The 57671-nt window shown below is 70.9% G+C and carries 53 protein-coding genes; 37 read left to right on the plus strand and 16 right to left on the minus strand.

Annotated elements, in window-relative coordinates:
- Positions 1-749 (plus strand): DALR anticodon-binding domain-containing protein (locus CJ226_RS18415; protein WP_257996500.1); only part of this gene is annotated, 749 nt, incomplete at its 5' end.
- Between the two features lie 8 nt (positions 750-757).
- On the plus strand, positions 758-1606 hold the full coding sequence (locus tag CJ226_RS03870) for a DUF2993 domain-containing protein (protein ID WP_102208348.1): 849 nt from the start codon (positions 758-760) through the stop codon (positions 1604-1606).
- A 12-nt stretch (positions 1607-1618) separates the two neighbouring features.
- On the opposite strand, the gene CJ226_RS03875 is transcribed toward CJ226_RS03870, so the two are convergent.
- From CJ226_RS03875 to CJ226_RS03890, 4 genes are read right to left on the minus strand one after another with little or no spacing between them, the layout of a single operon-like run.
- Complete coding sequence (locus CJ226_RS03875) at positions 1619-2353, minus strand: alpha/beta fold hydrolase (protein ID WP_102208349.1); 735 nt, start codon at positions 2351-2353, stop codon at positions 1619-1621.
- Between the two features lies 1 nt (position 2354).
- Entirely contained in the window at positions 2355-2936 is a 582-nt protein-coding gene (locus CJ226_RS03880) for a TetR/AcrR family transcriptional regulator (protein ID WP_102208350.1), read from the minus strand.
- Entirely contained in the window at positions 2929-3819 is an 891-nt protein-coding gene (locus CJ226_RS03885) for an alpha/beta fold hydrolase (RefSeq protein ID WP_102208351.1), read from the minus strand. Before CJ226_RS03885 ends, CJ226_RS03880 begins: the two co-directional genes overlap by 8 nt.
- 51 nt (positions 3820-3870) lie before the next feature.
- A complete protein-coding gene (locus CJ226_RS03890; RefSeq protein WP_180964522.1) occupies positions 3871-4944 on the minus strand; it encodes a YihY/virulence factor BrkB family protein in 1074 nt (357 codons plus the stop codon).
- A gap of 146 nt (positions 4945-5090) precedes the next feature.
- On the opposite strand from CJ226_RS03890, the gene lysA reads away from it, so the two are divergent.
- From lysA to prfA, 5 genes are all read left to right on the plus strand, one after another.
- Entirely contained in the window at positions 5091-6509 is a 1419-nt protein-coding gene (gene lysA / locus CJ226_RS03895) for a diaminopimelate decarboxylase (RefSeq protein WP_257996501.1), read from the plus strand.
- A gap of 21 nt (positions 6510-6530) precedes the next feature.
- The gene (locus CJ226_RS03900; RefSeq protein ID WP_062635006.1) at positions 6531-7835 is read left to right on the plus strand and encodes a homoserine dehydrogenase; all 1305 of its coding nucleotides are present in this window, start codon (positions 6531-6533) and stop codon (positions 7833-7835) included.
- A 5-nt stretch (positions 7836-7840) separates the two neighbouring features.
- The gene (gene thrB, locus CJ226_RS03905; protein ID WP_231868219.1) at positions 7841-8806 is read left to right on the plus strand and encodes a homoserine kinase; all 966 of its coding nucleotides are present in this window, start codon (positions 7841-7843) and stop codon (positions 8804-8806) included.
- Between the two features lie 143 nt (positions 8807-8949).
- On the plus strand, positions 8950-10926 hold the full coding sequence (gene rho / locus CJ226_RS03910; RefSeq protein ID WP_102208353.1) for a transcription termination factor Rho: 1977 nt from the start codon (positions 8950-8952) through the stop codon (positions 10924-10926).
- 8 nt (positions 10927-10934) lie between these two features.
- Positions 10935-12014: a peptide chain release factor 1 gene (gene prfA / locus CJ226_RS03915; protein ID WP_025103135.1), complete on the plus strand. Its 1080-nt coding sequence runs from the start codon at positions 10935-10937 to the stop codon at positions 12012-12014.
- 18 nt (positions 12015-12032) lie between these two features.
- On the opposite strand, the gene CJ226_RS03920 is transcribed toward prfA, so the two are convergent.
- Positions 12033-12686, minus strand: coding sequence for a response regulator (locus CJ226_RS03920; protein ID WP_102208354.1), 654 nt, complete (start codon positions 12684-12686; stop codon positions 12033-12035).
- Positions 12683-14326, minus strand: coding sequence for a sensor histidine kinase (locus CJ226_RS03925; RefSeq protein WP_102208355.1), 1644 nt, complete (start codon positions 14324-14326; stop codon positions 12683-12685). The genes CJ226_RS03920 and CJ226_RS03925 overlap by 4 nt, the downstream gene beginning before the upstream one ends.
- Before the next feature lie 147 nt (positions 14327-14473).
- On the opposite strand from CJ226_RS03925, the gene CJ226_RS03930 reads away from it, so the two are divergent.
- On the plus strand, positions 14474-16021 hold the full coding sequence (locus CJ226_RS03930; RefSeq protein ID WP_102208356.1) for a CitMHS family transporter: 1548 nt from the start codon (positions 14474-14476) through the stop codon (positions 16019-16021).
- A 26-nt stretch (positions 16022-16047) separates the two neighbouring features.
- On the opposite strand, the gene epsC is transcribed toward CJ226_RS03930, so the two are convergent.
- Both epsC and cysK read right to left on the minus strand, forming a co-directional pair.
- Positions 16048-16617: a serine O-acetyltransferase EpsC gene (gene epsC, locus CJ226_RS03935; RefSeq protein ID WP_062634998.1), complete on the minus strand. Its 570-nt coding sequence runs from the start codon at positions 16615-16617 to the stop codon at positions 16048-16050.
- 8 nt (positions 16618-16625) lie between these two features.
- Positions 16626-17564, minus strand: a complete 939-nt coding sequence (gene cysK, locus CJ226_RS03940) for a cysteine synthase A (RefSeq protein ID WP_025103141.1) — start codon at positions 17562-17564, stop codon at positions 16626-16628.
- A gap of 97 nt (positions 17565-17661) precedes the next feature.
- On the opposite strand from cysK, the gene prmC reads away from it, so the two are divergent.
- The 16 genes from prmC (at position 17662) to CJ226_RS04020 (ending at position 33556) form a co-directional block, all read left to right on the plus strand.
- Positions 17662-18522, plus strand: coding sequence for a peptide chain release factor N(5)-glutamine methyltransferase (gene prmC, locus CJ226_RS03945; RefSeq protein WP_102208357.1), 861 nt, complete (start codon positions 17662-17664; stop codon positions 18520-18522).
- Between the two features lie 52 nt (positions 18523-18574).
- Positions 18575-19270: an L-threonylcarbamoyladenylate synthase gene (locus CJ226_RS03950; RefSeq protein ID WP_062634994.1), complete on the plus strand. Its 696-nt coding sequence runs from the start codon at positions 18575-18577 to the stop codon at positions 19268-19270.
- Entirely contained in the window at positions 19267-20439 is a 1173-nt protein-coding gene (locus CJ226_RS03955; RefSeq protein WP_025103144.1) for an MraY family glycosyltransferase, read from the plus strand. Before CJ226_RS03950 ends, CJ226_RS03955 begins: the two co-directional genes overlap by 4 nt.
- On the plus strand, positions 20436-20954 hold the full coding sequence (locus CJ226_RS03960) for a hypothetical protein (RefSeq protein ID WP_062634992.1): 519 nt from the start codon (positions 20436-20438) through the stop codon (positions 20952-20954). The genes CJ226_RS03955 and CJ226_RS03960 overlap by 4 nt, the downstream gene beginning before the upstream one ends.
- 144 nt (positions 20955-21098) lie before the next feature.
- Positions 21099-21887, plus strand: a complete 789-nt coding sequence (gene atpB / locus CJ226_RS03965; RefSeq protein WP_036292497.1) for a F0F1 ATP synthase subunit A — start codon at positions 21099-21101, stop codon at positions 21885-21887.
- A 43-nt stretch (positions 21888-21930) separates the two neighbouring features.
- On the plus strand, positions 21931-22167 hold the full coding sequence (gene atpE, locus CJ226_RS03970; protein ID WP_025103147.1) for an ATP synthase F0 subunit C: 237 nt from the start codon (positions 21931-21933) through the stop codon (positions 22165-22167).
- A gap of 27 nt (positions 22168-22194) precedes the next feature.
- Positions 22195-22773, plus strand: coding sequence for a F0F1 ATP synthase subunit B (locus CJ226_RS03975; RefSeq protein WP_060922506.1), 579 nt, complete (start codon positions 22195-22197; stop codon positions 22771-22773).
- Entirely contained in the window at positions 22773-23564 is a 792-nt protein-coding gene (locus CJ226_RS03980) for a F0F1 ATP synthase subunit delta (RefSeq protein ID WP_102208358.1), read from the plus strand. Before CJ226_RS03975 ends, CJ226_RS03980 begins: the two co-directional genes overlap by 1 nt.
- Positions 23565-23611: 47 nt before the next feature.
- Positions 23612-25252: a F0F1 ATP synthase subunit alpha gene (gene atpA, locus CJ226_RS03985; protein ID WP_062634989.1), complete on the plus strand. Its 1641-nt coding sequence runs from the start codon at positions 23612-23614 to the stop codon at positions 25250-25252.
- A 19-nt stretch (positions 25253-25271) separates the two neighbouring features.
- Entirely contained in the window at positions 25272-26168 is an 897-nt protein-coding gene (locus tag CJ226_RS03990) for a F0F1 ATP synthase subunit gamma (protein ID WP_025103151.1), read from the plus strand.
- A gap of 26 nt (positions 26169-26194) precedes the next feature.
- Entirely contained in the window at positions 26195-27649 is a 1455-nt protein-coding gene (gene atpD, locus CJ226_RS03995) for a F0F1 ATP synthase subunit beta (RefSeq protein WP_025103152.1), read from the plus strand.
- 2 nt (positions 27650-27651) lie between these two features.
- On the plus strand, positions 27652-27912 hold the full coding sequence (locus tag CJ226_RS04000) for a F0F1 ATP synthase subunit epsilon (RefSeq protein WP_025103153.1): 261 nt from the start codon (positions 27652-27654) through the stop codon (positions 27910-27912).
- Between the two features lie 75 nt (positions 27913-27987).
- Positions 27988-28734, plus strand: coding sequence for a YaaA family protein (locus CJ226_RS04005; protein ID WP_102208359.1), 747 nt, complete (start codon positions 27988-27990; stop codon positions 28732-28734).
- 139 nt (positions 28735-28873) lie between these two features.
- Positions 28874-29683 (plus strand): large exoprotein, encoded by an 810-nt coding sequence (locus CJ226_RS04010; RefSeq protein WP_102208360.1) that lies wholly within the window; start codon positions 28874-28876, stop codon positions 29681-29683.
- Between the two features lie 243 nt (positions 29684-29926).
- On the plus strand, positions 29927-30724 hold the full coding sequence (locus CJ226_RS04015; protein WP_062634983.1) for a PP2C family serine/threonine-protein phosphatase: 798 nt from the start codon (positions 29927-29929) through the stop codon (positions 30722-30724).
- A gap of 57 nt (positions 30725-30781) precedes the next feature.
- Entirely contained in the window at positions 30782-33556 is a 2775-nt protein-coding gene (locus CJ226_RS04020; RefSeq protein ID WP_102208361.1) for an FtsK/SpoIIIE domain-containing protein, read from the plus strand.
- Between the two features lie 43 nt (positions 33557-33599).
- Here the strand turns inward: CJ226_RS04020 and CJ226_RS04025 are convergent, their stop codons facing one another.
- The gene (locus tag CJ226_RS04025; RefSeq protein ID WP_102208362.1) at positions 33600-34595 is read right to left on the minus strand and encodes an asparaginase; all 996 of its coding nucleotides are present in this window, start codon (positions 34593-34595) and stop codon (positions 33600-33602) included.
- An 81-nt stretch (positions 34596-34676) separates the two neighbouring features.
- Between CJ226_RS04025 and CJ226_RS04030 the strand changes: the two genes are divergently transcribed.
- On the plus strand, positions 34677-35174 hold the full coding sequence (locus CJ226_RS04030) for an OsmC family protein (RefSeq protein WP_102208363.1): 498 nt from the start codon (positions 34677-34679) through the stop codon (positions 35172-35174).
- A gap of 9 nt (positions 35175-35183) precedes the next feature.
- Here the strand turns inward: CJ226_RS04030 and CJ226_RS04035 are convergent, their stop codons facing one another.
- Positions 35184-35963, minus strand: a complete 780-nt coding sequence (locus CJ226_RS04035; protein ID WP_102208364.1) for a 1-acyl-sn-glycerol-3-phosphate acyltransferase — start codon at positions 35961-35963, stop codon at positions 35184-35186.
- 124 nt (positions 35964-36087) lie between these two features.
- Here CJ226_RS04035 and CJ226_RS04040 point away from each other — a divergent pair, with 124 nt between their 5' ends.
- Positions 36088-37050: an FKBP-type peptidyl-prolyl cis-trans isomerase gene (locus CJ226_RS04040; RefSeq protein ID WP_062634973.1), complete on the plus strand. Its 963-nt coding sequence runs from the start codon at positions 36088-36090 to the stop codon at positions 37048-37050.
- Between the two features lie 30 nt (positions 37051-37080).
- Positions 37081-38163: a 1-deoxy-D-xylulose-5-phosphate reductoisomerase gene (gene dxr / locus CJ226_RS04045; protein ID WP_102208365.1), complete on the plus strand. Its 1083-nt coding sequence runs from the start codon at positions 37081-37083 to the stop codon at positions 38161-38163.
- A 12-nt stretch (positions 38164-38175) separates the two neighbouring features.
- On the opposite strand, the gene CJ226_RS04050 is transcribed toward dxr, so the two are convergent.
- The 3 genes from CJ226_RS04050 to CJ226_RS04060 all read right to left on the minus strand — a co-directional run bounded on the left by CJ226_RS04050 (position 38176) and on the right by CJ226_RS04060 (position 41235).
- Positions 38176-39792 carry a Mur ligase family protein gene (locus tag CJ226_RS04050; RefSeq protein WP_180964528.1) on the minus strand — a complete coding sequence of 539 codons (1617 nt, stop codon included), beginning with the start codon at positions 39790-39792 and terminating at the stop codon, positions 38176-38178.
- 91 nt (positions 39793-39883) lie between these two features.
- Positions 39884-40558, minus strand: a complete 675-nt coding sequence (locus CJ226_RS04055) for a YcnI family protein (protein WP_025103163.1) — start codon at positions 40556-40558, stop codon at positions 39884-39886.
- Positions 40559-40650: 92 nt separating this feature from the next.
- Complete coding sequence (locus CJ226_RS04060; RefSeq protein WP_102208366.1) at positions 40651-41235, minus strand: hypothetical protein; 585 nt, start codon at positions 41233-41235, stop codon at positions 40651-40653.
- Between the two features lie 66 nt (positions 41236-41301).
- Between CJ226_RS04060 and CJ226_RS04065 the strand changes: the two genes are divergently transcribed.
- A complete protein-coding gene (locus tag CJ226_RS04065) occupies positions 41302-42615 on the plus strand; it encodes an RIP metalloprotease (protein ID WP_025103165.1) in 1314 nt (437 codons plus the stop codon).
- A 15-nt stretch (positions 42616-42630) separates the two neighbouring features.
- Here CJ226_RS04065 and CJ226_RS04070 read toward each other — a convergent pair whose 3' ends face one another.
- Positions 42631-44514, minus strand: a complete 1884-nt coding sequence (locus CJ226_RS04070) for a chorismate-binding protein (RefSeq protein WP_102208367.1) — start codon at positions 44512-44514, stop codon at positions 42631-42633.
- Between the two features lie 210 nt (positions 44515-44724).
- Between CJ226_RS04070 and ispG the strand changes: the two genes are divergently transcribed.
- The 3 genes from ispG to CJ226_RS04085 are packed head-to-tail and all read left to right on the plus strand — an operon-like array spanning position 44725 to position 47119.
- Positions 44725-45855, plus strand: a complete 1131-nt coding sequence (gene ispG / locus CJ226_RS04075; RefSeq protein ID WP_102208368.1) for a flavodoxin-dependent (E)-4-hydroxy-3-methylbut-2-enyl-diphosphate synthase — start codon at positions 44725-44727, stop codon at positions 45853-45855.
- A 13-nt stretch (positions 45856-45868) separates the two neighbouring features.
- Positions 45869-46201: a nuclear transport factor 2 family protein gene (locus CJ226_RS04080; RefSeq protein ID WP_062634965.1), complete on the plus strand. Its 333-nt coding sequence runs from the start codon at positions 45869-45871 to the stop codon at positions 46199-46201.
- Between the two features lie 51 nt (positions 46202-46252).
- The gene (locus CJ226_RS04085) at positions 46253-47119 is read left to right on the plus strand and encodes a hypothetical protein (protein ID WP_062634963.1); all 867 of its coding nucleotides are present in this window, start codon (positions 46253-46255) and stop codon (positions 47117-47119) included.
- Positions 47120-47523: 404 nt separating this feature from the next.
- On the opposite strand, the gene CJ226_RS04090 is transcribed toward CJ226_RS04085, so the two are convergent.
- Entirely contained in the window at positions 47524-48936 is a 1413-nt protein-coding gene (locus tag CJ226_RS04090) for an RNB domain-containing ribonuclease (protein ID WP_102208369.1), read from the minus strand.
- Positions 48937-49014: 78 nt separating this feature from the next.
- On the opposite strand from CJ226_RS04090, the gene CJ226_RS04095 reads away from it, so the two are divergent.
- Together CJ226_RS04095 and CJ226_RS04100 are read left to right on the plus strand one after the other, a co-directional pair.
- Positions 49015-49785 (plus strand): isocitrate lyase/phosphoenolpyruvate mutase family protein, encoded by a 771-nt coding sequence (locus CJ226_RS04095; RefSeq protein ID WP_102208370.1) that lies wholly within the window; start codon positions 49015-49017, stop codon positions 49783-49785.
- A 39-nt stretch (positions 49786-49824) separates the two neighbouring features.
- Positions 49825-51585, plus strand: a complete 1761-nt coding sequence (locus CJ226_RS04100; protein ID WP_102208371.1) for a proline--tRNA ligase — start codon at positions 49825-49827, stop codon at positions 51583-51585.
- Positions 51586-51603: 18 nt separating this feature from the next.
- On the opposite strand, the gene CJ226_RS04105 is transcribed toward CJ226_RS04100, so the two are convergent.
- Complete coding sequence (locus CJ226_RS04105) at positions 51604-52107, minus strand: pyridoxamine 5'-phosphate oxidase family protein (protein ID WP_102208372.1); 504 nt, start codon at positions 52105-52107, stop codon at positions 51604-51606.
- A gap of 134 nt (positions 52108-52241) precedes the next feature.
- Here CJ226_RS04105 and CJ226_RS04110 point away from each other — a divergent pair, with 134 nt between their 5' ends.
- The 4 genes from CJ226_RS04110 (at position 52242) to infB (ending at position 57599) form a co-directional block, all read left to right on the plus strand.
- Positions 52242-53282, plus strand: coding sequence for a TIGR00730 family Rossman fold protein (locus CJ226_RS04110; protein ID WP_102208373.1), 1041 nt, complete (start codon positions 52242-52244; stop codon positions 53280-53282).
- Positions 53283-53471: 189 nt separating this feature from the next.
- Entirely contained in the window at positions 53472-54455 is a 984-nt protein-coding gene (gene nusA, locus CJ226_RS04115; protein WP_025103177.1) for a transcription termination factor NusA, read from the plus strand.
- Positions 54456-54517: 62 nt separating this feature from the next.
- A complete protein-coding gene (locus CJ226_RS04120) occupies positions 54518-54772 on the plus strand; it encodes a YlxR family protein (RefSeq protein WP_081811550.1) in 255 nt (84 codons plus the stop codon).
- A 94-nt stretch (positions 54773-54866) separates the two neighbouring features.
- The gene (gene infB / locus CJ226_RS04125) at positions 54867-57599 is read left to right on the plus strand and encodes a translation initiation factor IF-2 (RefSeq protein ID WP_102208374.1); all 2733 of its coding nucleotides are present in this window, start codon (positions 54867-54869) and stop codon (positions 57597-57599) included.
- Positions 57600-57671 lie beyond the last annotated feature (72 nt).

Genomic DNA, 57671 nt, shown 5'->3' on the forward strand with positions numbered 1-57671 from the left:
TCCGCCGCTCGAACGGCGAGTACACGTACTTCGCCGCCGACGCCGCCTACTACCTGAACAAGGGCGACCGCGGCTTCCGCGACAAGATCTACCTGCTCGGCGCCGACCACCATGGCTACGTGCACCGTCTCAAGGCGGTCGCGGGAGCGGCGGGCGACGACCCCGCGAAGAACATCCAGGTGCTCATCGGCCAGATGGTCTCGATCAACGGTGCCCGCCTCAGCAAGCGCGCCGGCAACATCATCGAGATGGACGACCTGCTCGACTGGCTCGGCACGGACGCGCTGCGGTACTCGCTGGAGCGGTCGCCCGCCGACTCGCCGCTCGACCTCGACCCGGAGCTGCTGCAGAAGCGCACGAACGACAACCCGGTGTTCTACGTGCAGTACGCACACGCCCGCACCCACAACGTCGCGCGCAACGCCGCCGACTCCGGCATCGACCGCTCGGTCTTCGCTCCGGAGACGCTCACGCACCAGACCGAGGCGGCGCTGCTGGGCGCGCTGCAGGAGTTCCCGCGCATCGTCGCGTTCGCCGCCGAGGTGCGTGAGCCGCATCGCGTCGCGCGCTACCTGGAGGAGCTCGCCGGGCTGTACCACCGCTGGTACGACAACTGCCGGGTGATCCCCCTGAGCGATGCTCCGGTGGAGGACGTGCACCGCACGCGCCTGTGGTTGAACGACGCCGCCGGCCAGGTCTTCCGCAACGGGCTCGACCTGCTCGGCGTCTCCGCGCCCGAGCGCATGTAGGGAGCGCCATGAGTGACGACAACCCGACCCTCCCGTACCCGAAGCCCTCGGACGAGCACCCGACGCTCGTGGTCCCCGACCCGGCGGACGGTCGCGAGCGGAAGGGCGCACCGCCGCGGCGGCGCCGGTGGCCCTGGGTCGTCCTCATCGTCGTGGCCGTGCTCGCCGCCCTCGTGGTCGCGGCGGAGCTCGTCGCCCGTGCCGTGCTCCCCGGTGTCGTGCGGTCGATGGTGATCGAGCAGCTCGACCTGCCCGCCGACCAGCAGCTCGATGTCGAGACGGAGGGGATCCTGCTGCCGCAGCTGCTCGCGGGCCGCCTCGACACCCTGCGCCTGTCGACCGACGCCGTGACGCTGCAGGGCATCACGGGGGCGGCCGACGTCACCGCGACGGGCGTCCCGCTGCGCGTCGGCGACCTCGATGGCGCCGACGGCACCATCCGCATCGACCAGGACCAGTTCACCGCTCTGCTCTCGGACACCGACCTGCCCGTCGACACGGTCGAGTTCGCCGCGCCGAACGCGACGCTCGGCGGCTCGTTCGCGGTGCTCGGCACGCCGGTCCTGGTGTCCGTCACGTTCACCCCCGGCGCCGCCGAGGGGGACCTCGAACTCACGCCGGTGGCGGCGAGCATCGGGGGCGTGGACATCGATCTCGACCGCGTGGGCTCGTCGCTCGGCTCCCTGGGCGCAGGGATCACGGAGCCGCGGCGCGTCTGCATCGCCGACCAGCTCCCGGCCGGGCTCACGCTGACGGGGCTCGAGATCGTCGAGGACGAGGCCGTGATCGACATCGACGTGAACGGCGCGATCGTCAGGGACGAGTCGCTGCAGGAGAAGGGCACCTGCAGCGGCTGAGCGGACCCCGGTTCACCCGGGCAGGCGCTCCTGCAGGCGCGCGGCGAGTTCCGCCGGCCGTTGCAGGGGGATGCCGTGACCGCACCCCTCGACGATCTCGAGTGTGCTGCGCGGGTGCACGCGGTTCAACAGCGCGGCGGAGCGGCGCATGAGCGGCTTCTCCTCTGCGCCGACGAGCACCAGCGCCGAACCGGGATGCGCACGCCACGCGGGCGGCGGTGTGAAACGCAGGTTCTCCTCGACCGCGTGCAGCAGCGTCGTGCGTGAGAGGGCGGCGGAGGTCTCCAGGTAGCGGGGAAGCAGTTCTTCCGGGATGAACAGCTCTCGTGCCTGCAGACGGGCGAAGCGCTCGTTCCTGGCGAGTCCGGCGGTGAGGCGGAGCAGTGCCAGAGTGGGCCCGACGGCCCGGATCGGCTCCGCCTGAGCGCTGATGACGACGGCGTCGGCGACGAGGTCCGGGCGTCGTGCGGCCAGCAGGACGGCGAGCTGCGCGCCGAGGGAGAAGCCGACGACGGTGGCCGGTCCGGTCTCCCGCTCCAGCAGGGGGATGAGCCCCGTCACCGTCTCCCCGTGCGATGCGTAGTCGACGCTCGCGCTGCGGCCGTGACCGGGGAGGTCCGGGACGATGACCCGGCGCGCGGGATCGAGGTGTCCGCGCAGCGGCCCCCACATCCACCCGGCGACCCCGCCGCCGTGCAGGAGCAGAAGCGGTGGTGTCCCCGGGGGACCCGATGTCTCGTGATGCATGTCACTCCGTCTCGAAGCTCGCGGCCATCCGGCCGACGGTGTCGATCGCGCTCTCCAAGGTCGCGCGATCCAGGGGACCCAGCGTGCGTGCGGCCGACAGCAGTCCGAGGGTGGCGCTGGAGAGAGCGAGGGCCAGGGCTTCGGGCTCCACATCCGGCACGATCCGGCCCTGGCGCTGGAGGTCACGGATACCGGCGACGACCCGTTCGTGACGCGTCCGGTACCGGGAGGTCGGCTGCGCGGCGACGTGGGCGCCGAGCACTCCCGCGTCGTCGAGGAACGCGGCCGTCATGAGCTCGTCGCCGAGCAGCGCCGCCGCCGTGGCGCGGTAGAGGGCGCTGAGCGAGGGCTGAGGTCCGGCCGTGCGGCCGACCGTGTCGGCGATCCGCGCGGTGCCGCGCTGGAGCAGGGCATCGAGGATGTCGCGTTTCGCCGCGAACTCCAGGTAGACGGCGCCCTTGCCGATACCGGCCGCGCGCGCGATCGCGGCGACGTTCATCGCGTCGAAGCCCTCGGCCAGGACCATGCGCTCCGCCGCGTCGAGGATGCGTCCCCGACGGTCGGGCACGAGCGGCCTAGGCATCGGAGCCTCGGGCGAACCAGTCGCGCAGGGCGGGGATCACGAGGTCGGGACGGTCCCGTTGCACCCAGTGCCCGGCGCCGGGGGCCACGAGGAGCTGCCCGTCGGGCAGGATCTCCGCGGCCTCCTCGACCCGTCGGAGAGGGACGCCGGAGTCGCGGTCGCCGTGCACGAGGAGGACCGGGACGCGGATCTCGGCGAGTCGATCACGGTAGTCGGTGCGGAGTCGCAACGGCCGCACCTGATCCCGCTGCCAGTCGCCGAACGTCGTGAGACCGGAGCCGGTCGCGGCCTCGGCGAGCACCGCGTCGACGAGACCAGGGGTGCGGGCGTCGGGGGAGCGCACGAGATCCTGGAGGCCTCGCGTCATCGCCTTCCGGTCGCGTGCGTAGACGCGTGTCATCGCGCCGAGCAGGCCCGAACGCAGGATCAGGAACGTCGACAGGTGCGAGAGGGTCCCGACGGCGCCGTCCGTCAGGCGCGGCATCAGGCCGTAACTGCCGAGAAGGGCGGCGGCATGTGCTCCGTCCGGGCGGTCGAGCAGATGGCCCAGCGCCATGCCCGCGCCCATCGAAAGACCTCCGATGGCATAGGCGTGCAGCCCGAGGGCGTCGACGAGGTCGCCGACGTACTGCACGAGGCGCTCCTGGGTCAGCGGCGCATCGAGGCGTGGGCTGCGTCCGAAGCCGGGGTGGTCCGGCGCGAGGACCCGGTGTCCGGCCGCCGCCAGCGCCGACCCGACCTGGCCCCAGGAGAGCTCCGCACTGTCGGCCCCGCCGCCGTGCAGCAGCAGCACGGGCGTCTGCGTCTCCCCGGAGGGGCACCATTCCAGGACCGACACCGCGGCGCCGGGAACGGTCACGGTGTGCCGTCGTGGTGCGGACATGCGTCCCCTCTCGTTGTGACCATCCTATCCATTCCGGTCACAACGAGGACCTCACTCCGGGGCGGCGGTGCCGTTCTCCTCGGCCGCCGCGCGCTGGGCGTCCCGCAGCTCGGCCGTCGCGATCTTCACGTCGACCTCGGCGCGCTGCAGCCGTCGCTGCACGAACGTCCGCGCGCCGAACCGTTCGTGCAGGCGGTCGCCGCGCTCCTCCTCGGCGGTGACGATGTAGGCGCATGCGACGAGGATGACCTGCGTGGACAGCTGGAGCCAGATCAGGAGCGCGAGGAGCGAGGCGAACGAGGCGAGGAGGGGGTTGCTCGTCGCGCCGCCGACGAAGAGCCCGGAGAGCTGCTGCAGCACGATGAGGCCGAAGGCGCCGAGGAGGGCGCCGCTCCACAGGGAGCGCGCGGCGGGCCGGACGCCGGAGAGCAGGAGGAAGGCGCCGACGATCAGGGCCGCGTCGAGGATGAAGACAACGAGCAGCGACAGGAGACGGACCGTCCAGACGAGCAGCGGCGAATCCGACGGCACCCCGAGCAGATCGCCGATCCAGGTCACCCCGAGCTGTCCGATGAAGGTGATCCCGGCGGCGAGCACGAACGCGAGGCCGATGCCGACGCCGAGCAGCAGGTTGCGGACGATGACCCAGATCCACAGGATGTCCGCCTGGATCGTGCCGGCGATGGTCCGGATGGCCGTGCGGAGCGAGCCGATGGCGCCGAGCGCGGCACCCACCAGCGCGATGAGGGAGATGATGCCGGCGATCGAGAACGAGGCCGGGGTCCGGAGGTCCTTGGTGTCGATGACACCGCCCTCGCCGATGAGCCCGGGGACCGCGGACTGCACGGCGTCGATGATCGCGCGCCAGGCCTCCGGGTTGCCGGAGAGCCAGAGGGCCGCGAGGGAGAAGCCGAGGAGCACGCCCGCGAAGACGCTGAACAGGGCCCGGTAGGTCACGCTGTCGGCGAGCATCGGGCCACGGCGCTCGGAGTACAGCAGCACGGCCCTGACCGGGCGCCGGGCGAGGGCCCAGGCGATCACCGGACCCGTGATGCGGGCGACGAGCCCCGGGCGGGCCGGGGCTGCGGAGTGGTTCTCGGAGTCTCGGTTGTCGGTGTCTGCCACGTGCCCACCCTACGAGCCGGGCGGTACCGCTCCCCAGGGGGTTGACGCGGCGTGTCACCATGACCAGGCCGTGACAGAGGGTGCCCTAGAATCGGGGCAACTCGATGTGCGCCTCCGCCCGAGATCCGTCCCACGATTGGTGTTCCGTGCTCGACTCTGCCGCCACTCTCGCTCCGGACTGGCTCGTCGTCCCCGAAGATCCGAACGATCTCGCGCCCGGTGTCTGGCCGTCTTCGGCCACGCGCGACGACGACGGCAGCCTCGTGCTCGCCGGAGTGCCGGCGCCCGAGCTCGCCCGCACCTACGGCACGCCGCTCCTCGTGCTCGATGAGGACGAGGTGCGGCGCCGCGCCCGGGCCTTCCGCGACGCGTTCGACCGGGCCGCCTCGGCGCACGGCACCACCGCGCAGGTGTACTACGCCGGCAAGGCCTTCCTGTGCACGACGGTCGCCCGCTGGGTCGTCGACGAGGGGCTGCGCATCGACGTGTGCACCGGCGGCGAGCTCGAGGTCGCCCTCGCCGCGGGGGTCGCACCGGCCTCGCTGGGCTTCCATGGCAACAACAAGTCGGTCGCCGAGCTGGAGCGCGCGGTCGCTCTCGGCATCGGCACGATCGTCGTCGACAGTTCGATCGAGATCGAGCGCCTCGCCGCCATCACGGCCCGGACGGACACCGTGCAGCGCGTCATGGTGCGGGTCATCAGCGGCGTCCACGCCGAGACCCACGACTTCCTCGCCACGGCCCACGAGGACCAGAAGTTCGGCTTCCCGCTCGCCGAGGCCGAGGTCGCCGTGGCCCGCATCCGCGAGATCCCGGGGCTGGAGTTCGCCGGCCTGCACTGCCACATCGGCTCCCAGATCTTCGGCGTGGCCGGCTTCCGCGAATCCGCGTCGCGCGTGCTCGAACTGCACGCCGCCCTCCTCGAGGACGGCCCGGTGCCGCAGCTGAACCTCGGCGGCGGCTTCGGCATCGCCTACACCCGCGTCGACGACCCCACGCCGATCGACGAGCTCGCCGACGGCATCGTCGCGGCGGTCGCCGAGGGCTGCGCGGCGCGGGGCATCGCGGTGCCCGCGCTCTCGTTCGAGCCCGGGCGCGCGATCGTCGGCACGGCGGGCGTGACCCTCTACGAGGTCGGCACGACGAAGGACGTCACGGTCGCCTCCGGGGCCACGCGGCGGTATGTCAGCGTCGACGGCGGGATGAGCGACAACGCCCGTACGGCTCTCTACGGCGCCAGCTACTCCGCCCGCCTCGCCTCGCGGACGGGGACAGACGAGCCCCAGCTGAGCCGAGTGGTCGGCAAGCACTGCGAGTCCGGCGACATCGTCGTCGACCACGAGTACCTCCCCGGAGACGTGACACCGGGCGATCTGCTGGCCGTCCCGGCGACCGGCGCCTACTGCGCCTCGCTCGCGAGCAACTACAACCACGTCCCGCGGCCGCCGATCGTGGCGGTGCGGGAGGGGCGCTCGCGGGTGATCGTCCGCGGCGAGACCGTCCACGACCTGCTGGCCCGCGACGCGGGCATCGACGGGGCGCACGCCCCCGAGGGAGCACGATGACCCACCCCGAAGGAGCACCCATTGACTGACTACAGACGACTTCGCGTGGCGCTGCTGGGCGCCGGAGCCGTCGGCTCCCAGGTGGCGGCGCTCCTGCTCCGCCACGGTGACGAGCTGGCCGACCGCGCGGGTGCCGCGCTGGACCTGGCCGGCATCGCGGTCCGTGACCTCGACGCGCCCCGCGACGTCGAGCTCCCGAAGGAGCTCTTCACGACCGACGCCGAGTCGCTCATCCTCGGCGCCGACATCGTGATCGAGCTCATCGGCGGCATCGAGCCCGCCCGCACCAACATCCTCCAGGCGATCGGCTCGGGAGCCGACGTGGTCACGGCCAACAAGGCGCTGCTGGCCACCCATGGCCCGGAGCTGTTCGAGGCGGCGGATCGCGTCGGCGCCTCGGTGTACTACGAGGCGGCGGCCGCGGGTGCCATCCCGATCATCCGTCCGCTGCGCGACTCGCTCGCGGGCGACCGCGTCGTGCGGATCATGGGCATCGTCAACGGCACCACGAACTACATTCTCGACCGGATGGACACCGAGGGCGCCGACTTCGCCGACGTGCTGGCGGACGCGCAGCGCCTCGGATACGCGGAGGCCGACCCGACCGCGGACGTCGAAGGCTACGACGCCGCGCAGAAGGCCGCGATCCTCGCCAGCCTCGCCTTCCACACCGCGGTCCCGCTGGAGGCCGTGCACCGCGAGGGGATCACCGCCATCACGGCGTCGATGATCGAGGAGGCCCGCGCGGCGGGCTTCGTGATCAAGCTGCTCGCCGTCTGCGAGCGCATCGAGGCCGACGGCGCCGAGTCCATCTCGGTGCGGGTCTACCCGGCCCTCGTGCCGGTCGCCCACCCTCTCGCCTCCGTGCACGGTGCCAACAACGCCGTCTTCGTCGAGGCTGAGGCGGCGGGCTCCCTCATGTTCTACGGTGCCGGCGCGGGCGGCATCCAGACGGCCTCGGCCGTGCTCGGCGACGTGGTCTCCGCCGCTCGTCGGCACATCGCCGGCGGCGTCGGGGTGGGCGAGTCCACCAGGGCGAACCTCCCCGTCGTGCCCATCGGCCATGTGACGACGCGCTACCAGATCACCCTCGAGGTCTCCGACGCCCCCGGCGTGTTGGCGACGGTCGCCGGAATCCTCAGCGACGGCGGGGTGTCCGTCGCGACCGTCGTCCAGACCGTCGAGGGCGAGGACGAGCCGACCGCCCGCCTCATCATCGGCACGCATCGCGCGACGGAGCAGGCCCTCAGCGACACGGTGGACGTGCTCGCGGGCAGCGACGTCGTCGCCCGCGTGGTGTCCGTCCTCCGGGTGGAAGGCGAGTGACCACGGTGACGGCCACGGCTCCCGCCCCCGAGGAGCACGGCGCGCGTGTGGGTCGCACGGTCGAGGTGACGGTGCCGGCGACGAGCGCCAACCTCGGCCCCGGCTTCGACACGCTCGGCCTGGCGCTCAGCATCTACGACCGGCTCGAGGTGACGGCGCTGCCCGAGGGGCAGCTCGAGATCGAGGTCTCCGGTTCCGGCGCTGAGGACATCCCGCGGGATGCCTCCAACCTCATCGTCCGGACGATCGCCTATGTGTTCGCCGACGCCGGCCGCCCGATGCCCGGACTGCGCATCGTGGCCGAGAACGCGGTCCCGCACGGCCGCGGTCTCGGATCCTCCGGTGCGGCCGTCGCCGCCGGCGTGCTCGCGGCGAAGGGGCTGCTGGCGGGAGACGTCGACATCTCCGACACCGATCTGCTGCGCCTGGCGACCGAGCTGGAGGGCCACCCGGACAACGTGGCCCCTGCGCTGTTCGGCGGGCTCACGATCGCGTGGATGGGGGAGCGCGGCCCGCAGCACAAGAAGCTCCTCGTGCACCGCGGCGTCTCCCCGCTCGTCCTCGTCCCGGCGTACACGATGTCCACCTCGCAGGCCCGGTCGCTGCAGCCGCCGCACGTCTCCACGGCCGACGCGGTGTTCAACGTGTCCCGGTCGGCACTGCTCATCGCCGCGCTGATGCAGAGCCCGGAGCTGCTGCTCGACGCGACCGCCGACCGCCTGCACCAGGACTACCGCGCCGGTGCCATGCCGGAGACGCAGCGTCTCGTGCAGGCTCTGCGCGCGGCCGGATTCGCGGCCGTCGTCTCCGGCGCCGGACCCAGCGTGCTCGTGCTCGCCGACGGTCCCGGCAGCCGTCTGGACGCCGTCGAGGTGGCCAATCAGGTGACCGACACCCCGTGGGAGGCGCTCCTGCTCGCCGTCGACGTCCGTGGTGGTACAGTGGGGGATCGAGCGGAGGGCTCCACGTAGCATTCGTGAATCTGGCCCCATTGCATCTCTTGCAAGACCCGCACGCGAACCCCTGAGGCCCAAGTGCCGAGGCTGGCTGACGCCGAGCGTCAGCCCGTGCGATCGTGCGCAGCACCCGTTGTGCGCGTTCACGCTCATTTCCCATGACCTATAAGGGAGTACTCGTGGAGAACCTCTCCGAGACCCAGAACGATCAGGCGGCTCCGACCGCCGATGCCCCCGTCGCCGAGCAGGCGACCGAATCCGCTCCGGCCAAGAAGCGCGCACCGCGTCGGGCGAACACCGCCACGGCTGCGGCCAAGGCGGCCAAGGCCGCGGAGGAGTCCGGTTCGGCGGAGGCCCCTGCGGCTGCTGCCGGCGACTCCGCCGAGGCGGCGGAGGCAGCCCCGAAGGCGAAGGCTCCGCGCCGCACGCGGGCGAAGAAGGCGGACGCCGAGGCTCCGGCCGAGGCCGCACCGGCCGAAGCGGCACCGGCTGCCGAGACCGCCGAGGCGCCCGCCGAGGCCCCCAAGTCCGCCCGCGGCCGTCGCACGAAGAAGGCGGATGCCGAGGCCCCGGAGGCGAAGACCGAGAAGGCCGAGGCCGCACCGGCCGACAGCGCCGCGGAGACCGCCGACGCGGGCACCGCCCAGGGCGGCCGCGCCAAGAACGACGCGGCGAAGAGCGAGTCGAAGAACGACGGCGCTGCCGCGAAGAACGAGGCCGAGGCGGACGCTCCCGCGAAGGACGCATCCGGCGAGGCGGACAACGGCGAGGAGCAGGGCGGTCGGGGCCGCAGCCGCAACCGCAACCGCAACCGTGGCCGCGGCCAGGGCGGCGGTCAGGAGCAGGCGCAGAACGCGCCGGCCGACGACGACCAGTCGGGTAACGGCAACGGCCGCAACCGTCAGCGCAACAAGCGTCGCAGCGGCGGCCAGGTCGACGAGTTCGAGACGGAGATCACCGAGGACGACGTCCTCATCCCGATCGCCGGCATCCTCGACGTGCTCGACAACTACGCCTTCGTCCGCACCACCGGCTACCTGGCCGGCCCGAGCGACGTCTACGTCTCGCTCGGCCAGGTCAAGAAGTACAACCTCCGCAAGGGCGACGCCGTCGTCGGCTCCATCAAGCAGCCGCGCGAGGGTGAGCAGCAGGGGCGGCAGAAGTACAACGCCCTGGTCAAGGTCGACTCGATCAACGGCCTCTCGGTCGACGATGCGGCCACCCGCGTGGAGTTCGGCAAGCTTACCCCGCTCTACCCGCAGGAGCGTCTGCGGCTGGAGACGGCTCCGGAGAAGCTCACGCAGCGGATCATCGACCTTGTCGCGCCGATCGGCAAGGGCCAGCGCGGCCTCATCGTCGCACCGCCCAAGGCCGGCAAGACGATCGTCCTGCAGCAGATCGCCAATGCGATCGCGCAGAACAACCCCGAGGTCCACCTCATGGTCGTGCTCGTCGACGAGCGCCCCGAAGAGGTCACCGACATGGAGCGCACCGTGAAGGGCGAGGTCATCGCCTCCACCTTCGACCGCCCCGCGGAGGACCACACCACGGTCGCCGAGCTCGCGATCGAGCGGGCCAAGCGCCTCGTCGAGCTGGGCCGCGACGTGGTCGTGCTGCTCGACTCGATCACCCGCCTCGGGCGCGCGTACAACCTGGCCGCTCCGGCGTCCGGCCGCGTGCTCACCGGCGGTGTCGACGCGTCCGCGCTCTACCCGCCGAAGCGCTTCTTCGGTGCCGCGCGCAACATCGAGAACGGCGGATCCCTCACGATCCTCGCCACCGCCCTCGTCGAGACCGGATCCAAGATGGACGAGGTCATCTTCGAGGAGTTCAAGGGCACCGGCAACAGCGAGCTGCGGCTGTCCCGTCAGCTGGCCGACAAGCGCATCTTCCCGGCGGTCGACGTCAACGCGTCCAGCACCCGCCGCGAGGAGATGCTGCTCTCGGCCGACGAGGTCAAGATCACGTGGAAGCTGCGCCGTGCTCTCGCCGGCCTCGACCCGCAGCAGGCCCTGGAGGTCGTGCTCGGCAAGCTCAAGGAGACCCACTCCAACGTGGAGTTCCTCGTGCAGATGCAGAAGTCCATCCCGACGCTGCCCTCGGGCGCTCACGGGCACGACAACAACATCCGCTGAGGACCGACGTGTTCGAGTCCGTCCAGACTCTGATCGACGAGCATCGCCGGGTCCAGGAGGAGCTCTCCGACCCGGCGGTGCACGCCGACGCGGCACGCGCCAAGCGCGTCAACCGTCGGTACGCCGAGCTGTCGCGCATCGTGGCGGCGCATGAGGCGTGGACGGCTGCCGTCGACGATCTGGAGGCGGCGCGGGAACTGGCCCGTGAGGACGAGGCCTTCGCCGCGGAGGTACCCGCCCTCGAAGAGGGCGTGCAGGCGGCGCAGGAGCGTCTGCGGCGACTGCTCATCCCGCGCGACCCGGATGACGCCCGCGACGTGATCATGGAGATCAAGGCGGGGGAGGGCGGCGCGGAGTCGGCCCTGTTCGCCGCGGATCTGCTGCGCATGTACGTGCAGTACGCCGCGTCGAAGGGGTGGAAGACCGAGCTGCTCGAGCGCAACGAGTCCGACCTGGGCGGCTACAAGGACGTCCAGGTCGCCATCAAGGGTTCCTCGTCCGACCCCGCGCAGGGTGTCTGGGCGCATCTGAAGTACGAGGGCGGCGTGCACCGCGTGCAGCGGGTTCCCGCCACGGAGTCGCAGGGCCGCATCCACACCTCGACGACCGGCGTGCTCGTGTTCCCCGAGGTGGACGAGCCCGAGGAGATCCAGATCGATCAGAACGATCTGAAGATCGACGTGTTCCGCTCGTCGGGCCCCGGCGGACAGTCGGTGAACACCACCGACTCCGCTGTCCGCATCACGCACGTGCCGACCGGGATCGTCGTGTCGATGCAGAACGAGAAGTCGCAGCTGCAGAACCGCGAGGCGGCGATGCGGGTGCTGCGTGCCCGGCTGCTGGCCAAGCAGCAGGAGGAACTCGATGCGGCCGCCTCGGACGCGCGCAAGTCGCAGATCCGCGGCATGGACCGTTCGGAGCGCATCCGCACCTACAACTTCCCGGAGAACCGGATCGCGGATCACCGCACCGGGTTCAAGGCGTACAACCTCGATCAGGTCATGGACGGTGCGCTCGACCCCATCATCGAGAGCGCCATCGCCGCCGACGAAGAGGCCCGTCTGGCCGCCGTCGGCTCCGAGGGCTGAGCGGCCGCCGCGACGGCGTCAGGTGCGCGCAGCGTACCGGTGCTCGGGACGCCCGGTCGACCCGTAGCGCAAGCGCACCTCGACGATGGTCCGTGCGGCGAGAGCCGCGAGGTGCCGTTGCGCCGTGGCCCGGGAGATGCCGACCCGCTCGGCGACCTCCGCCGCTGAAGCCTCGCCGTCGCCGAGCGCCGCGAGCACGCGCTGCTCGGTGGCCGAGCGCGACAGGGAGACCGGCTCGCCGCCGCCGTGCAGGATCGCCAGCGCGCGGTCCACGTCCTCCTGCGTGAGGGGCCGATCACCCGCGAGCAGGTTGCGGTAGCGGGTGTACCGGTCGAGGAGTCCCGTGAGAGCACGTCGGTCGAAAGGCTTCACGAGGTAGCCTACGGCGCTGGCTCGCAGTGCGCGGCGCACGGTGGGCGCGTCGTCCGCGGCGGAGATGAGGATCGCGTCGACCCCGAGCTCGCGGACGAGTCCGATGCCGTCCCCGTCGGGGAGGTAGACGTCGGCGAGCAGGAGGTCGGGGCGTGTCGCGCGCACGAGGTCGCGCGCCTCGGCGCAGGACCGCGCGGTCCCGGTCACGGTGTATCCGGGCTGATCGTCCACGATCGTCCGGTGCAGGTCGGCCACCCGGAAGTCGTCGTCGAGGATGAGCGCGCGCAGCGGTTCGGTCATCGGTCCTCCTTCGGGACACGCGGGGCGGGGTCGACGGCATCACCGAGCCGGGCGGCGAAGACCGCGCCGTGGTCGGGACCGCCGGGGTCGATGATCCAGAGGTCGCCGCCGCTGCGGCGGGCGATCTCCGTCGCGAGCGGCAGGCCGATGCCGTGTCCATGCACGGAGTCCCCGCCCCCGTCGTCGGCGCGCGGTCGCGGATCGGACGGGCGGAGCCCCTCGCCGGAGTCGGCCACCGTGACGACGAGCGCGTCACCGTCGCTCAGCACGGAAACGTCCACCCACCGTGGCTCCCGCGTGCCCGCGACGGCGGCCACGACCGCGTTGTCCACGAGGTTGCCGAGTACGCTGGCCACGTCCTCCGCCCGACGGACGGTGCCGATCACCTGGGTGTCTGCCGCGATCCGCAGGGCGACGCCCCGTTCGGCGGCCTCGACGCCCTTGGCCCCGAGGAAGGCGTGCAGGAACGGGTCGCCCACGAGGTCGAGTCCGGTCACGGGGAACGTCACCGGACCACGGCTGACCAGCTCGTCGAGGAACGCCCTGGCGTCGTCGACGCGACCGGCGTCGATGAGGCCCGCGGCCACATGGAGGCGGTTCGCGAACTCGTGGCGTTGGACACGCAGCGCGGAGGTCATCGTCCGAACGGCCTCCAGCCGCTCGGTCAGGGCGATGAGGTCGGTGCGGTCGCGCACGATCAGCACATCGCCGAGCGCGCGCCCGTCGCGTCGCACCGCGCGCGACTCGAGGTACAGCATCCGGTCGCCCACGACGGCCTCCGCGCGGTCGCGAGCCCCGGTGGCGGTGTCGCGCACGACAGGGGGGAGGGGAAGCGCGTCCACGGGGCGGCCGATCGGATCGTGGAGCCCGAGAAGCCGGTCCGCCGCGGCATTGCTCACGCGCACGACGCCGTCCTGATCGACCGCGAGCACGCCGTCGCCGACGCCGTCGAGCACCGCCGTCTGATTCTGCACGAGGGCGACCAGCTCCTCGGGCTGCACGCCGATGGTCAACCGTTCCCAGCGCCGACGCAGGAGGAGGAAGGCCAGCAGCGCGAGGGCGAGGGCGCCGGCGGCGGTCAGACCGAGCGCGGCGAGCAGCGGCGGCAGGTCGTCGAAGACGCCGTTGCGCTCGAACCCGACGCTGATCTCGCCGACCGGCGTGCCGGAGTCGTCGCGCACCGGCACCTTCGCGCGGGCGGACTCGCCGAGCGTGCCGGTCTGCCAGTCGACCACCTCGTGTCCCGCCAGCACCGCGGCGAACGGGGTGCTCACGACCTCGCCGATCCGCGAGGGCAGCGGATGGGCGAGTCGGATGCCTTCATCGTCCGTGATGACGACGAACAGGGCCCCGGTGCGGGCCATGACGTCTGTGGCGATCTGCTGCAGGTCTCCGTCGCGCAGCGCCTCCGCGTCCGGCTCGTCGTCCGACGCGGAGATGGCGGCGACCGCCGCCCGCACCTGCGCGTCCTCGGCCAGGGTCCTCGCGATGCCGAGCGCGGTCGACTCCGCCTCGGCGCGCAGCTGCTGGACCGCGAGGGCGAGGTACACGCCCGTGCACAGCGTCACGACGAGGGCGACGGCGGCGAGGTGCAGCAGCAGCGCGCGGGTCGCGAACCGGACCCGTCTCCGCGGGGACATCGACACCTCCTCGATGCGCAATATGCGCAGAAGTCACGGTACGCGCACAAGGCGCGGTTATGCGGCATACCGCGCTCCGCGTCTCCGGATTCCCTAGCCTCGTCAGGATCCGTCAGCGATGACGGAGCGACGACGAAGGAGTCACGCATGTTCCACGCATCGACCGCGCTGATCGCTGCCGCCGAGGAGGAGGCACCGACCTACGACGTGGCCTTCGTGCCGCCGGAGGGTGTGCTCGTCATCCTCGGCTTCACGATGGTCCTCGTGTTCATGACGCTGATCATGACCAAGCGCCTCACCCCGATGGTGGCCCTGATCCTCGTGCCGACCGCCTTCGGGCTCTTCGCGGGAGCAGGGCTCGGGCTCGGCGACATGATCCTCGACTCGATCGGCGCCATGGCGCCCACGGCCGCGCTGCTGATGTTCGCGATCATGTTCTTCGGCATCATGATCGACGTCGGCCTCTTCGATCCCCTCATCCGGCTGATCACGCGGGTGCTCGGCGACGACCCCGCGAAGGTGGTGCTCGGGACCGCGCTCCTCGCGGGCGCGGTGTCCCTCGACGGCGACGGCTCGACGACCTTCATCATCACGACCTCCGCGATGCTGCCCATCTACCTCCGTCTCGGCATGAGTCCCGTCGTCCTCACCTGTGTCGCCGGCCTCATGAACGGCACGCTCAACATCGTCCCGTGGGGCGGCCCGACCGTGCGCGCCGCGACCGCGCTCGGTGTTCAGCCGACGGAGATCTTCGTGCCGATGCTCCCCGCCCTGGGCGCAGGCATCGTCGTGACGCTCGGCTTCGCCTGGCTCCTCGGCCTGGGGGAGCGGCGGCGCTTGGGGCGGATCGACGCGGACGGCCGGCTCACCGGAGCCGACGGCGGCGTCCTCTCCTCGGTGCCCCGGATCTTCCGCGGCGCCGAGCTCAAGCCGGGCGCTCGTGCCTCGCTGCGCACCGGCAACCTCGTCGTCGTCGCCGGCGGACACGCTCCGGTCGCCGCCGGGAGCATCGACCCCGCGGACACCGCGATGGCCGACACCATGCTCGATCCCGCCCGCCCGACCCTGCGTCCGCGGCTGATCTGGTTCAACCTCCTCCTGACCGTCGCGGTCATGGTGCTCCTGGTGATCGACATCCTTCCGCTGCCCTACGTGTTCATGGTCGGCGCGGGCATCGCGCTCGTCGTCAACTTCCGCGGCATCAAGGACCAGGCGGCGGAGATCGTCGCGCACGCCCCGAGCATCGTCGGCGTCGTGTCGATGGTCATCGCCGCCGGCGTCCTCGTGGGGGTCCTCTCCGGCACCGGCATGGTCGATGCGATGGCGACGTGGATCACGAACGTGCTGCCGCCCGCACTCGGCCCGTTCCTCGCCCCGATCACGGGCGTGCTGTCCATCCCGTTCACGTTCTTCATGTCGAACGACGCCTTCTACTTCGGGATCCTCCCCGTGCTCGCCCAGAGCGCGGCGAACTTCGGCATCGATCCGGTCGAGATGGCCAGGGCCTCGATCACCGGGCAGCCGGTGCATCTGCAGAGCCCGCTCGTGCCCGCAATCCTGCTGCTCGTCTCCCTCGCCGGGGTGAACCTCGGAGACCACCACCGCAAGGTGCTGTGGCGCGCGGTCATCGTGTCGCTCGTGATGCTGGGGATCGGCATCCTGGTCGGTGCCGTCCCCTTCTTCGTCGCGCAGTGAGGGCAGCAGGGCGCTGCCCCCGCCCCTCAGATGGAGTAGTCCGGGGCGGTCAGCAGCGCCCTGGTGTCCTCACCGGCGGTCCGCTGACGCGGCTTCGCGGGCACACCCACGAGCACGCTGTCGGCGGGGGCGTCCTTGGTGACCACGGCGTTGGCGCCCACCACCGAACGGGCTCCGACGGTGACGGGGCCGAGGATCTTCGCCCCCGCGCCCACGGCCACGCCGTCCTGCAGGGTGGGGTGCCGCTTGCCGACGTCCCTGGTCCGCCCGCCGAGGGTCACGCCGTGGTACATCAGCACGTCATCGCCGATCTCCGCCGTCTCGCCGATGACGACGCCCATGCCGTGATCGATGAAGAAGCGTCGGCCGATCCGGGCGCCGGGATGGATCTCGACGCCCGTCAGCCACCGGGCGACCTGCGACCCGGTGCGGGCGAGGAGCCGGAGGCGCCGCCGCCACAGCGCGTGCGAGACGCGGTGCGCCCAGATGGCGTGCAGGCCGGGGTAAAGCAGCGCGACCTCGACCGCGGTGCGCGCGGCCGGGTCGCGAAGGCGCGCGGCGGCGATGTCCTCGCGCATTCGCCCGATCATGCCCATCGACGACCTCAGTCCTCGCGCAGATCCTCGAACAGGGCGGTGGAGAGGTACCGCTCGCCGGTGTCCGGGATGATCACGACGATGGTCTTGCCGGCGTTCTCCGGGCGCGCGGCGACGGTCAGCGCGGCCGAGACGGCGGCACCGGAGGACATGCCGACCAGCAGACCTTCCTTCGCCGCGAGCGCGCGAGCCACGCGCAGCGAGTCCTCGAACTCCGCCGTGATGATCTCGTCGAGCACCTCGCGGTCGAGCACGTCGGGCACGAAGTTCGGCCCGATGCCCTGGATCTTGTGCGGTCCGGGGTGCCCTTCGGTCAGGACGGGGGAGTCCTTGGGCTCGACGGCGATGACCTGGACCTCGGGCTTCGCCGCCTTCAGGGCCTGCCCGGTGCCGGTGACCGTGCCGCCCGTGCCCACGCCGGCGATGAAGATGTCGACCGCGCCGTCGGTGTCGCGCAGGATCTCCTGCGCCGTGGTCTCGCGGTGGATCTGCGGGTTCGCCGCGTTCTCGAACTGGCGGATCCAGATGGCGCCCGGGGTCTCGTCGACGATGCGCTTGACCTCCTCGATCGCCCCCTTCATGCCCTTCGTGGGGTCGGTGAGGACGATCTCCGCGCCGAACGCCTTGAGCAGCACGCGGCGCTCCTTCGACATCGAGGCGGGCATCGTGAGGATGACGCGGTAGCCGCGCGCGGCGCCCACCATGGCGAGGGCGATGCCGGTGTTGCCGCTCGTCGACTCCACGATCGTCCCGCCGGGGGCGAGCTCGCCGGCGGCCTCGGCGGCGTTGATCATGGCGATGCCGATGCGGTCCTTCACACTGGACGCCGGGTTGTAGTACTCGAGTTTCGCGAGCACGGTGGCGCCGAGGCCCTCGGTCACGCGGTTGAGGCGGACGAGCGGGGTGTTCCCGAAAGCGGTGGTGATGTCGGGGTGAATGCCGGACATGGGGGAGCCTTCCTGTGCGGGTGCGCTGCCGATCCAGCCTAGGCGAGCGCGATGGGGGGCGGGGCATTGTGACGGTCGCGCACTCTACGCTGGAGCCATGCCCGACCTCTCCCTTGCCGCCGCCGTGCGCGCCGCGGCGCAGCGTCTCGCCGACGCCGGCGTGCCGGATCCCCTCGTCGATGCGGAGCTGCTCGCCGGACACGTCCGCGGACAGCGCAGGGGAGAGGTGCAGGCGGCGGTGATCCGCGGCGACCGGCTCACCGATGAGGACGCGGCCGCGCTGGACGCCCTCGTCGCCCGGCGCGCGGGCCGCGAGCCGCTGCAGCATCTCACCGGGACCGCGCCGTTCCGGCACCTGGAGCTCGCCGTCGGCCCCGGGGTCTTCGTCCCGCGCCCGGAGACGGAGACGGTGGTGCAGTACGCGATCGACGCTCTCCTGGGTTCGGGGGAGCCGTCACCGATCGGGGTCGACCTCGGCACCGGCAGCGGCGCGATCGCGCTCGCGATGGCCACCGAGGTGCCGCACGCCCGGGTGTACGCCGCTGAGCTCTCTCCGGAGGCGCACGCCTGGGCCCGACGCAACGTCGAGGGCGTCGAGAACCTCACCCTCGTGCTGTCCGATCTCGCGGATGCCTTCTCCGAACTCGACGGCACCGCGAGCGTCGTGATCTCCAACCCGCCGTACGTGCCGGCGCAGGCGATCCCCCGCGATCCGGAGGTCCGGCTGTTCGATCCGGCGCTGGCCCTCTACGGCGGAGAGGACGGTCTCGACGTCGTCCGCGTCCTCAGCACGCGCGCACTGCGACTGCTCCGGCCCGGGGGGACGCTGGTCATCGAGCACGGTGAGCTGCAGGGCGCTCCGATCCGGGAGCTGCTCGCGGCGGACGGCTGGCGGGCCGCGGCCACCCATCGCGATCTGACGCTGCGCGATCGCGCCACCACCGCCCTCCGCCCCTGATCAGCAGACGTCGAGCTCGTCCCGAACCCGCCCCGCGTAGAATCGAACCGTCATGTCCCCCATCTTCGACTGCAGCGACGAGGCGCAGCTGCTCGCCGGGATGCGCAACGCGCGTCAGGCGATCGGCCGCGGCGACCTCATCGTCATCCCCACCGACACCGTCTACGGCGTCGCCGCCGACGCCTTCTCGCCGGCCGCGGTCCAGCGCCTCCTGGATGCCAAGGGGCGTGGCCGCGATCAGCCGCCGCCCGTTCTCGTCGGCACGAAGGAGACGCTGACGGCCCTCGCAGAGGAGGTCCCGGAGCCGGTCCAGCGCCTCGTCGACGCCTTCTGGCCCGGCGGTCTCACGATCGTCCTTCCCGCGCAGCCCTCGCTGGTGTGGGACCTGGGGGAGACCAGGGGAACCGTGGCCGTGCGCATGCCCGAGGGGCGCGTGGTTCTCGAACTGCTGGCCGAGACCGGGCCGCTCGCGGTGTCCAGCGCCAACCTCACCGGCAAGGCGGCGGCGATCTCCGCGCTCGACGCGGAGAAGATGCTGGGCGACAGCGTCGCGGTGTATCTGGACGACGGCATGAGCAGGAACGGCGTCGCTTCCACGATCATCGACGCCACCTCGCTCGTCCGCCGCGCCTCCGACGCCGAGCCGGGCGTGGTCCGGGTCCTGCGGGACGGCGTCGTGACGAGAGAGCAGCTGCGCGAGGTCCTGGGCGATCTGCTCGAGCCGGAGCCGCAGGACGGGGATTCGTGAAGCAGTACCTCTTCACGATCATCGTCACCGCCGCGATCACCTTCGTGCTGACGTGGGCGGTGTGGCGGTTGAGCCTGCGCTTCAAGCTGTATCCCGGCATCCGCGAGCGCGACGTGCACACCACGCCGACGCCCCGCCTCGGTGGCGTCGCGATCTTCTTCGGCATCGTGGCCGCGTTCGCGATCTCGGCGGCCAACCCCTTCTTCCAGAGCATCTGGACGCCCCCGCAGACCATGTGGTCCATCCTTGCGGCCGCCCTCCTCATCGCCGTGATCGGGGTCATGGACGACCTCTGGGACATCGACTGGATGATCAAGCTCGGCGCGCAGTTCCTCGCCGCGGGCATCATCACCGTGGGTGGCGGCCTGCAGATCCTCTCCCTGCCGTTCGGCGACCTCATCGTGGTGTCGAGCTGGCTGAGCATCACGATCACGATGTTCGCGATCGTGATCGTCATGAACGCCGTGAACTTCATCGACGGGCTGGACGGTCTCGTCGCCGGCGTCTGCCTGATCTCCAACGGGGTGTTCTTCGCGTACTCGTACATCTTCACGCGCGACTCCGGTGCCTCGAGCTACTTCAACCTCTCCACGTTCCTCGCCGCGGTCCTCATCGGGGCGTGCCTCGGGTTCCTGCCGTTGAACTGGAGCCCGGCGAAGCTGTTCATGGGCGACTCCGGTGCGCTCGTGATCGGCCTGCTCATGGCGACATCGGCCATCGCGATCACCGGGCAGATGGACCCCTCGGCGCTGGACCCGGAGCGCCTCGGACGCTCGCAGCTGATCGGTGCCTTCCTGCCCATCCTGCTTCCGCTGCTCGTCGTGCTCCTGCCGCTCCTGGACTTCGGGCTCGCCGTGCTGCGCCGGATGAGCGCGGGCCGCTCGCCGTTCTCCCCGGACCGCAAGCACCTGCACCACCGGATGCTGGACCTCGGTCACCGCGACCGCGACGCCGTCCTCATCTTCTACGCCTGGACGGCCGTCATCTCGCTCGCCGTCCTCCTGATGTACGTCGGCGCCAGGGAGGACTGGCCGGGCCAGTACATCCCCGGCGTCGTGTTCGGCGTCGTCGGCATCGCCGCGTGCCTCGTCATCACCCTGAGTCCCACCCGCCGACGCAAGACCGCCGCGGGCGCCGCGCCCGACCCGATCCCTCTGGAGCCCCGATGAGCCCGAGCCCCGTTTCCAGCACCCCGATCCTGCGTCGCACCCTCATCTGGTCGGCCGTGGCCACCGTCGTGCTCGCCCTCGTCGCCGGCGGCATCGGATTCGCCGTCGCGCAGGGGGAGGGGCTGATCAGCGGACTGCTCGGCGTGCTCCTCGCCGCGCTCTTCCTCGGCATCACCGGGCTGAGCATCCTCATCGCGAACCGGTGGTACGGCGACCCGCTCTATGTGCAGCTCTTCTTCGCGATCGTGCTCGGCGGCTGGCTGCTGAAGCTCGGCGTCTTCGTCGTCGTGATGATCCTGCTCGCGGGACAGCCGTGGATCGAGCCGATGGTGTTCTTCCTGTCCATCGTGGCGGGCGTGCTCATGTCGCTGATCATCGACGTCGTCGTGCTGACCCAGATGCGCCTGCCGAACGTCAGCGACACCACGCTGCCCACCGAGGTGCCGGAAGACCGCGCCCCGGGAGCGGTGAACGATGCCCAGGACGGCCCGGCGGACGCCGCCCCGCGGTCTTAGGGCACCCTTGGATTCTGATAGTGTTGAGGAGTGCCCGCCGCTCGCCCGCGAGCGCTTGCGCTGTGTAGCACACCGACCATCGTCGCCCCGGTTCTGACCGGTGCCCCGAAGCTGGAGCCCGCGCTGTTTAATCTTGCTGCGACCCTGACCCCCCGACTCGCGTCCTCTGATGGCGAGTTCCACGGCCCTTCGATCGATGAGTTCTTCCCGGAGATCCTCTTCCACGTCGGACCCATCCCGGTCAACCGGATCCACCTGATCCAGTTGCTCTCGGTGATCGCCGTCGTCCTGATCCTCTGGCTCGGCACCCGTCGCATGAAGGTCGTGCCCGGCCGGTTCCAGAGCCTCGTCGAGATGGGCCTCGGCTTCGTCCGCGGCGGCATCGCCCACGACCTGCTGGGCCGCAAGGACGGCGACCGGTTCCTGCCGATCCTCACCACGATCTTCTTCATGGTGCTGTTCATGAACATCACGGGCATCATCCCGTTCCTGAACATGCCGGGAACGGCGATCATCGCGGTGCCGCTCACGCTCGCCGTGGTCAGCTACGTCACCTTCATCTACGCCGGCATCAAGAAGAGCCCGAAGAACTTCTTCAAGAACGCCCTCTTCCCGTCGGGCGTGCCGTGGCCGGTCTACTTCATCGTCACGCCGATCGAGCTCATCTCGACGTTCATCATCCGCCCGGTGACCCTCACCCTGCGACTGCTGATGAACCTCGTCGTCGGCCACATGATCCTGGTCCTCTGCTTCGCAGCGACCCAGTTCTTCTTCTTCACCGCGGGTGGCGGCTGGGCCGCCCTCGGTATCGGAACCCTCGCCTTCGGTGGCGCCTTCACTCTCTTCGAGATCCTGGTGGCCGTCCTGCAGGCATACGTCTTCACCGTCCTCACCGCGGTCTACATCCAGCTCGCGGTCGCAGAAGAGCACTGAGCGGGCGGGCAACAGCCCTCCCACCCAACGAAAGGAAAAACCCGTGGACGCAACTACGGTTCTCGCTGAAATCAACGGCCACCTCGCGGCGGTCGGCTACGGCCTCGCGGCCATCGGCCCGGCCATCGGTGTGGGCATCGTGGTCGGCAAGACCATCGAGGGCGTCGCCCGTCAGCCCGAGCTGGCCGGTCGCCTGCAGGTCCTCATGTGGATCGGTATCGCCTTCACCGAGGCGCTTGCGTTCGTCGGCATCGCCGTCGGATTCATCCCCTTCCCGTAATCCCCACCGACTTCTGAAGGAGACAGGATGCTGAACGCTCTTGTCACGAACCTCGCGGCTGAGGGTGAGGCGGCGAACAACCCGCTGATCCCCGCGTGGTACGACATCATCTGGTCGGGCTTCTGGTTCCTCATCATCCTCGCCGTCGTGTGGAAGGTCGCCCTTCCCCGTCTGACGAAGATGCTCGACGAGCGGTCCGCCGCCATCGAGGGCAACATCGCCAAGGCCGATGAGGCGCAGAAGCAGGCGGAAGCGGCTCTCGAGGAGTACACCCGGCAGCTCGCCGAGGCGCGTACCGAGGCCGGCGAGATCCGTGAGGCCGCCCGTGAGGACGGCAAGAAGATCATCGCCGAGGCGAAGGAGACCGCAGCCAGCGAGGCCGCGCGTCTGACCGCCACCGCGCACACGCAGATCGAGGCCGAGCGCCAGACGGCTCTCGTCTCCCTGCGCAGCGAGGTCGGCTCGCTCGCTCTCGACCTCGCCGGCGGCGTGGTCGGCGAGACGCTCTCCGACGACGCTCGCGCGGCCGCCGTGGTCGACCGCTTCCTCGCCGATCTCGAAGCATCCGACCTTCGACAGGCTCAGGTTCCGGGCGGGCAGTCGTAATGGGCAGCGCGACCGCTCAGGCACTCGCGGCATCCACTCAGACGCTTGCCGCAGCGAAGGACGTCACCCTCGAGACCGCGCGCGAGCTGTTCGCGGCCGCGCGGGCCGTGGGCGAATCGTCTCAGCTGAGCGGCGCGCTGGCTGACCCCTCGGCTCCGGCCACGGCGCGGCAGAACGTCGTGTCCGCCGTGTTCGGGCAGTACGGCTCCGCGACGCAGGGCATCCTGCGCACCGCGGTCGCCGAGCGCTGGTCGAACGCGTCCGAGCTGATCGACGGCCTCGAAGAGCTCGCGATCCGGGCGGCGACCATCGCCGAGCCCGGCGCGGACATCGAGGGAGAGCTCTTCGGCTTCTCGCGCGTGATCGCGGCGAACCCGGAGCTCGAACTCGCTCTCGGCAGCCGGCTCGGGGGAGAGGACGCGAAGGCCGCACTGGTCGAGCGTCTCCTCGCCGACGCCTCCGCCAGCGCTCCGACGGCCCTCATCGTCACGTCCCTCGTGCGTCAGCCGCGCGAGCGCCGGGTGCGGCAGCTGCTGAGCCGGGCGATGCGCATCGTCTCGAGCCAGCGCGGCCGCCTCGTGGCCACGGTGCACACCGCGACCGAGCTCAGCGACGCCCAGCGCACGCGACTCGGCCAGACGCTCTCGCAGCGATACGGCGGCCAGGTGTCCCTCAACGTCGTCATCGACCCCAGCGTCGTCGGAGGCCTGCGCGTGCAGATCGCCGATGACGTCATCGACGGCAGCATCTCCGCACGACTCGCCGACCTTCGCCAGAAGCTCGCGGGCTAACACGACTTCGCGCGGGGAACCGCGCACCCAGATACAAAGGGAAGACAATGGCAGAACTATCGATCAGCCCCGACGTCATCCGTGACGCGCTGAAGGATTTCGCCGCCGCGTACGAGCCCACCGGGGCCGCGGCGACCGAGGTCGGCACCGTCATCGACGCCGCCGACGGCATCGCTCACGTCGAGGGACTTCCCGGCGTCATGGCGAACGAGCTCGTGACCTTCGCCGACGGCACCAAGGGTCTCGCGCTGAACCTCGACGAGCACGAGATCGGCGTCGTCGTCCTCGGCGACTTCACCGGCATCGAGGCCGGTCAGGAAGTCACCCGCACGGGTGAGGTCCTCTCCGTCCCGGTCGGTGACGGCTACCTCGGCCGCGTCGTCGACCCGCTCGGCAACCCGATCGACGGCCTCGGCGCGATCGCGACCGAGGGTGTCCGCGAGCTCGAGCTCCAGGCCCCCGGCGTCATGCAGCGCAAGTCGGTCCACGAGCCGATGCAGACCGGCATCAAGGCCATCGACGCGATGATCCCGGTCGGCCGCGGCCAGCGCCAGCTCATCATCGGCGACCGTCAGACCGGCAAGACGGCCATCGCGATCGACACGATCATCAACCAGAAGGCCAACTGGGAGTCCGGCGACGTCAACAAGCAGGTCCGCTGCATCTACGTCGCCATCGGTCAGAAGGGCTCGACCATCGCTTCGGTGAAGGGCGCGCTCGAAGAGGCCGGCGCTCTGGAGTACACCACCATCGTGGCGGCTCCGGCGTCCGACCCCGCCGGCTTCAAGTACCTCGCTCCGTACACCGGTTCGGCCATCGGCCAGCACTGGATGTACGGCGGCAAGCACGTCCTGATCATCTTCGACGACCTGTCGAAGCAGGCCGAGGCCTACCGTGCCGTCTCGCTGCTGCTCCGCCGCCCGCCGGGCCGCGAGGCCTACCCGGGTGACGTCTTCTACCTGCACTCGCGTCTGCTCGAGCGGTGCGCGAAGCTGTCCGACGAGCTCGGTGCCGGCTCGATGACGGGTCTCCCGATCATCGAGACCAAGGCGAACGACGTCTCGGCGTACATCCCGACCAACGTGATCTCGATCACCGACGGCCAGATCTTCCTGCAGTCCGACCTCTTCAACGCCAACCAGCGTCCCGCGGTCGACGTGGGTATCTCGGTGTCGCGTGTCGGTGGTGACGCCCAGGTGAAGTCGATCAAGAAGGTCTCCGGAACGTTGAAGCTGGAGCTGGCGCAGTACCGCTCGCTCGAGGCGTTCGCGATGTTCGCGTCGGACCTCGACGCCGCGTCGCGCCGTCAGCTCTCGCGCGGTGCCCGTCTGACCGAGCTGCTCAAGCAGCCGCAGTACTCGCCGTACCCGGTGGAGGAGCAGGTCGTCTCGATCTGGGCCGGCACCAACGGCAAGCTCGACTCGATCGAGGTCGAGGACGTGCTGCGCTTCGAGCGCGAGCTGCTCGACTACCTGCGTCGCAACACCAAGGTGCTCGACACGCTGCGGGAGACGAACGTGCTGGACGACGCGACCGTCGCCGAGCTCGACAAGCAGACCGACAACTTCCTCCTGGAGTTCCAGGGCGGCAAGGGCCACGCCATCGGCGCCCCTGGTCACGAGGAGCACGCTGCGGCCGAGGCCGAGGACGTCAACCAGGAGAAGATCGTCAAGGGTCGTCGCGCGTAATCGCGTGAGGTACTGATTCATGGGCGCTCAACTCAGGGTCTACAAGCAGAAGATCTCTTCTGCTCAGACGACCAAGAAGATCACGAAGGCGATGGAACTCATCGCGGCTTCGCGCATCCAGAAGGCGATGGCACGCGTCAAGGCGTCCACCCCCTTCGCGCGGGCCGTGACGAGGGCCGTGTCCGCCGTCGCGACGCACTCGAACGTCGACCACCCGCTCACCCGCGAGCCCGAGACGATCCGCCGTTCCGCGGTCGTGATCTTCTCGTCGGACCGCGGTCTCGCCGGAGCCTTCAACTCGCAGATCCTCCGTGAGGGTCTCGAGGTCGCGGAGCTCCTGCGCGAGCAGGGCAAGGAGCCGGTGTTCTACCTCGTGGGCCGCAAGGCCGTCGGGTACTTCCAGTTCCGTCGTATCGAGGCCGCTGCAGAGTGGACCGGCGACACCGACACCCCCTCGTTCCACACGGCGGAGGAGATCTCGCAGACACTTCTCGAGGCCTTCAACCGTGGGGGCGAGGACGGCGGCGTCGACGAGATCCACCTCGTGTACAACCGCTTCGTCAGCATGATGACGCAGTCGCCGGAGTCCGTGCGCCTGCTGCCGCTGGAGATCGCGGAGGCCGACGACTCGGAGGCGGGCAGCACCGTCTACCCGCTGTACGAGTTCGAGCCCGACGCCGAGACGGTGCTCGACGCGATCCTGCCGGTGTACATCCAGAGCCGCGTCTTCAACGCCCTCCTGCAGTCGTCCGCCGCCAAGCAGGCCGCGACGCAGAAGGCGATGAAATCGGCCAGCGACAACGCCGACAAGCTCATCACCGACTACACCCGCCTGCGCAACAACGCGCGTCAGGCCGAGATCACCCAGCAGATCGCCGAGATCGTCGGTGGCGCCGACGCTCTCGCATCGAGCTGACAGACCCTCAGGAAAGAGACGAAGAAATGACCACCACCGCCACGGCTGAGCAGCCGGCGACCGCGGTCGTCGGGCGCGTCGCCCGCGTCAACGGTCCGGTTGTCGACATCGAGTTCCCGCACGACTCGATCCCCGACATCTACAACGCGCTGAAGACGACGATCACGATCGGCGAGGAGTCCACCGAGATCACGCTCGAGGTCGCACAGCACCTCGGCGACGACCTGGTCCGCGCCATCGCCCTGAAGCCGACCGACGGCATCGTCCGCGGTCAGGAGGTGCGTGACACCGGTGAGGCCATCTCGGTCCCCGTCGGTGACATCACCAAGGGCAAGGTCTTCAACGTGATCGGCGAGGTCCTCAACGGCGAGCCCGGTGAGACCATCGAGGTCACGGAGCGCTGGCCCATCCACCGCAAGGCCCCGAACTTCGACCAGCTCGAGTCGAAGACCACGATGTTCGAGACGGGCATCAAGTCGATCGACCTCCTCACCCCGTACGTGCAGGGTGGAAAGATCGGTCTCTTCGGTGGTGCCGGCGTCGGCAAGACCGTCCTCATCCAGGAGATGATCCAGCGCGTCGCGCAGGACCACGGTGGTGTGTCGGTGTTCGCCGGTGTCGGTGAGCGCACCCGTGAGGGCAACGACCTCATCCACGAGATGGAGGAGGCGGGCGTCTTCGACAAGACCGCCCTCGTCTTCGGCCAGATGGACGAGCCGCCGGGGACGCGTCTGCGCGTCGCGCTGTCGGCTCTGACGATGGCGGAGTACTTCCGTGACGTGCAGAAGCAGGACGTGCTGCTCTTCATCGACAACATCTTCCGCTTCACGCAGGCCGGTTCCGAGGTCTCCACGCTGCTGGGCCGCATGCCCTCCGCCGTGGGGTACCAGCCGAACCTCGCCGACGAGATGGGCCTCCTCCAGGAGCGCATCACCTCGACGCGCGGTCACTCGATCACCTCGCTGCAGGCGATCTACGTGCCGGCCGACGACTACACCGACCCGGCTCCGGCCACGACCTTCGCGCACCTCGACGCGACGACCGAGCTCTCTCGTGAGATCGCGTCGAAGGGTCTGTATCCGGCCATCGACCCGCTGACCTCGACGTCGCGCATCATGGACCCCCGCTACTTGGGCGAGGACCACTACCGCGTGGCCACCACGGTCAAGCAGATCCTCCAGAAGAACAAGGAGCTGCAGGAGATCATCGCCATCCTCGGTGTCGACGAGCTCTCCGAGGAAGACAAGATCGTCGTGTCGCGTGCACGTCGCATCCAGCAGTTCCTCTCGCAGAACACCTACATGGCGAAGAAGTTCACGGGCGTCGAGGGTTCGACCGTGCCGCTGAAGGAGACCATCGAGTCGTTCGATGCGATCACCCGCGGTGACTTCGACCACGTCGCCGAGCAGGCCTTCTTCAACGTCGGTGGCATCTCCGACGTGGAGGAGCGCTGGGCGCAGATCCAGAAGGAGAACGCCTGACCATGGCGCTGCACGTCAGCCTCGTCTCCGCCGACGCGGAGGTCTGGACGGGAGAGGCGAGCCTCGTGGTCGCCAAGACCGTCGAGGGCGAGATCGGCTTCATGTCCGGTCACGAGCCGGTGCTGGCCATCCTCGCCGAGGGCCAGGTCCGGATCACCCAGACGGATGGCGCCAAGGTGCTGGCGAACGCGCAGGACGGATTCCTCTCCATGGAGGGCGACGTCCTGACGATCGTGGCCGGCAACGCGGCACTCATCTCCTGACAGTCCTGTACATCGCGTCCGCCTCGACACCCGCCCGGGTGCCGAGGCGGACGCGTCTCTTTTCCCCGAGGTCCCATGAAGATCCTGCTCCCGCCGTCCGAGACCAAGCGCGAGGGCGGTGACGGCAGCCCGCTGGACGTGTCGGCGCTCGCGCTTCCCGATCTCGCGCCGCAACGGCACGCCGTGATCGACGCGCTCATCGCTCTCGCGGACGACGAGGATTCGGCGCGCCGCGTGCTCAAGCTCAGCGAGCGCCAGCGAGGAGACGTCGCACACAACAGGGCTCTGCGGAGCGCACCCACGATGCCCGCAGTGGACCGCTACACCGGGGTGCTGTTCGACGCCCTCGACGCGGCATCGCTGTCCACCGCGTCTCGGCGCTGGCTGGATGCCCATGTGTGGATCCACAGCGCCCCGTTCGGCCCCGTCGCCGCCCTGGACGGGGTCCCGACGTATCGGCTCGCTGCCGGCACGGCGCTGCCCGGAGTGGCGCCGCTCCGCCGCCACTGGGCCGATCCGACGACAGCGGCGATCGAAGCCGACGCCCCCGCATTCGTCCTCGATCTGCGCAGCGAGGCCTATGCAGCGCTCGGTCCGGTCCCGGGCGCGGTGTCGTCGGCGTACGTGCGGGTCGTCACGGAGCAGGGGAGAGCCCTGAACCACTTCAACAAGAAGAGCAAGGGGCTGCTCGTGCGCGCGCTGGCGGAGGATCGTCCGAGGCTGGGCTCTCTCCGTGCGCTGCAGCGGTGGGCCCAGGCGCATGACGTCGTGCTCCGGGACGGGAAGGTGCCCGGCGAGGTCGAGCTGGTCGTCGCCGACTGACGCCCGCCCCGAGCCCGGCGAATCGCCTCCGGCGGTCGTTGCCGCCCCCTGGGCGCACCGCTACCATGTCCAATGCGAGGCGGGGAGTCTCGTGGTGGGGGACGAAAGCCGTCTCCCCTGACCAGAGAATGTGAGCCTCATGGGTTACGACGACTACGGAGCGAGCTATCTCGGCCTGCTCTTCGCCTACTTCTTCGTCATTCTGCTGATCGCGGTCGCCGGATACGTCCTGGTGTCGCTCTTCTACATGAAGATCTTCCAGAAGGCCGGAGTCCAGGGGAACTGGCGCGCCTGGGTGCCGGTCTACAACTCCATGATCTTCTTCAAGCTCGGCGACCTGAGCCCGTGGCTCGTCCTCTACGGGATCGCGGGTGCCGCGCTGCTGAGCTGGATCGGCATCGGCTTCCTGTTCTCGCTCGCCCTCGGTGTGCTCTCGGTCATCGCCGCGTGGCGCGTGGGTCTCAAGCTCCAGAAGGACGCCGTCTGGGTCGTCCTCTACGTCTTCCTCGCCGTCGTCTGGCTCGGCATCAACGCTTTCGACAAGTCGCGCTGGAACCCGAACATCCAGCCGGCGCCGTGGGCGGGCAACGGATTCCTCGGCGACCGCACGGTCTGGGACGGCATCCCCGTCCAGCCCGCGGCGGCCGCGCCGCAGCAGGGCTACGGCGCGCCTCAGGGGTACGGTGCCCCGCAGGGCTACGGCACCCCTCCGCAGGGGTACGCTCCTCCGACGCAGCCGTACACCCCGCCCGCCGCTCCGGGCTACGCACCGCCGGCCGCGCCGACCGCTCCGGCGACGGGAGCGCCGATCCCTCCGGTGCCGCCCACCACTCCGCCGGCTCCGCCCGCGGCTCCGCCTACGACGCCTCCCGCGCCTCCCGCGGCTCCGCCTGCGGCGCCTCCGGCTCCGCCGACCACGCCGAACGATCGCACGCAGCCTCCTGCGTGACGACGGTGGAAGAACCCCCGGTCTCCGGACCGGGGGTTCTTCGCGTCCGTGGTGCCGGTACGCCCCGACATGCCGCTAACGTGGAGGCATGGACTCGTCGCACCGGAGGGCCGTGCACTCTCCTCCTTTCGTCCCGCGCCCCGTTCACAGGAACCCCGGTGCGGAGCAGGAGAGCGAGTTCCACTACGATGTGTGAGTATCCTGCGCCCGTCCCCTTCGCCGCAGGTCCATCGGAGGCAGTTCGTGGCTGAGACCAAGACGCACACCGTCACGGTTGCGCATCGTCCGTTGCTGCTGTCCTGGGCCGGGGTCACCGACCAGGGGCGACGCCGGGAGACGAATCAGGACGCGCTGCTCGCCGAGTACCCGTTGTTCATCGTCGCGGACGGCATGGGCGGCCACGCCGGCGGGGAGATCGCCAGCCAGAGCACCGTCACCCGGCTGCGCGCGGTGGTGGACGCGGACGAGGTCTCTCCGACCGCGATCGAGAAGGCGCTCGCTCTCGCGGTGGACGACATCGCCGGGCACCCGGACACCACCGATGAAGGCACCGGCACCACGCTCACGGGTGTGTATCTCGATGAGCGCGAGGGGGAACCGCACTGGGTGGCGCTGAACATCGGCGATTCCCGCGTGTACCTCCTCCGCGACGACCGGCTGCTGCAGGTCACGACGGATCACTCCGTCGTGCAGGAGCTCATCACGGCGGGCAAGCTCAGCCCGGAAGAGGCCGAGGGACACCCGTACAGCAACGTGATCACCCGCGCCGTCGGCGCCAGTGAGCTCACCGCGCCGGACTACGTGACCATCGACGTGCGTCCGGGAGACCGCTTCGTGATCTGCTCCGACGGACTCACGAAGGAGCTCACGGACTACGGCATCCAGCACTTCCTCCGCGCGCACGCCGATCCGGGGGAGAGCGTCGACGCGATGCTCGCCGCGGCTCTCGACAACGGCGGGCGCGACAACGTCACCGTGATCGTCCTGCAGGTCAGCGACCCCGAGGACTCCTCCTCCCCATCCGACGACTCCGCGGAGTAGCGCCCCGCAGCCTGTGGAGAGGCCGCATCGGCACCGGGGGTGGGATGCACTGGGGGCATGGACCCTTCGCCCCTGCTCCTGCCGTCCGCATCGACACCGCTACGCCGCCGCCCGCTTCCCCTCGTCGCCGCCGTCGTCCCCGTGGCGGCCGGCCTCGCGCTGTGGATGACGACGGGGGCCGTGCACGCGCTGTGGTTCGCGGCTCTCGGTCCCCTGATGCTGGGCGCTTCTCTCCTCGACACGGCCCGGGGGCGCCGCCGGGAACGGAAGGCCGACGCGGTCAGGGTGAGCACCGCCTGGGCCGACATCGAGGCCGAGCTGCATCGTCGCCACGCGCAGGAGCGAGCGCAGGTGGAGCGCCGTCATCCGGATGCGGCATCCTGCATCCGCGACCGACCGTTGCGGGATGCCCGACCGCCGGGCGACGACACCTCGCTCGTGGTGGGACGCGGATCCCGGGCGAGCGGGGTGCGCTGCGAAGGCGGTGACGACGCCCGTGCTCATGCCTTCCGCCGCCGCTGCGCGGTGTTGGAGGATGCGCCGTGGGTCGTCGCCCTCGGCCGTGGGGTGTGCCTCCGCGGCCGCGAGCCGCTCGTGCAGGCGGCAGCTCGCGCTCTCGTGATCCAGCTCTGCCTGCGCTTCTCGCCGAGCGTGCTGTCCCTCGTCGGCGACGAGGGGTGCGACCGGGCGCTCCGAGCGCTTCCGCATGCGCAGCGGGCGCGACGCGGCGGATTCCGTCTCGCTCTCGCCACGGCTTCGGCCGGCGGGTCGGGGCCAGGTGCGGATGCCGTGATCTGGACCGTTCCGTCCGGCGCCGAGGTCCCGGAGGGCATCACGACGGTGATCGACATCGAGGAACCGGGCGCGGCCACGCTGCGGACCCCCGACGGCGAGGTCGACCTCGCCGTGGAGTTCCTGTCGTCGGCCCAGGCAGCGGCCGCGGCCGAGCTGTGCGGCGCGCGGGACGGGGCGGGGCCCGCCGACACCGCGACAGCCCTGCGAGACCTTCCGCAGCCGCCGGCGGGCCCGGGCCTCCGCGTCGCGCTGGGCACCGGGAGGGATGGCGCGCCCGTGGGAGCCGACATCGTCGAGGACGGTCCACACGCCATCGTGACGGGGATGACGGGCACGGGCAAGAGCGAGCTCCTCGTCAGCTGGGTCGTCGCGATCTGCGCGGGGCATGGCCCTGACCGGGTGAGCTTCCTCCTCGCGGACTTCAAGGGAGGAACGGCCTTCGACCGATTGCGCGGTCTGCCACAGGTGGTCGGCGTCATCACCGACCTCGATGAGACGGAGGCGCGACGCGGGGTCGCCAGCCTGGCCGCCGAGATGCGGCGTCGCGAGGCAGCCCTCGCCGCGATGGGTGCCCGGGACGTGCGCGAGACCGACCTGCCCCGTCTGGTCATCGTCGTCGACGAGTTCGCCGCCTTGCTGCAGGAGCACGCGGAGCTCGCGGCGGTGTTCACCGATGTCGCGGCGCGGGGGCGTGCGCTGGGCATGCACCTGATCCTGGGCACCCAGCGCGCCGCCGGTGTCATCCGTGACGCTCTCGCGACGAACTGCCCGCTGCGGATCAGCCTCCGCGTCGCGGAGGCCGCCGACAGTCGAGCGGTGATCGGGACCGGGGAAGCGGCGGATCTGCGCGGGGGCGCGGACGGGCGCGGTCGGGCGCTGCTCCGACGCCCCCAGGACGAGGAGCCCCACCCCGTGCGCACAGCGCTCGCGGATGACGAGCACATCCGTCGCATCGGGGAGCGATGGTCCGGCACGACTCCATCCGCACCGCCATGGCACCCATCCCTCCCCACGCACCTGCCGCTCGAGACGCTGCGGACCGGGTCGAGGGCGGGCGACCGGAGAACCGAGGAGGGGCCGCTGATCGTGCTCGGACGCGCCGACGACCCCGACCACCAGGCGCAGCCGCTGGAGGTCCTGCGTCCGGGGCACGAGCGCGGCCTCGCTGTGCTCGGCGCTCCGGGGACCGGCAGGACGACAGTGCTGCGCGTGATCGCCGCGCAGCATCCGGAATGCACGTGGTTCCCTGATGACCCCGAGAGCGCCGTCGATCAGCTCCTCGCATGGACGGAGGAGGACGGCGCTCCCTCCGATGTCGTGCTCGCCGACGATCTCGACGCTCTCCATGCGGCGCTGCCTCTCGAAGACGGTCAGGACTTCGTCCAGCGCTGGGAGCACCTCGTGCGGTCGAAGGCGGCCGTCACCTGGGTGCTGGCCGCGAGCCGGGCCGTCGGCCCCCTGGCGCGCGTGTTCGATGCGCTTCCGCGACGAGCGGTGCTCCGGATGCCCACCCGGGTCGAGCACCTCGCCGCCGGTGGCGAGCTGGCGGCCTTCCGACGAGACCGGCCGCCGGGGCGGGCGGTGCTCGAGGAGCGGGAGATGCAGTTCGCGTGTATCGACTCCGAGAGCGTGCCCGCACTGCCGGTGCAGCCCCTCCGCGAGGTGGCGCCGGCCTGGGCACCGGCGGGGGAGCTGACGGCGCTGGTCACCCCGGGCGCGCCCTCGGTCGTCGAGACGCTGGCCTCGGCGCACCCGGAGTGGGACGTGCAGGCCGCGGGTCCCGAGAGGAGCCGGAACGGCAAGCCGCTCGTGCTCGTCGCCGATGCCGAGAGCTGGCAACGTCACTGGGCGCTGTGGCAGCGGGTGCGGTCGCACGGGGAGGTGCTCATCCGGGCGGAGCGGCCCAGCGAGCTGCGTCAGCTCGTCGGCATCCGCGCTCGCCCGCCGTACGCCCGACCCGACGCCGGACGCGCGTGGTCCGTGACCGGCGACCGCGCACCCCGGCGTGTGGTCATCGATGCTCTGGGGCGTCGATGACCACCCGACGGCGGCACACGGGTTCCGTGCCGCCGATGTGCGGTCAGATACCCGCGCCGGGCCGGACGACGCCGACGCGGGAGCCGCCACCGAGCACCGCGAGCGGCAGGGCCTCGGCCAGCGCGGTCACGTCGGCCTCGCTGAGGCCGCCGGCGCGCGCCAGCAGCGTGGCGGCCACGATCGTCGATGCCCGGGCGCCGCCGTCCAGCATCTTGAGGGCGACCGTGGTCCCGTTCGGAGCCACCATCACCATGACGCCCTCTGCGCCGCCCTTCGCGAAGACGCCGAGCCGCTCGATCGCGATTGTGTCAGGGCGCCCCGGACCATCGATGGTCCAGGGGTTCTCGCGGACGGCCTTCACCAGGGCGCCGGCCACCCGATGCAGCGCGAACGGGGAGCGCTCGGAGGCGGTGCCGACGCGGTGGATCGCGCGGGCCAGGCCCGTGAGGCTGAGGGCGTACACGGGCGCGCCGCAGCCGTCGATCGCGGTGTGCGCCATCTTCTCGCCGGTCAGGCGTTCGATGACGTCGCGGATGTGGGCCTGGAGCGGGTGGGCCGGCTCGAGGTAGCCCTCGACGGGCCAGCCGGTCGCGATGCAGGCGCGGAGCATGGCGGCGTGCTTGCCCGAGCAGTTCATCCGGACCCGCGCCTCCTGGCCGTGCTCGCGAACCATCTCGTCGCGGGTCGCGGAGTCGCTCGGCCACGCCGGGGGACAGGCGAGGTCGTCCTCGTTGAGGCCGCCGGCGGTGAGCATCTCGCGAACGACCTCGGCGTGTCGGTCGGTTCCGGAATGGCTCGCGGTGGACAGCGCCAACTGCTCTCCCTCCAGCACGGCGCCCGCCGTGAGGCAGGCGACCGCCTGCAGGGGCTTGAGGCTGGAGCGGGGGAGGATCAGTGCCTCCGCGTTCCCATGCCGCGCGACCACCTCGCCCTCGGGCGACAGCACGACGGCCGCACCGGCATGACGCGACTCGATGAAGCCGCTCCGCTCCACGACGGCGAGTTCGACGGAATCCTGAACGGTGAGAGTCTCCAGCACCCGACAACTCTACCGGCGGGTGCGGCGCGGCTCCGTCGAGGACAGAGCCCGGGTGTCGGCGCCGCCTGACAGACTGGGGTCATGCCAGAGCAGACGACTCCCCGGGCCCTCGGCGAGCACCGCTACGCCCTCACCTCCACCTGGACCGGCAACACCGGGTCCGGCACGAGCGGTTACCGCGACTACCGCCGTGACGTCACGATCGAGGTCGAGGGGAAGCCCGAGCTGCTCGCGTCGTCCGACAAGCCCTTCCGCGGCGATCCGTCGCGCTGGAACCCGGAGGACCTCCTGCTGGCCTCCCTCTCGGAGTGCCACCTGCTGTCCTATCTGCACGCGTGCGTGACGGCCGGCGTGGTGGTCGTCTCCTATCGCGACACCGCGAGCGGCCTGATGCGCGAGAACGGCGCCGGCGGCGGGTCCTTCGTCGAAGTGCTGCTGCGACCGGAGGTCGTCGTCGCCGAAGCGTCGATGATCGAGGCGGCGGAGCGTGCGCACCGTCAGGCGAACGAGTGGTGCTTCATCGCCAACTCGGTCAACTTCCCGGTCCGGCACGAGGCGACGGTGACGGCCGCCGGCTGAACGGGCCGCTCAGCGGCGCTCGTGCGGGAGCGCCTGCTTGATCTTCTCGATCGTGTTCTGCGCCGGCGCCTCGTTGTAGGTGCCCGCGAGCTCCTGACCGGAGAGGGCGTGGATCGCGGCCATGATCTCGTCGGTCGCGAGTCGGCGTGCGCGGCCGCTCGTCGCCGGTCCGTGCGGAGACAGATCCAGGGGCTCCCCGAAGCGCACGGTGATCCGCTCGGACAACGTGGGCATCTTGGCGCCGACCGGCATCACCTTGTCGGTGCCGATGAGCCCCACGGGGACGACGGGGGCGCCCGTCTGCAGGGCGAGGAACGCCACGCCCGTGCGGCCCTTGTACAGCCGGCCGTCGGTGGAGCGGGTGCCCTCGGGGTACAGCGCGACGGCGAGGCCCTCGTCGAGGAGCTGACGCTGCAGGTCGAGGGCGTCGAGAGCCGCCTGGCCGGCGCCGCGGCGGACCGGGATCGCGCCGATCGCCTCGAAGAACGTCTTGGACGCCCAGCCCTTCAGGCCGGTGCCCTCGAAGTAGCTCGACTTGGCGAGGAAGTGCACGGGACGCGGGGCCGCCACCGGAATGGCGATGGAGTCGATGAACGACAGGTGGTTGCTGGCGAAGATCACCGGGCCGGTGGTGGGGACGTGCTCGCGTCCTTCGATGTACGGCCGGTAGACGAGCCGGGCGAGCGGGGCGATGAGGCTGCGGCCCAGAGCGTAGGTGAAGCCGGCGTGCCGGGGCTTCGGGGAGTCCTCTGAGGGGGTTTCGGGGTCCACGGACTGCTCAGAGCTCATCAGAGCAGGCTACTCCCGGATCCATGCCGACGTGGGAATGAAGACTCGCGCCGCCGCTTCCCAGCGCGAGCAAAGGGCGATGAGGCAGGATGGAAGCTCCCGCCCGCGATCGTGAGGTCTTCCTGTGCGCACCCGTCCGCTGCTCGTCCTGTCCACCGTCGCTGCGGCGACCCTGCTGCTGGCGGGCTGCTCCGGCAACGGCGATCCGCAGAGCACCTCCTCCCCGGACGCCTCCGGGTCGAGCCAGTGCCTCGTGAACGCGAAGGCCGGCGACACCTCGGACGCCATCGAGGTGGACGGCGAGGGCCTCGACGCCACGATCACGGTTCCCGCCGATGCGGAGTTCGCGAACGTCGAGCGGACCGTCGTGTCCGAGGGCGAGGGAGACGACCTCGCGGCGAACGACCTCGTCTCCGTCCAGTACCAGATCGTCGATGCCGCCAGTGGCGACGTGGTGGACTCGTCGGCGCGCGGCGAGGACGGCACGCTCCCCGTGCTCCTCGACCCGAACCAGTCGTCGCTGTTTGTCGCCGCGCTGGAGTGCGAGCCGGTCGGATCCCGCGTCGTCCTCGCCATCCCCGGCAGCGCGCTCGGTGAGGGGCAGAGCAACATCGTCGTCTACGCGGAGGCCGTCGACCGACTCCCTGAGGTCGCGACCGGAGAGCCCGTCGAGCCGACCGCCGGCATGCCCGAGGTCGAGCTCGACGACGACGGCACGCCGTCCGTCACGATCCCGGACGGCGACGCGCCGACCGAGACGAAGGTCTCCGTCCTCAAGCAGGGCGACGGGGCGACGGTCGCGTCCGGCGACCTCGTGGTCGTCCAGTACCTCGGCGTGAAGTGGTCAGACGGCGAGGAGTTCGACTCCAGCTGGAGCCGCGACGCCGCCCCGGCGCAGTTCCAGACCACGGGGGTCGTCACCGGCTTCCAGAAGGCGCTCGAGGGGCAGAAGGTCGGTTCGCAGGTCCTCGTCGTCATGCCGCCGTCCGACGGCTACGGCGCGAGCGAGGGCCACGAGCTGCAGGACGAGAGCCTCGTGTTCGTCGTCGACATCCTCGCGACGACCCCGGTCCAGCCGCAGCAGTAGGCCGAGGGCGGCGTGTCCTAGGCTGGCGTCATGCGTCGCGTCATCATCCTCGGCTCCACCGGTTCCATCGGCACCCAGGCGCTGGATGTGATCCGTGCCAATCCTCGACGCTTCGAGGTCGTCGGTCTCGCCGCAGGGTCGAACGCGGCGATGGTGGCCGAGCAGGCGGCGCAGTTCCAGGTGGAGCACACCGCTCTCGGCGCGGCGGAGGCGGAGCAGCTGGTCCGCGACGTCGAAGCCGATGTGGTGCTGAATGCCATCACCGGCTCGATCGGTCTGGGCTCGACGCTCGCTGCGCTGGAGGAGGGGCGGACGCTCGCCCTGGCGAATAAGGAGTCGCTGATCGTCGGCGGCGATCTCGTGCTCGCCGCCGCAGCCCCCGGTCAGATCGTCCCCGTGGACTCCGAGCACTCCGCTCTCGCGCAGGCCCTGCGCTCCGGCACACATGACGAGATCCGGCGGCTCGTGGTCACGGCCTCGGGTGGGCCCTTTCGCGGGAAGTCGCGCGACGAGCTCACCGCCGTCACGCCGCAGGATGCGCTCGCGCACCCGACGTGGAACATGGGACGCACCGTCACCACGAACTCCGCCACGCTGGTCAACAAGGGCCTCGAGGTCATCGAGGCGCACCTGCTGTTCGACGTGCCCTACGACGACATCGACGTCGTCGTGCACCCGCAGTCGATCGTGCACTCCATGGTGGAGTTCATCGACGGATCCACCATCGCCCAGGCCTCTCCGCCGGACATGCGACTGCCGATCTCGCTGGGCCTCGACTGGCCGCACCGGGTGGGCGGTGTGGGCCGCCCGCTGGACTGGACCACCGCCGCGTCGTGGACGTTCGAGCCGCTCGATGACGACGCCTTCCCCGCAGTGGCACTCGCGAAGGCGGTCGGGCGTGCCGGAGCCACCTTCCCCGCGGTCTACAACGCCGCCAACGAGCAGGCCGTGGACGCGTTCCACGAGGGACGCCTGCCGTTCCTCGGCATCGTCGACACCGTGCAGCGGGTCGTCGACGCGCACGACGCTCCGGACGCGCTGACCGTGGAATCGCTCGCGGCGGCGGAGGACTGGGCGCGGCGGAAGGCCGACCAGCTCATCGCCGCCGCCTGACGCGGCGCGGGGTCAGTCCTCGTCCGGGTACGGCACGGGCCAGCGCGGCTCCGGGACGGGCCATCCGGCGGCCTTCAGCGCACGCCGGGAGAGCTCGCGGGCGGAGTACGGCGTCCGCACTCCGCGGATGTCGCGGTAGTCCTGGTGGCCGGGTCCCGCCCAGAGGATCGCGTCGCCGTCGCCGACGAGTCCGACGGCGGCCACGATCGCGGCCTCCGGCGGGGAGCACTCGTGGATCTCGGCGTCGGGACGGGCGCGACGCGCGCCCTCGACGAGCGTCGCCCGGATCGACGCCGGGTCCTCGAACCGGGGGTGGTGATCGGTCACGACGAGGATGTCGCTGCCCTCCACCGCGGTGCGGGCCATGTCGAAGCGCTTGCTGGCGTCGCGGTCCCCGTCGGCCCCGAAGAGCATGAGCACCTTGCCGGGGGTCACCCGCCGCACGGCGGCCAGGGTCTTCTCGAAGGCGTCGGGCGAGTGGCCGAAGTCGACGAAGACGGCCGGTCCTCGCGCGCCCGAGACGAGCTGCGTGCGCCCGGGCAGATAGGCGTGGATGCCGCCGTCGCGCTGCAGGGCCCCGACGATCCGCTCCCAGGGATAGCCGCCCTCGAGCAGCATGACGATCGCGAGCGCCGCGTTCGCGGCCATGTGCGGGCCGATCACGGGGACGGTCGTGGTGAGCGTGCCGGCCGGTCCCGTCATCGTGAACGTGGTGCCGGTCGCCCGCTCGTCGTCGATGACGACCACCCAGTCCGCTCGCGATGCCTGATCGGCGTCGGCGGCGATGGAGGGGGTCCCGACGGTGACGACGGGGATCTCGGAGCGTTCGACGACGAGGGCGCCGGAGGACGAGTCGAGGCAGACGACGCCGCGCACGGCGCGGTCGGGGCGGAAGAGCGGCAGCTTCGCCTCGAAGTACTCCTCCATGTCGGCGTAGTCGTCGAGGTGGTCGTGGCTGAGGTTGGTGAACCCCGCGACGTCGAACCGGATGCCGTCGACGCGGTGCCGGGACAGGGCCTGGGCGCTGACCTCGACCGCGACGGCCTCGACCTCGCGCTCCCGCATCAGCGCGAGGAGGGCGTGCATCTCGGAGGCCTCGGGGGTGGTGAGCCGCGAGACGATGACCTCGCCCGCGATGTGCCGCTCAGCCGTGGAGGAGAGCCCGGTGACGACGCCCATCTGCTCGAGGATGCCCTCGAGGAGGTGGGAGACGCTCGTCTTGCCGTTCGTCCCGGTGGTCGCGAACAGGAGGGGGAGCGGATCCTCCGCGCCCGTGCCGTACACCCAGGCGCTCAGGGCGCCGAGCACGCCGCGGGGGTCGTCGACGATGAGGATCGGGAGGCCGGCGTCGGCGGCGATGTCGGCACCCGCCTGGTCCGTGATCACCGCGACTGCTCCCTTCTCGGCGGCGGTCTTCGCGAAGTCCGCACCGTGGCGGTTCACGCCGCGGATGGCGACGAAGGCCTCGCCCGGGCGCAGGTCCGCCGTGGCGAGGGTGATGCCACTGAGAGCGACGCCCTCCACATCGCCCCGCACGGAGCGGGCGAACAGGGAGGCGAGTTCGGACAGCTCGCGCCGGGGCGGGTTCGCCGGGCGGAGCACGGGGGGCAGGGTCGGCTGTTGTTCCATCGACATGTCGTCTCCATGTTCTCACGGCCGCGGTGTCAGCCCGGGCGGGTCGGTCCGCCGCGCGCCGGAGCCGGGCGCGGCGGACCGGCGGTCAGGCGCGGCGGCGGAACGCGAGCACCGCGACCACCAGCGCCGCGACGCCGGCGAGCAGACCGCCGGCACCCAGCGCGATGCCCAGCGCGTCGTCGCCGTCGTCCGCCGTCGCGGGCTGCGGCGCGGCGCTCGTGCCGTGACCGTCCGCGGTGCCGTCCGTGACCGTCACGACAGGCGCGGGGGAGTCGAGGTCGTGCGGGTCCTCACCCTTCTCGGCGAGCTGCGTCCACTCGGTCGCGCCGTCCACGCACTGCTGGACCACCGGGAAGGCTAGCGTCTCGGGCGTGTCCTCATCCAGGCCCACCGACATGCTCACGGCGCCGCGCAGGTCGGTGGGCACCGGCGTGAGGGCGGTGTAGGTGACGGCGCTCACGAGACCGTCGTCGCCGCGCTCGACCTGGATGGTCCAGTCGCCGTCGAGCGTGGGGGCGACCGAGGCGAGGCCGTCCGGCATGGTGATGCGCAGGGCGGTGGTGGGCGAGGTGCCGCAGCCGTGCGAGAACGAGAAGGTCAGCACGCCGTGGTCGCCCGCGGCGAGCTCGTCGGGGCTGACGCTGACGTGTGCCCCGGCCATCGCGGGGACGGCGAGGGCGAGGGCGAGTCCGCCGACGACGCCGGTGGCTCCGAGGAGGGTGCGGCGTGGACGACGGGGACGGATGGTGGTGTTCGACATGGGGTCTCCAGATGCTCGTGTGCGGGCGCGCCGGAACAGCGCAGCCCGGAAGGATGGGCCGTCGAACGGCGACGGCCGGATCGAGGGGCGGCTCAGCCGCCGATGAGCTCCGGAGGACCGCGTCGCGAGACCACGGCGGTCGTCGCGACGTCGAGCGGAGGGAGGAGGGCGGAGCGCAGCGGACGCGGGGGAGCGGGCGGCGTGGAGGCGGGCGTCGCCGCGCGTCGGAGGGCGGCCTGGAACCAGCGGGCGATCGTGCGCAGCACGCTCTCGCCATGCCACAGCAGCACCGTCGTCAGCAGGGCGGCGACGAGGTGCGCCGACAGCATCAGGGCTCCTGGCCCTGCGGCCGGTGACAGCGGACCGAGTGCGCTCAGGTCGAGGTGGTGGGAGTGGGCGCCGAGTCCCGGCGCCTCCTCGGTGGTGGGCGCCCCCAGGAGCTGGAAGAGCAGGTGGAACGCGCCCTGCGCCAGGATCACGGCCACCGCGACTCGGGCGCGCGAGGACCGACGGCCGACCACGGCGGCGGAGAGCGGCACGAAGAGGGTCGCGACGGCGGCGATGAGCAGCGGGTGCGGGGCGGCCCCGCCGGCGAGCGTGTGGGAGACGGCCGCGAGGAGCGTGGCGATCGCGGACACGGCGGCGGCGCGGAGGAAGCGCAGCTGCCGGGACGTCATCGTGCCAGCCTAGCGACGCTGCGCGAGCCGGGCGGATTCCTAGGCGGCGGGCAGTAGCGTGGGCTCGTGGAATTCCTGCTCTATCTGGGCGGCATCGTGTTCATGCTGATCGGCCTCGGCCTCTCGATCGGTCTGCACGAGGTCGGCCACCTCGTCCCCGCGAAGCTCTTCGGCGTGCGTGTCGGCCAGTACATGATCGGCTTCGGGCCGCGCCTGTGGTCGAAGCGGATCGGCGAGACGGAGTACGGCTTCAAGCTCCTGCCCCTGGGCGGCTTCATCTCGATGTCGGGGATGTATCCGTCGTCGAAGGACAGCGGGCCCGCCTCCGGGGCGTTCCGCACGCTCATCCAGGACGCGCGCTCGGCCAACGACGAGACGATCGCGGAGGGCGCCGAGGACCGGGTCTTCTACAAGCTGCCGGTGTGGAAGCGCGTGATCGTGATGCTCGGCGGACCGCTTATGAATCTCGTGCTGGCCGTGGTGATCTTCACCGTTCTCGTCAGCGGGATCGGCGTGCAGCAGGGCACCACGACGGTCGCGGCGGTGAACGAGTGCGTGGTCCCCGCGTCGTCGACGGCGACCGAGTGCGGGGCCGACGATCCGGAGTCCCCGGCCGCTGCGGCCGATGTGCAGCCGGGCGACGTCCTCGTGTCGATCGACGGGAAGCCGGTGTCGACCTTCGCGGAGGCCACCGCCATCGTCCAGGCCTCGCCGGGCGAGCCCCTCGCCCTCGTCGTGCGCCGGGACGGCACCGAGCGGACGCTGACCCTCACGCCCATCGCGGCGGAGCGCACCATCACGGACGCGAGTGGGCAGCCGGTGCTCGACGACGACGGCGATCCCGTCGTGAAGGAGGTCGGCTACGCGGGGATGATCGCGCAGATGGGCTACGTGCAGCAGCCGCTGACCGCCGGACCCCAGCTGGCGGCGGACACCGTCGCCCGGGTCGGCTCGCTGATCGTCACGCTCCCGGTGCGCCTGTGGGACGTCGGGGTCTCGCTCGTGACGGGAGGGGAACGCGATCCGAACGGACCGCTGAGCGTCGTCGGCGTCGGGCGTCTCGCGGGCGAGGTGGCCGCGACGGACGCTCCGGTGCTCAACCGCTTCGCCGTGCTGCTCGGCCTCCTCGGCTCGCTCAACGTCGCGCTCTTCGTCTTCAACCTGATCCCGCTGCTGCCGCTCGACGGCGGGCACATCGTCGTCGCGCTGTGGGAGGGGATCAAGCGGGCGTGGGCGAAGCTGTTCCGGCGGCCGCCCCCGGCCCCGGTCGACGCCACCAAGCTCGTGCCGCTGACCGTCGTCGTCGCGACGCTGCTGATCGCGATGGGCGCGCTCCTGCTCGTGGCCGACCTGTTCAACCCGGTCAAGCTCCTGGGCTGAGCGGCCGGAAAGCGCTCAGCGCAGGGCGTGCGCCGCCAGGCGCTCCAGCGTGCGGATACCGTCGCGGGACAGGATCGATTCGAGGTGGCCCTGCACCGATGCGAAGCCGTCGCCGCGGAGCGCGTAGACGTCTCCGGTCACCGGATCCGCGGAGACCTCCGCCGCGCCCACCGTGGTCACTCCGGGGTCGACCCGTGCCGTGAAGGTGTTGTAGAACCCGATCGAGGCGTCCTCGCCGAACACCGGCACGGCCTTCTGCAGCCCCTGGTGCGGAGCGTCGAGGGGCGTCAGCGCGATCCCCATCCGGTCCGCCAGGATCTGGTGGCTCAGGCAGACCGCGAGCAGCGGCGAATGCGTCTGCAGGCGGGCCGCCACGACCTCGCGCATCCGGGCGATGCGCGGGCTCGCGTCGTCTCGGGGGTCTCCGGGGCCGGGGCCCGCGACGACGAGATCGGCCGTCTCGACCGCCTCGTCGTCCACGTCGTCCCAGGACGCGATGGTCACGTCGAGCCCGAGGTGCCGCAGCTGATGCGCGAGCATCGTCGTGAAGCGGTCCTCGGCGTCGACGACGAGGGCGGAGCGGCCGGAGAACGGACCGGTGAAGTCCTCGCCCTGCGGGTTCAGCCAGAACTCGGCGAGGCGGGCGTTGCGCGAGGAGAGGAGCGCGGCGACGTCCGGGTCGTCGGCGAGACGCCGCGGCTCACCGGGGGCGTCGGCGTCGCTGCGGGCCTCGGCCACGCGGTCCCGATCGATCGCGCCGATGGCGCCGAGCACGCCCGCGGCCTTGCCGTGGGTCTCGGACACCTCGCCGTGCGGGTCCGAGTGGCGGACGAGGGTCGCGCCGACGGGCACGCTCAGCTCGCCGTCGCGCAGGTACACGGTGCGGATGAGGATGGGCGCGTCGAGGTCGTGCCCGCCGTCGGCGTTGGGCGTGAAGAGCGCCGCGACGCCCGAGTAGTAGCCCCGGGGCTTGCGCTCGTGCCGCCGGATCACGGCGCAGGCGTTCTGCATGGGGGAGCCGGTGACGGTCGGGGCGAACATCGTCTCGCGGAGGATGTCCCGCGGGTCCAGCCCGCTCCGTCCGCGCAGCATGTACTCGGTGTGGGTCAGCCGCGACATCTCCTTGAGATGCGGGCCCGTGATGCGTCCGCCGTCGGCGCAGACGGCGCTCATCATCTTGAGCTCCTCGTCCACGACCATGAACAGCTCCTCGGTCTCCTTGGTCGACGCCAGGAAGTCGGTGAGCGTCTCCTTCGTCGCGCCGCCGGCCGGATGCCGGAAGGTGCCCGAGATGGGGTTCATGGTGACGACGCCGCCGCGGGCCACGACGTGCGCCTCGGGGCTCGCCCCGACCGCGATGTGCCCGGGGGTGACGACCGCGAACGTCCAGTAGGCGCCGCGCTCGTGGGCGAGCAGAGCCCGGAACCAGGTGAGCGCCGCCTGGCGCTCATCGGCGTCGACGGTCGCGGTGAAATCGCGGCGGATGACGAAGTTCGCACCCTCGCCGCGGCCGATCTCGTCCGCGATCACTGTCTCGACGATCCGCGCGTACTCCTCGTCCGCGATGTCGAAGCCCTCATCGCGGAGCGGGATCGGGGTGGTCGGAAGCGCGTCGAGCACAGCAGCGGTCGGCAGGTCGAGGTGCTCCGCGACGACGAGGCAGCGCAACGGGGCGCCGTCGTCCTGGGCCACGAAGCCGCGCTCGCGGACCTGTCGATACGGGACGAGCGCGAACACCTCCCGCGGCTCTCCCTCGACCGTCAGGGGGATGTCGGCGAGCAGGTCGACGTCGGTCACTTCTCCGGTGAGCAGCTCGACGGTGTCCGCGCCGTCCCGGGCGATCAGCACGAAGGACGCGGTGGGGTCGGCGCTGAGCTCGTCGAGGCGAGAGAGGGTCATCGATGTCTCCTGTGCGAGGGCTCCGGCTCGGCGCAACGAAAAGACCGCCCCGGAGGCGGTCTGGATTCGAGGGAACGCGAACACACCGCCTAGGAGGCGGGCCACCAGGTGATGTGCGCGATCATGGGGCGAAACTACCACACCCGCCGCATCCAGCCCTTCCGCATCCGGGCGGCGTAGGCTGGGATCGTGCCAGCAGTGAATCTTGGGATGCCGAAGGTCCCCGAAGTCCTCGCCCCGCGTCGCAAGTCCCGTCAGATCAAGGTGGGCAAGGTGCTCGTCGGCGGCGATGCGCCCGTCAGCGTGCAGTCCATGACGACGACGAAGACCACCGACATCAACGGGACGCTGCAGCAGATCGCGGAGCTCACCGCCTCCGGCTGCGAGATCGTCCGCGTCGCCGTGCCCTCGCAGGACGACGCCGACGTGCTGCACATCATCGCGAAGAAGAGCCAGATCCCGGTCATCGCCGACATCCACTTCCAGCCGAAGTACGTCTTCCAGGCGATCGACGCCGGCTGTGCGGCCGTGCGCGTGAACCCGGGCAACATCCGCAAGTTCGACGATCAGGTCGGCGAAATCGCGAAGGCCGCCAAGGACGCGGGCGTCTCGCTCCGCATCGGCGTGAACGCAGGCTCGCTCGACCGTCGCCTGCTCGAGAAGTACGGCAAGGCCACGCCGGAGGCCCTCGTCGAGAGCGCGGTCTGGGAGGCGTCGCTGTTCGAGGAGCACGACTTCCACGACTTCAAGATCTCGGTCAAGCACAACGACCCGGTCGTCATGGTCAAGGCCTACCGTCAGCTCGCCGAGCGGGGCGACTGGCCGCTGCACCTCGGCGTGACCGAGGCGGGACCGGCCTTCCAGGGCACGATCAAGAGTGCGACCGCCTTCGGCATCCTGCTGGGGGAGGGTATCGGCGACACCATCCGCGTCTCGCTGTCCGCGCCGCCGGCCGAGGAGGTCAAGGTCGGTCACCAGATCCTCCAGTCCCTCAACCTCCGGGAGCGCAAGCTCGAGATCGTCTCGTGCCCCTCGTGCGGTCGGGCTCAGGTCGACGTCTACACGCTCGCGGAAGACGTCACCGAGGGGCTCAAGCCCATGACGGTGCCGCTGCGCGTCGCCGTCATGGGCTGCGTCGTGAACGGCCCGGGTGAGGCACGCGAGGCCGACCTCGGTGTCGCCTCCGGCAACGGCAAGGGACAGATCTTCGTCAAGGGCGAGGTCATCAAGACGGTCCCGGAGGCCGACATCGTCGCCACACTCATCGAGGAGGCGAACCGCATCGCCGCCGAGATGGGACCGGACGCTCCGCTCGGCACCGCCCAGGTCGTCACCGCCTGATCCGAGGAGTGCCGTGTCCGACATCCTCCTGCCCGCGCCGGTCCAGGCCATGATCGACGCGATCAACGCCGGGGACACCGACGCCTTCGTCGCCGCGTTCACCGCGGACGGCTTCGTGAGCGACTGGGACACCGTGAAAGCCGGTGCCGACGGCGTGCGCGGCTGGGCGGACAGTGATGCGATCGGCGCCGGGGCGCGGATGACCGTGCTCTCGGCCGCCACGGACGGCGACACGACGCGCATCCGGTTCGCGTGGAGCAGTCGCGTCTTCAACGGCGAGTCCGAGGGGATCTTCGTCATCGACGGCGACCGGCTCGCCAGCTTCACGATCCCGCCGTCCCACTGACACCCCGTGCCTGATCGGCACCACCGTTCCGCCGTCTCTCCGAGGAGCCCCATGACCACGCCCACGATCGTCACCTTCCCGGACGGCAGCCTCCGCGGAGACGCCGTCGTGACCCGTGTGGCCGACGATGCCGACGGGACGGTGGTCGTCGTGGACGCCACGCCGTTCCACCCCGTCGATCACACCTGGCCCGATCAGCCCGGCGATACCGGCGACATCTCCGGCGAGGACGGAGCCGTCCCCGTGACCGAGGCGCTCATGGCGGCCGTCTCGGATGACGGCGCGTTCGCGGTGGGCAGCGCGATCCCCGTCAAGCGCGGGACCGAGGGGTGGACCTGGCTGGTGGGCCACCGGCTCGATGGTGCCGCACCCGCCTGGCTCGCGGAGGGGACGCGCGTGGCGCTCTCGGTCGACGAGGCTCACCGTGCCGGCCTCAGCCGCGGTCACACCGCGTGCCACCTCGCCTCCCTCGCCCTGGATCTCGCGGTCGCCGACCTCTGGCGCAAGGACCCGGGGGAGGATGCGCTGGGAAACCCGGACTTCGAGGGACGGGCGAACCAGTCCAGCCGCATCCGCGAGGACGGCGCCGTCGATGAGTACCGCCTCGGCAAGAGCCTGCGCCGCGCGGGATTCGACACCGAGACGTTCGCGGCCACGCTGGCGGACCGCGAGCAGCGCATCAACGCACAGCTCGCCGCATGGGTCGCCTCCGCTGCCGCGAGCCGCATCGAGGTGGACGGACCGACCATCGTCGACCGGCGACGCTGGCACTGCGACCTCCCCGAGGGCGAGGCCGTGATCCTCTGCGGCGGCACCCACGTCCGTTCCCTCGCGGAATTCGCCGCCATCGCGGTGACTCTGGATCTGTCCGACCCGCAGCTCCTCGTGATGACGACGACCGCGACTCCCGCCTCCTGAGCCCTCGCCCGCCTCAGGCCTTCGCGCGAGGACAGGCGCCAGCGGCTGGTGTCGCCTGCTGTCGCGTGCCTGCCTGTTCCCGCGCCACGCCAGGCGAGGGTCGCGCGATCATGCCCACACGCGGGCCCCGGCATTCGCGCGAGGACAGGCGTCAGCAGCTGGTGTCGCCTGCTGTCGCGTGCCTGCCTGTTCTCGCGATGAGGTCAGCGCACGAACCCCGCCTGCACCCGACCACCCGCGAGTTCCAGTTCCTCGCCGACCCGCGCCGTGAACCTTTTGTGCCGAGAGGCGGCGACGACCGTCTCGTCTCGGGCTGACGCTGGTGCAGGATCAGGCGAACACGGCAGCACAGGCTCTGGTGCCGGTAAGCGCCTGATCCGGCGTCCTCGCCTGTTCCGGCGGAGTCAGACAGCGAGCTCGATCTCGCCCGTCGCGATGTCCACGCGCGAGACGCGCAAGCGCACCACGTCCCCGGGCCTGGCGAAGCCCACCGGCGCGGTCGTCGTCACCGCAGGCTCCGCGATCTGAACGGCGGCCCGCTCGCCCCGGAGCTCGATGACCGTCGCCTCGACCGTCTGTCCCACCAGAGGTGTGAGCAGGGCGGCCTCGACCCGGTTCACGGTGTCCGCGTCCAGCTGCGACGCCCGTCGGCCCGAGTCCTGCATGAGCGCGGGGAGGTCGCCGAGGGAGGAGCGCACCCACTCCGGCACCGGCTGCCCGGTCGACACCGCGAGACAGATCGCGAGGGCCCACCTGTCGACGAGCCGGCGCAGAGGCGCCGTCGCGTGCGCGTAGGGGGCTCCGATCGCGGCCTGCACGGCGTCCGCGGGCGGCTCGCCGTCGAACACCACGTACCCCGCACCGCGGAACAGCGAGGCTGCGGCCTCCAGCACGGGGAGCGCCATCGGGTCGGTGCGGTCGAGACCACGGAGGTACTCACCATAGGTCCCGTCGGTCCACGCGCGTCCCAAGGCCTCCGTCTGATGACGGAAGGCCGCGAACGCCGCCTCGTCCGGCTCCGGCATCGTGCGGAGGATGCCCACGCCTGCGTCGATCATGAGCCTCGCGGCCGCCAACCCGGTCATGAGCGACAGCTGCGCGTTCCACTCCTCCACGGGCAGGGGGCTGCGGCGCTCGATCGCATAGGAGCCGTCCTCGGTGCGCACGACCTCCTCGTCCGGGACGTTGAGGCTGGCTCCACCGCGCCCACGCTCCTGTTCGAGACGGAGGGCACCGATCTCCGGCAGCAGGACCGCGTGGCCGCCGTCGCCCCGGTCCAGCGCCTCCTGGGTGGAGGCGTAGTCGAGCTGCGCGCGCGACCGGATGAGGGCGCGCTCCAGCCGGAAGTCGGTCACGGTGCCCGCGGCATCCAGCGCGAACGTCCACACGAGTGCGGGACGGTCGACATCGGGGAGCAGGGAGACGCGGTCCTCGCTCAGCACCGGCGGATGCAGCGGGATCGTGCCGTCCGCGGCGTATAGGGTCTGTCCCCGTCGGCGGGCCTCCGCGTCCACGGCACCACCGGGGGTGACGAAACCCGGCACGTCCGCGATGGCGTACCGCACCCGATAGCCGTCGCCGTCGCGTTCGAGGTGGAAGGCCTGGTCGAGGTCACGGGCGCCCGCCGGGTCGAGGGTCGCGAACGGGATGTCCGTGAGGTCGAGCTCCGGGGTCGTCGCCGAGGCCGCTTCCGCCTCGGCGAGCACGTCGGCGGGAAACGCGGTCGGCGTGTCCAGGTCCTCCCGCAGCGCGGAGAGCGCCGCGGCGAGCTCGGTCTGGGCGGCGGACGGGGCGACATGCGAGCGGCGCTGGGGCATGCCGCCAGCCTAGGTCGAGCACCGGGACGATCCGCCGCAGCCGGCCCGCGTGCCCGCATCGGCCGCTAGCGTGGGGACATGACCACTGCTGCCAAGGCCCAGACCCTCGTCGGACTCTATGACGCCCCGGAGATCCTCCGCGTGGTGAACGTGTGGGATGTCGTCTCCGCACGCGCCGTCGCCGCGCTGCCGGAGACGAAGGCGATCGCCACCGCCGGTCACGGCATCGCCGCGTCGTTCGGCTACGACGACGGGGACACCCCGCGCGACGTCATGATCGACATGGTCGGACGGATCGCGGCGGCCGTGTCCGTTCCCGTCACCGCCGACCTGGACGACGGGTACGGCGACGCGGGGGAGACCACCCGCCTCGCGATCGCGGCCGGCGTCGTCGGCGCGAACGTCGAGGACCGCCTCAAGCCGCTCGACGAATCGGTCGCCGTCGTCGAGGCCATCGTGAAGGCCGCGGAGGCGGAGGGCGTACCGTTCGCCCTCAACGCCCGGACCGACGCGTTCGTGCGCGCCGGATCGCGCCCCGTGGAGCAGAGCATCGCGGATGCCATCCAGCGCGGTCGCGCCTTCCTCGATGCGGGCGCCACCGCGGTCTTCGTCCCCGGCATCCTCGACGCGAACGTCACGCGTCAGCTCGTCGAGGGGATCGGTGAGCGCAAGGTCAGCGTGATCGGCATCCCCGGCGCGCTCGCCGCCTCCGAGTACGAGAAGCTCGGCGTGGCCCGCATCTCCTACGGTCCGCTGCCGCAGCGCGTGGCGCTCACCGCTCTGCAGGAGCTCGCGGAGAGCCTCTACGGCGGCGGTGTCGTGCCGCAGGGACTCCCGGCCCTCAACTGAGCGACGAGGCGGGTGACCGCGGCTCACTACACTTGAGCCGTGGTCACTCGTCTTTCGAACTTCTTCCTCCGTACGCTCCGCGAAGATCCTGCCGGTGCCGAGGTCGCCAGTCACAAGCTGCTGATCCGCGCCGGGTACATCCGACCGCAGGCGGCGGGCATCTTCGCGTGGCTGCCCCTCGGCCTGCGCGTCAAGGCGAAGATCGAGACCGTCATCCGCGAGGAGATGGCCGCCGCGGGTGCGCAGGAGGTGCACTTCCCCGCACTGATGCCGCGCGAGGCGTACGAGGCCACCGGGCGCTGGGACGAGTACGGAGATCTGCTGTTCCGCCTCCAGGACCGCAAGGGCGGGGACTACCTGCTGGCGCCGACGCACGAGGAGGCGTTCACGCTGCTCGTGAAGGATCTGTACTCGTCGTACAAGGACCTGCCGCTCACGATCTTCCAGATCCAGGACAAGTACCGCGACGAGGCCCGGCCGCGCGCCGGGCTCCTCCGCGGCCGCGAGTTCACGATGAAGGACGCCTACTCGTTCGACGCCTCCGACGAGGGGCTGGACGCGAGCTACCAGGCACAGCGGGACGCGTACGAGCGCATCTTCCAGCGGCTGGGCCTCGAGTACGCCATCGTGCAGGCCGACGCCGGGGCCATGGGCGGTTCGCGGAGCGAGGAGTTCCTGCACCCGACCCCCGTGGGCGAGGACACGTTCGTCCGCAGTGCCGGCGGCTACGCGGCCAACGTCGAGGCCTTCAGCACACCCGTCCCGGCTCCTGTCCCGTTCGATGCCGATGGCGCCCCCGTGGTCTTCGACTCTCCGGACACGCCGACCATCGATACGCTCGTGGCGCACTGCAACCGCGAGCTCGACGGCGAGTACACCGCGGCCGACACGCTCAAGAACGTGGTCCTCGCCCTGAAGCACCTCGACGGCACCCGTGAGCTCGTGATCGTCGGCATCCCCGGCGACCGCGAGGTGGACGAGAAGCGCGCCGAGGTCGCGTTCGCGCCGGCCGAGGTCGAGACCGCCACCGCCGAGGACTTCGAGAACAACCCCCTCCTGGTGAAGGGCTACATCGGTCCGTGGTCGCCCACGGGCGCCGTGCTGGGCGAGGAGTCCGCGACCGGCATCCGCTACCTCGTCGACCCCCGCGTGAGCGAGGGCACGAGCTGGATCACCGGCGCGAACATCGACCAGAAGCACGCGCACTCCGTCGTCGCCGGACGCGACTTCGAGGCGGACGGCATCGTGGAGATCGCGAACGTGCGCGCCGGCGACCCGGCGCCCGACGGCTCGGGTCCGGTCGAGCTCGCCCGCGGCATGGAGATCGGTCACGTCTTCCAGCTCGGACGGAAGTACGCGGAGGCGCTCGGCCTCAAGGTCCTCAACGAGAACGGCAAGCTCGTCACGGTCACCATGGGGTCGTACGGCATCGGCGTCACGCGGATCCTGGCGATCATCGCCGAGCTCAACAACGACGACAAGGGCCTCGTCTGGCCGGCCTCGGTCGCCCCGTTCGACGTGCAGGTCGTCGCCGCCGGGCGCGACCAGGTCGCCTTCGACGTCGCGGAGGACCTCTCCGCGCAGCTCGAGGCCGCAGGCCTCGACGTGCTCTACGACGACCGTCCGAAGGTGTCTCCCGGAGTCAAGTTCGGTGATGCAGAGCTCGTCGGCGTCCCGAAGATCGTGATCGTCGGCCGGGGCGCCGCCGACGGCCAGGTGGAGTTCTGGGACCGTCGCACGGGCGAGCGCGAGGCGGTCTCGGTCGCCGAGGCCGTGGAGCGGCTCTCCGCCACGCGCTGACCCGGCGCTCCCGGTCGCTCAGCAGCTGACGCGGCCGTGGTTCATGATGTCGTCGTCCGGGGTGTCTCGGGTCACCAGCGCCTTGAGCGCCCCGGCGGCCATCGCCACCTTGCCCTTCGCTGGTTCCCAGAACTCGGCGACGACCGGGGTGACCGTGAGCAGGGCGATGCCGGGGGTGTCCAGCCCGTCCTCGAACCAGATGTCGAGGGAGGGGGAGTAGAGCTCCTCCATCTTCGCGCGGTCGTGGACGACCTCTGCGGTGCCGGCGACGGACACGTAGCGCATGCCCTTCGCGTCGCAGTAGGCCAGCCCGACATCATGGTGACGGCGCGCCTCCTCGACCTTCTCCGTGTCTTCCGCCGTGAAGAACCAGATGGCGCCGGCGTCGTCCATCTGCCTGGTCGACATCGGCCGGCTGACGAGGTTCCCGTCCGGGTCGGTGGTGGTGAGCATGGTGAAGTCGATGTCCTCCACGAGCTCCTTGATGCGGGCGAGGGCCTCGGGTCCGGTGATCTCTGTCATGTCGCCATCGTGGCGCCACCGCCGACCGCGGGCACGGGCGTTGACACCGCGTCCCGCCCATGCTGCGGAGCGCGGGGGCGCGGATCCTCGGCGTTGCGTCCCGCCGGCGGGAGGCCGCGTGGGACGCTGGGGGCATGACCGAGGAACCGCTGCCGGCCGCTCTGAGCGACGAGATCAACCATGTGCTGGACGAAGCGGGGGTGTCCTCGGACCGCCGGCTGGTGATGCGGATGCTCCGCACGGCGCTGCTCCTCGGTGAGGACGACACCGACCGCCTCGACCTCAAGATCGCCTCCGCCGCCCTGGCCGAGATGCGCGACGCGTTCCGCCTCTTCGCCCCGTTCCGCGGCGTGCCGAAGGTGACGGTGTTCGGCTCCGCGCGCACCCTCCACGACGACCCGCTGTACCTGCAGGCGCGCGATGTCGCGGCGGCCCTCGCGAACGACGGCTGGATGGTCGTCACGGGCGCGGGCCCCGGGATCATGCAGGCGGCCGCCGAGGGGGCGGGGCCGGCGCTGTCGCTCGGCGTCTCCATCCGGCTCCCCTTCGAGGAGAAGGCGAACAGTCTCGTCGCGGGAAGCGATCAGGTCGTCGCGATGAAGTACTTCTTCACGCGCAAGCTCATGCTCATCAAGGAGTCGAGCGGATTCATCTGCCTGCCCGGGGGCTTCGGCACGCTCGACGAGATGTTCGAGCTGCTCACCCTGCAGCAGACCGGGAAGGCCGAGCCGACGCCGATCGTGCTGCTCGACGAGAAGGGCGGATCGTTCTGGCAGGGCATGCGGCGCTTCGTCGACGAGCACCTCGCCCCGATGGGGGTGATCTCCCCGGGGGACTTCGATCGCGTCGTCATCACCGACTCGGTCGAGGAGGCCCGCGCCGAGATCACCGGGTTCTGGCGCAACTACGACTCGCTGCGGTGGGTCGGGGACACGCTCGTGCTGCGGCTCAAGGCCGAGCCGACGGACGCCGAGATCGAGGAGCTCAACACCGCCTTCGCCGCACTCCTGTCGACCGGGCGGATCGAGCGCACGGCTCCCCGGTCCCCAGAGGTCGCCGATGACGACCGCCTCGACCTCCCGCGCCTCGCCCTGCACCTGGATCAGCGTCAGGTGGGCAACCTCTTCCGTCTGATCGGCGCGCTCAACGCCCTCCCGTCCGCGCCGAAGGTCTGACCAGGCGCGGGACTCCACGACGGGACAGGCCGCCGCGCGGAGGCAGGCCGGTTCCGGCAAGGGCGCCTGCTGCCGCGCGACGGCCTGTGCCGGCGGAGGCCGGATGGCCTGGGCGCGCGGCACACGGTATCGTTGTACGGATGTCGCGCGTGCATTCGGGCGCGACGAGAGCTGAATAGGGAGGCCGTCATGGACATCGAACTGAGTCTGCTGCGAGGGATCGAGAAGGAGAAGGCGATCCCGTTCGACGAGCTCGTCTCGATCATCGAGCAGGCGATCCTGACCGCGTACTCCAAGCACGTCTCGCCCGACGGCGCGACGCCGGAGGGCGTCCGCGTGCACCTCGACCGCAAGACCGGCCACGTCGCCGTCCTCCAGGTCGTCCGCGACGACGAGGGTGCGATCATCGGCGAGGAGGAGGCGACGCCGGACGACTTCGGACGCATCGCCGCATTCGCCGCCAAGCAGGTCATCAGCCAGCGTCTCCGGGACATCGCGGATGACGCCGTCCTCGGGGAGTTCAAGGGCAAGGAGGGCGACATCGTCGCCGGCGTGATTCAGCAGGGGCCGAACCCGCGCATGATCCACGTCGACCTCGGCTCCGTCGAGGCGATCCTCCCGCCCGAGGAGCAGGTGCCCGGCGAGGAGTACACGCACGGGTCCCGGCTGCGCGTCTACGTCACCAGCGTCGCCAAGGGGCTCAAGGGTCCGCAGATCACCGTCTCGCGCACGCACCCGGGCCTGGTCCGCAAGCTGTTCGCGCTCGAGGTGCCCGAGATTGCGGCCGGCCTGGTCGAGATCGTCGCGCTGGCCCGCGAGGCCGGGCACCGCACCAAGATCGCGGTGAAGGCGAACGACCCGGCCATCAACGCCAAGGGTGCCTGCATCGGCGAGATGGGGCGCCGTGTGCGGGCCGTCACGGAGGAGCTGGCGGGGGAGAAGATCGACATCGTCGACTACGACGCCGACCTGCCCACGTTCGTGGCGCACGCACTGTCGCCGGCGAAGGTCACGAGCTCGTTCGTCCTCGACGCGAGCACCAAGGCCGTCCGCGCCCTCGTGCCGGACTACCAGCTGTCGCTCGCCATCGGCAAGGAGGGTCAGAACGCGCGTCTGGCCGCCAAGCTCACCGGCGCCAAGATCGACATCCAGCCGGACAGCGTCCTCGACTGATCCCTGTTCGTCCTCGACGCCACGCCCGGTGGCGGCGAGGACGGACGGAACGCAGGTGTAAGATGGAACCCGTACGAACGTGCGTCGGTTGCCGCACGCGTGCTCCCCGCTCCACTCTGCTCAGGGTGGTTGCCCAGAACGACACCCTCATCCCCGATGAGCGTGCTGTCCTGCCGGGGCGTGGCGCGTGGGTGCATCCGACACCCGAGTGCATGGAAGCCGCTCTGCGGCGTCGAGCTTTCGGAAGAGCACTGCGTGTGACCACTCAGCTGGACACACGGATCTTCGAACAGCACCCACCAAGAAACAAAGGCTGAACAGCTATGGAAACAAAGTGAACGGCTCGAAATGAGACCCGTCCGCGACTAGTGGTCTGCCCTGTCTGGGCAGACCGACCCAGACAGGAGAATTGTGGCTGGTAAACCACGCGTACATGAGATCGCCGCCGAACTCGGCGTCGACAGCAAGGTCGCACTTGCGAAGCTCAAGGAACTCGGCGAGTTCGTGAAGGGCCCGTCCTCGACGGTCGAGCCCCCGGTGGCGCGCAAGCTGCGCGCCGCGATCGAGGCCGACCCGTCCCTGAAGGCGGCCTCCGAGCCCGCTGCGGCGAAGCCCGCCGCGAAGCCGGCACCGAAGTCCTCGGCGCCCACCCCCGGTCCGAAGCCCGGCCCCAAGCCGGGTCCTGCAGCTCCGGCCGCACCCGCCCCGAGCCCGGCGCCCGCCCCCGCGGCGGAGAAGGCTCCGGCGCCGTCGGCGCCCGCGAAGCCGTCGGCTCCGGCTCCGGCCGCTCCGTCCTCCGGTGACGGCAACGCCCCGAAGCCCGGCGCGCCCCGCCCCGGCAACAACCCGTTCTCGTCCGCACAGGGCATGGGCCAGCGTCCCGCAGGTCCCCGTCCCGGCAACAACCCCTTCGCCTCGGCGCAGGGGATGGGCCAGCGCCCGACCCCCGGCAACATCCCGCGTCCGCAGGCGCCCCGTCCCGGTGCTCCGCGCCCGGGTGTCCCGCGTCCCGGCTCGCCGCGACCCGGCGCACCTCGTGGTGGCCAGGGCGGTCGTCCCGGTGCTCCGTTCCAGCAGCGTACGGGCGGCCCCGGTCGTCCCGGCGGTGGTGGCGGTCCCGGTGCGGGTCCCCGTCCCGGCGGCGGTTTCGCCGGTCGTCCCGGTGGTGGCGGTCGTGGCCGTGGTCCCGGCGGCGGTACCGCCGGTGCCTTCGGCAAGGGCGGCGGCAAGAGCAAGCAGCGCAAGTCGCGGCGGGCGAAGCGGCAAGAGTTCGAGATGCGGAGCGCCCCGGTCGTCGGTGGCGTCAACGTCACCCGTGGCAACGGCGAGACGATCCGCATGCGTCGCGGTGCCTCCATCGCGGACTTCGCCGACAAGATCGAGGCCCTGACCGGCTACACCGTGCAGCCGGGCACCCTCGTCACGATCCTCTTCAACCTCGGCGAGATGGCCACGGCCACCGAGTCGCTGGATGAGGCCACGTTCGAGGTCCTCGGTGAGGAGCTGGGCTATAAGGTCCAGATGGTCTCGCCCGAGGACGAGGACAAGGAGCTCCTCGAGGGCTTCGGTCTCGACCTCGAGAAGGAGCTGGAGGAGGAGAGCGAGGACGACCTCGAGATCCGTCCCCCGGTCGTCACCGTCATGGGTCACGTCGACCACGGTAAGACGCGCCTCCTCGACGCGATCCGTCAGACCAACGTCATCGAGGGTGAGGCCGGCGGCATCACCCAGCACATCGGTGCCTACCAGGTCTGGACCGAGCACGAGGGCATCGAGCGGGCGATCACGTTCATCGACACCCCCGGTCACGAGGCGTTCACCGCCATGCGTGCCCGTGGTGCGCAGGTCACCGACCTCGCGATCCTCGTGGTCGCGGCCGACGACGGCATCATGCCGCAGACGGTCGAGGCGCTGAACCACGCCCAGGCGGCCAACGTGCCGATCGTGGTCGCGGTGAACAAGGTCGACAAGCCCGAAGCCAACCCGGCCAAGGTGCGTCAGCAGCTCACCGAGTACGGTCTGGTGGCGGAGGAGTACGGCGGCGACGTCATGTTCGTCGACGTCTCGGCCCGTGCCAACACCGGCATCCAGGAGCTCCTGGACGCGGTGCTGCTCACGGCGGATGCCGGTCTCGACCTGACCGCCAACCCGAACAAGGCCGCTCGCGGTGTCGCCATCGAGGCGAAGCTCGACAAGGGCCGCGGTTCGGTCGCGACGGTGCTGATCCAGTCCGGAACCCTCCGGGTCGGCGACGCGATCGTGGCGGGCACCGCCTACGGCCGTGTCCGCGCGATGATCGACGAGAACGGCGAGGTCGTCGAGGCGGCCGCGCCGTCCCGTCCGGTCCAGGTGCAGGGTCTGAACTCCGTGCCCCGCGCCGGCGACGTCTTCATCGTCACCGAGGAAGACCGCATGGCGCGTCAGATCGCGGAGAAGCGCGAAGCCGTCGAGCGCAACGCCCAGCTGGCCAAGGCCCGCAAGCGCATCTCGCTCGAGGACTTCACCCGTGCTCTCGAAGAGGGCAAGGTCGAGTCGCTCAACCTCATCATCAAGGGTGACGTCTCCGGTGCCGTCGAGGCGCTGGAGGAGTCGCTCCTCAAGATCGAGGTCGACGACTCGGTGCAGCTGCGCATCATCCACCGCGGTGTCGGTGCGATCACCGAGTCCGACGTGAACCTGGCGACGATCGACAACGCGATCATCGTGGGCTTCAACGTCCGCCCCGACACGAAGGCGCGCGAGCGTGCTCAGCGTGAGGGCGTGGACATCCGTTTCTACTCCGTCATCTACAACGCGATCGACGAGATCGAGAGCTCGCTCAAGGGCATGCTCAAGCCGGAGTACGAAGAGGTCCAGTCGGGTGTCGCCGAGATCCGCGAGGTGTTCCGCTCCTCGAAGTTCGGCAACATCGCCGGTGTCATCGTGCGGTCCGGGACGATCACGCGCAACGCGAAGGCCCGTGTCATCCGCGACGGCGTCGTCATCGCCGATGGCCTCGCCATCGAGTCGCTGCGCCGGTTCAAGGACGACGTCACCGAGGTGCGGACGGACTACGAGGCCGGTATCGGCCTCGGCAAGTACAACGACATCCAGGTCGGCGACGAGATCGAGACGACCGAGATGGTGGAGAAGCCGCGCGGCTGATCCGCACGACTTCGGCGGCTGCCTCCTCCTCCCGTGACGGGGGAGGAGGCAGCCGCCTCCGCGGTTCGCTGG

Origin of the sequence: Microbacterium sp. UMB0228, assembly GCF_002871415.1 — a bacterium.
Lineage (GTDB): Bacteria > Actinomycetota > Actinomycetes > Actinomycetales > Microbacteriaceae > Microbacterium.

Bases quoted from the DNA above. Each gene is read 5' to 3' on its own strand.
- CJ226_RS03870 (WP_102208348.1), top strand. From the start codon at position 758: ATGAGTGACGACAACCCGACCCTCCCGTACCCGAAGCCCTCGGACGAG.
- CJ226_RS03875 (WP_102208349.1), bottom strand. From the start codon at position 2,353: ATGCATCACGAGACATCGGGTCCCCCGGGGACACCACCGCTTCTGCTC.
- CJ226_RS03880 (WP_102208350.1), bottom strand. From the start codon at position 2,936: ATGCCTAGGCCGCTCGTGCCCGACCGTCGGGGACGCATCCTCGACGCG.
- CJ226_RS03885 (WP_102208351.1), bottom strand. From the start codon at position 3,819: ATGTCCGCACCACGACGGCACACCGTGACCGTTCCCGGCGCCGCGGTG.
- rho (WP_102208353.1), top strand. From the start codon at position 8,950: ATGACCTATAAGGGAGTACTCGTGGAGAACCTCTCCGAGACCCAGAAC.
- CJ226_RS03920 (WP_102208354.1), bottom strand. From the start codon at position 12,686: ATGACCGAACCGCTGCGCGCGCTCATCCTCGACGACGACTTCCGGGTG.
- CJ226_RS03925 (WP_102208355.1), bottom strand. From the start codon at position 14,326: ATGTCCCCGCGGAGACGGGTCCGGTTCGCGACCCGCGCGCTGCTGCTG.
- CJ226_RS03930 (WP_102208356.1), top strand. From the start codon at position 14,474: ATGTTCCACGCATCGACCGCGCTGATCGCTGCCGCCGAGGAGGAGGCA.
- epsC (WP_062634998.1), bottom strand. From the start codon at position 16,617: ATGGGCATGATCGGGCGAATGCGCGAGGACATCGCCGCCGCGCGCCTT.
- cysK (WP_025103141.1), bottom strand. From the start codon at position 17,564: ATGTCCGGCATTCACCCCGACATCACCACCGCTTTCGGGAACACCCCG.
- prmC (WP_102208357.1), top strand. From the start codon at position 17,662: ATGCCCGACCTCTCCCTTGCCGCCGCCGTGCGCGCCGCGGCGCAGCGT.
- CJ226_RS03950 (WP_062634994.1), top strand. From the start codon at position 18,575: ATGTCCCCCATCTTCGACTGCAGCGACGAGGCGCAGCTGCTCGCCGGG.
- CJ226_RS03960 (WP_062634992.1), top strand. From the start codon at position 20,436: ATGAGCCCGAGCCCCGTTTCCAGCACCCCGATCCTGCGTCGCACCCTC.
- CJ226_RS03975 (WP_060922506.1), top strand. From the start codon at position 22,195: ATGCTGAACGCTCTTGTCACGAACCTCGCGGCTGAGGGTGAGGCGGCG.
- CJ226_RS03980 (WP_102208358.1), top strand. From the start codon at position 22,773: ATGGGCAGCGCGACCGCTCAGGCACTCGCGGCATCCACTCAGACGCTT.
- atpA (WP_062634989.1), top strand. From the start codon at position 23,612: ATGGCAGAACTATCGATCAGCCCCGACGTCATCCGTGACGCGCTGAAG.
- CJ226_RS03990 (WP_025103151.1), top strand. From the start codon at position 25,272: ATGGGCGCTCAACTCAGGGTCTACAAGCAGAAGATCTCTTCTGCTCAG.
- atpD (WP_025103152.1), top strand. From the start codon at position 26,195: ATGACCACCACCGCCACGGCTGAGCAGCCGGCGACCGCGGTCGTCGGG.
- CJ226_RS04000 (WP_025103153.1), top strand. From the start codon at position 27,652: ATGGCGCTGCACGTCAGCCTCGTCTCCGCCGACGCGGAGGTCTGGACG.
- CJ226_RS04005 (WP_102208359.1), top strand. From the start codon at position 27,988: ATGAAGATCCTGCTCCCGCCGTCCGAGACCAAGCGCGAGGGCGGTGAC.
- CJ226_RS04010 (WP_102208360.1), top strand. From the start codon at position 28,874: ATGGGTTACGACGACTACGGAGCGAGCTATCTCGGCCTGCTCTTCGCC.
- CJ226_RS04020 (WP_102208361.1), top strand. From the start codon at position 30,782: ATGGACCCTTCGCCCCTGCTCCTGCCGTCCGCATCGACACCGCTACGC.
- CJ226_RS04030 (WP_102208363.1), top strand. From the start codon at position 34,677: ATGCCAGAGCAGACGACTCCCCGGGCCCTCGGCGAGCACCGCTACGCC.
- CJ226_RS04035 (WP_102208364.1), bottom strand. From the start codon at position 35,963: ATGAGCTCTGAGCAGTCCGTGGACCCCGAAACCCCCTCAGAGGACTCC.
- dxr (WP_102208365.1), top strand. From the start codon at position 37,081: ATGCGTCGCGTCATCATCCTCGGCTCCACCGGTTCCATCGGCACCCAG.
- CJ226_RS04050 (WP_180964528.1), bottom strand. From the start codon at position 39,792: ATGGAACAACAGCCGACCCTGCCCCCCGTGCTCCGCCCGGCGAACCCG.
- CJ226_RS04055 (WP_025103163.1), bottom strand. From the start codon at position 40,558: ATGTCGAACACCACCATCCGTCCCCGTCGTCCACGCCGCACCCTCCTC.
- CJ226_RS04060 (WP_102208366.1), bottom strand. From the start codon at position 41,235: ATGACGTCCCGGCAGCTGCGCTTCCTCCGCGCCGCCGCCGTGTCCGCG.
- CJ226_RS04070 (WP_102208367.1), bottom strand. From the start codon at position 44,514: ATGACCCTCTCTCGCCTCGACGAGCTCAGCGCCGACCCCACCGCGTCC.
- ispG (WP_102208368.1), top strand. From the start codon at position 44,725: ATGCCGAAGGTCCCCGAAGTCCTCGCCCCGCGTCGCAAGTCCCGTCAG.
- CJ226_RS04085 (WP_062634963.1), top strand. From the start codon at position 46,253: ATGACCACGCCCACGATCGTCACCTTCCCGGACGGCAGCCTCCGCGGA.
- CJ226_RS04090 (WP_102208369.1), bottom strand. From the start codon at position 48,936: ATGCCCCAGCGCCGCTCGCATGTCGCCCCGTCCGCCGCCCAGACCGAG.
- CJ226_RS04095 (WP_102208370.1), top strand. From the start codon at position 49,015: ATGACCACTGCTGCCAAGGCCCAGACCCTCGTCGGACTCTATGACGCC.
- CJ226_RS04105 (WP_102208372.1), bottom strand. From the start codon at position 52,107: ATGACAGAGATCACCGGACCCGAGGCCCTCGCCCGCATCAAGGAGCTC.
- CJ226_RS04110 (WP_102208373.1), top strand. From the start codon at position 52,242: ATGACCGAGGAACCGCTGCCGGCCGCTCTGAGCGACGAGATCAACCAT.
- nusA (WP_025103177.1), top strand. From the start codon at position 53,472: ATGGACATCGAACTGAGTCTGCTGCGAGGGATCGAGAAGGAGAAGGCG.
- CJ226_RS04120 (WP_081811550.1), top strand. From the start codon at position 54,518: ATGGAACCCGTACGAACGTGCGTCGGTTGCCGCACGCGTGCTCCCCGC.